Here is a 53357-nt window from a genome sequence, read left to right as displayed (position 1 = left end):
CCACTCTCTACACGACGCGCGACCTCGCTCACCACGAGTGGAAGTTCGAGAACTACGACCGCGCGGTGACGGTGCTTGGCGAGGACCACAAACTCCAGGCCGACCAGCTTGGCCAGACCCTCGAACTGCTCGGCAACGACACCGACCAACTCGAGAACGTCATCTTCTCGTGGGTCAACCTCCCCGGCGGACTCGGGATGTCTACCCGCAAGGGCACTGGCGTCGACTTAGACGACCTGCTCGACGAGGCAATCGACCGCGCCCGCGAGGAGGTCGAAGACCGCCTCGACGACCGCATCCGCGACGATGACCTAGACGAGGCGGACATCGAGCGCATCGCCCACCAGGTCGGCATCGGCGCAGTCCGCTACGACATCGTCTCGAAGCAGGCGACCAAGGCCATCACCTTCGAGTGGGACCAGGCACTCGACTTCGAGGCCCAGTCCGCGCCGTACGTCCAGTACGTCCACGCGCGCTGCTGTGGCATTCTCGAGGAAGCCGGCTTCGACCCGGCAGAACCGCTTTCCGCAGCGGGCCAGGACGAATCCCTCGACCTCGACGCCATCGACGCCGACCGTCTGGAGACCCCCGCAGAACAGGACCTCCTCGAGACGATCGCGCGCTTCCCGGCAGTCGTCGACGAGGCTGCGTCGGATCTCGAACCGCATCAGATCGCGACCTACACTCGCGAGTTCGGCGATCGGTTCAACACGTTCTACCGCGAGTGCCCGGTGCTGGCGGATGACGTCGATCCTGAGGTCCGCGAGACGCGTCTCGCGCTCGTTGCGGCGTCGAAGCACACGATCGCGAACGCGCTCTCCGTTCTGGGTGTGGCTGCGCCGCGTTCGATGTAGCACAGGCAGTGCTCACGTTCTGCGTCGCTGCTGTGTACGTTCCACCTGAGTGCTGTCGCGTTCTGCGTCGCTGTTGCTCATCGTGCAACACACAGAAAACAGACCGGAACTCGGCTCCTGCCGACAGCGTCGTCGCTCGCACCGACCGCGGCGAGCGCCTGGTTCGGATCAGTGAGCCGAGTCGATCATTCTGTCGACGAGTTCGTCGCGCGAAATCTCGTCTTCGAGGTAGTCGATAACCCAGCTGACGTCGACGTAGATGCCGACGACGCGGCTGCCGTCGTGCTCGAGAACCCACGACACCGTATCGATCTCGTCTTTGAACCGATCCGGGTCCGTGATCGCGGCCGCGATGTCCGCGGCCACGGACTCGAGTTCCGCGTAGAGTTTCTCAGTCTCGGTGACTTCGGTGCTCACGAGCACGTCGACCGTATCGCCGCTGCGGTCGAGTTCCATCACGGTGAGGTCGCTGCTGCTCAGTTCGAATCCGTCACTGTCGAATCCCGGCACGTCTGCGCTCGAACTCGAGTCCGAGTCAGACCCGTTGCCTGAGTCGGATCCGTTACCGCTGGATCCAGAGCTGCCGTCGTCGTCGGTTCCGTTACCAGAACCGTCGTCATCGGTTTCGCTACTGGAACAGCCAGCGAGTGCGGTTGCGAGTGCGGCTCCACTGCCGAGGAGGATTTTTCGTCGCTCCATGCACGAGCCAACCAGAAGGGATGGAATTAGTAATTAGCTCGTACCGTTTCCGGTGCTGAAAAATCCGTCTGGCGGTGTCTCCTCTGACGGAGTATCGGACTAATATGGCCTCACGGCCCGCATTTCGACGGTCTCGAATAGTCACGAACTCGAATCAGTCACATCCAAACACTGTCTCGAACCGACAACAGTCCGCAACTGGTTGCAATCATCGCAGGCGATAGAAATCGCCGCGACAGGCCAAATTCGACGGTTCAGGCGGTGCCTACCGCCGTGAAATGTGGGTCCCGACCGCGATAGCGACTCAGTCGTTCGACTCGGCTTCGGTGATGGCACTCGAGACGGCGTCCGAATCGGCGTCGGTGTCCGAGTTGGTGTCGTTCTCGGTATCGTCGTCGGCGTGGGCGTCGTCACTCCTCTCGTCGTCAGAACTCGACGCCGTCGTCGTTGCTTCGTCATCGTCATTGTCATCGTCGTCCACGGTTACATCCGACTCCACGGACTCTTCCTCTCCGTCGTCGGGCGACTCGAGTTCGATGCCAGCCAGGTCAGCCGCGAGTCGGCGGTAGGCCGCGGCGGCGGGGCCGTTCGGCTCGTAGGCGACGAGTGGGGTGCCGGCGTAGACGCTTTCGCGTGCGGCGTCGTCTTCGGGGACGTTCTCGAGAAGTGGGACGTCCAGGCGGCCCGCGAGGTCCTCGTGGGAGATGTCGCTGCCGGGATGGGTGCGCGTGAGGATGAGGCCGGCGATGTCGCCGCCGGCGCGCGCGGTGAGGTCGATGGTCTTCTGTGTGTCCTGTACGGCGGCGGGTTCCGGCGTGGAGACGAGCAAGACGGCGTCTGCGAGCCCGAGCGGGAGGACGGTCTCGTGGCTGATGCCCGCGCCGACGTCGAGCAGGACGTAGTCGTAGGCCGCTCGCAGGTCGGAGACGACTTCGCGCAGCCCTTCGGGAGAGGTCTCTGCATACTCGTCTAAGCCGATCCCGCTTGGAACGGCGACGATGTTCTCTGCCAGTCGATACGTTGCGTCCTCGACTGTTGCGTTGCCGGCGAGGACGTCGTGGAGCGTCGTCGAGTCGGGAGAGAGGCTGACGAAGCCGGCCAGGTTCGCCATGCCGAGGTCGACGTCGACGATCGCGACGCGCTTGCCCGCCTGTGCGAGCGCGGTCCCCAGGTTGACCGTCGTCGTCGTCTTTCCGACGCCGCCTTTCCCGCTCGCGATGGAATATACCGTCTCGTGAGACATATTCGATTACTGTCCGGACAGTGGGACGGGAACACCTTAAATCGTGACCTCCGACGCTCGCGGCGGTCGGGACGCGCTGTGCTCACCGAAATGCCGACGTTTTCCCCGGGAATGACCTGCATACGCACTGGTGCGTGTCAAAGAATACTTACCCACAGCACCGTTTTGTACGGCTAATGAGCCAGGAGGGCGAGCAGGACCAATCCGACCGGAAAAAGTACGAATTCCGGAAGGTCATCGAGGACCTCAAGAACTTCGATGGATCCGGGACGCAACTCGTCTCGATCTACGTTCCCGAAGACCGACAGATCAGCGACGTGGTCGCTCACGTCACGCAAGAACACAGCGAAGCAGCCAACATCAAGTCGAAACAGACGCGGACAGCCGTCCAGGACGCGCTAACGAGCATCAAGGACCGACTGCGCTACTTCGATACCTACCCGCCCGAGAACGGCATCGTACTGTTCTCCGGTGCGGTCGACTCCGGGGGCGGCCAGACCGAGATGGTCACGCACGTACTCGAGAGCCCGCCCCAGCCAGTCGAGTCGTTCCGCTATCACTGTGACTCCGATTTCTTGACGGAGCCACTCGAGAACATGCTGGCAGACAAGGGCCTCTACGGGCTGGTCGTGCTCGACCGGCGTGAGGCGAACGTCGGCTGGCTGAAGGGCAAGCGCGTCGAGCCGGTCAAGTCCGCCTCATCGCTCGTCCCCGGCAAGCAGCGCAAAGGTGGCCAGTCCGCCCAGCGTTTCGCTCGCCTGCGTCTCGAGGCAATCGACAACTTCTATCAGGAGGTCGCCGGGATGGCCAACGACCTGTTCGTCCCGAAGCGCCACGAACTCGACGGCATCCTCGTGGGTGGCCCCTCGCCGACGAAAGACGAGTTCTTGGACGGCGACTATCTTCACCACGAGATTCAGGACAACGTCATCGGCAAGTTCGACGTCGCCTACACGGACGAGTCCGGCCTGCGGGACCTCGTCGACAACGCGGAGGACGCGTTGGCCGACGCCGAGGTGATGAAGGACAAAAAGCAGATGGAGGAGTTCTTCGAGGAACTCAACGCGGGCGACCGCGCGACCTACGGCTTCGAGCAGACCCGTCAGAACCTCATGATGGGTGCCGTCGACCGGCTGCTGATCAGTGAGGACCTGCGCAAGGACGTCGTCACCTACGACTGCGAGGAGTGTGGCAACACCGACCGTGAGATCTTCGACCGGCGCAAGTCGACGCCGGGCCACACCTGCAGTGATTGTGGGTCCGATGTCGAGGCCACCGAAGACGACCGCGAAGACGCGATCGACCACCTCATCGAAATCGCCGAACAGCGCGGAACCGAAACGAAGTTCATCTCGACTGACTTCGAAAAGGGCGAACAGCTCTACAACGCCTTCGGTGGCTTCGCGGGCATTCTACGCTACAGTACCGGCGTCTAAGCTGAAACTGCCGTTTTGACCCTGTCGCTCTCCGCGTTCGCCTCTCCATCTCGATCACGTTACCAGTACCGACGAACGGAATCGAGTACCAATGAACGAAATCCATCAATTCGGCCGATGCTCTTTTGGTCGAAACTGACTAGCTCCTAACAGACTGTATGTATCCGCCGACTGCCGACGTCGTCGAGACCGTCTCCCGACGACGTGCCCTTCTCGAGGCACTCGCGGCCGGGCCACAGCGAAAGCGCGACCTCGTCGAGCAGCTAGCCTGCTCGCGGTCGACGATCGACCGTGCGATCCGCGAACTCGAGCGCTTCGAGTTTATCGAGCGCGCCGAGTCTGGCTACCGACTCACGGCAGCCGGTCGACTCGTTCTCGAGGAGTTCAGCCGAACCACCGAAACGTTCGCGGCAATCGGCGAGGCGAGTCAGGTGCTCGCCGCGATCCCGCGGGAGGCCCCGATGTCTCCCGACTTCCTCGACGGAGCCACCGTTTCCGAGCCGAAACCACACGCGCCGAACGCGCCGCTGCAGGAACTGGCGATGAGCTTCGAGACGGCAACACGGGTACGCGGCAGTTCGTCTGCCGAACGGATTCCCGAGACGCGTGCCCGACTGCACCAGCGGACTATCGAGGACGACCTCACAGCCGAGTTGATTCTCACGACCGATCTCGCCGAGTTCCTCCTCTCGGAGTATCCAGAACAGGTCTCCGGTGTCGTCTCCGAGGGCGACTCCGCCATGTACGAGATCGATTCGATCCCCTACGAACTCACGATCGTCGAACAGCCCGACGACTGCCAGATCTTCCTGTTCGCGCTCAACGACCGCGCCGAGATCGAGGGTGTCATCAAGAACGACACGCAGGCTGCACTCGAGTGGGCCGAGTCCGTCTTCGACGAGTTGCGAGCGGCGGCGTCGCCGTTAGTGGCACGGGAGTGACGTGGGACGTGGGTCGTCGATCACAGACGCGGATGCGACGAACTAGAGCGTTCCACGAAGCCGAACCGTGTCTTCGGTAATTTCCTCGATACTTCCCTCATCGAGGGGATGTGCGCCGTCGGTGATGTCGCCCCAGCCGAGTTTTGCCTTGATCGTTTTCGTGAGTGATGGGTCCGGATCGACGTAGCCACGACCCTCTTCGACGGCGATGATACGGCCGACTTCGGTGCCGTCGATGTTCAGGACTCGTTTACCTTCGTCGGCTGTTGTGAGTGCGTCCTGTGACATAAGGTGGGGATGGATGCGAGAGCTGTTCGACGGGGCTGTGTCGCTATTGTTGCTCGGAACGTCTCTCTCGGGGACGACGGCGGCAATAAATCGCGGAAACCGTCATGCAGTCACACTGAACCATTATACGGCGTGACGGTCGTAATCCCTTATTACCGACTCGTCTATCGCTCGTATGCCGTCCATACTCCCCGTTCGGTGGCGCTCCCCACTGCCCGCCGTCGAGTAAGCAGGTACTTCTACCGTTCCCGAAGACACAACGGAAGCGTTATGCCGCTAGTCCCGTATTACTATTCGATCGATGGACGAGTCCCCGCTCCTCCCCGAATCGGTCGACGACCCGCGGATCACCGGCCAGTTCTGCCGGTGCGTCTCCGACGCTCGAACGGATCCGACGCCGACCGACAGCGAACCGGTTGCCGACGCCGACACCTCCACCCTCTACCTCCTCGGCGTCGTCCACGACCACCCCGCGAGCATCGGCCGCGTCATGCGCGTCGCCGACGAGGTCGACCCCGACGTACTTGCACTCGAGTTACCTCCGGCGGCGCTCCCACTGTATCGCGTCTACGCTCGAAACGGGGCGGTGACCGAGACGACCACCGGCACGGAGTTCGTCCCGCCCTCGCGTGGCGGCGAGATGAGCGCGGCGATCAGTGCCGCGACAGACGCGTCGCTCGTCGGCATCGACGCGCCGAACTGGTCGTTCCTGCGTCGACTCGTGACGCGACTCGTCGCGGACCGTGTGTCGCCAGGTACTGCACGGCGACTCCTCTCGAGTCTCGGTGGGGCGACACGGGAGGCGCTGACCTGTCGGATCGCGGCGACGCTGACGGATGCGACGTCGATGACGATCACGCCCGATGAGCAGATCGAGTACGACTGCTCGTTCGACGATCCGCCGGCCGAGCAGGCATCCCACGAGCGCGCCCACGTCGCGAGCGTACAGGCGTTGCTCGGCAGCCTCGAGACGACGGATAGTGCGCTGGCGTACAGAGATGAGACCCGCGAGCAGTGTATGGTCGATCGACTGGCAGCGATTCGGACCGAGACCGATGGTGATGTGGTCGCAGTTGTTGGTATCGACCACCTCGATCGACTGGCAGACGAGCTAGCAGTCGATAGTTAGGAAGCTGTCTCGATTCCGTACAGTCGCTACTGTCGCAGCGTCGTCACACAGTTCCAGCAGTACGTATAGGTCTTGTCGGCGGCGTTCTCCGCTCCGCAGTGACGACAGCGAATTGATTCGCCGTCGACCTTGTGATTGTCCTCGACGGGTGGTGGATCGTGTCCACCGCGTTTTTCACCGCCAGCAGGGTACCGATCGGCCGCTCCTGACGAGCGCGACGATGCACGGTTCGGGTCGGCGAACGACGGTGAACTTGTGCCGTCGCTGTCCTCGCGGCGGACGTACACGTAGTACAGTAACAGATGGAGGAGGGCGAACAGCACCACGTAGCCGATGAGCCAGCCCCAGAGTTCCATCACCGTGACATAGGTTCTCAATCCACTTGGATATTCCCCGATTCACGGCAGTCTGACTGTCTGTGGCGGCAGAATTACACAGTTCAGTATCTCGAAAACCCGAACGGACGTGGCGTCAGTTCGGCGGCTGCAGGTCGCGGTCGAACTCGTCGAATACCTCGAACTCCTTGGGCAGGTCGTACGGAAGGTGGCGCTCGTCCTGGCGGTTGACACCGGCCTCATCGATGGGTGTCGCGACGGACTCCCAGCCGGGTTTGATTTTGACGCTCTTGGCGGGCATCCCGACGGCGATGTGGTGGGCGGGGATATCGTGCTGGACGACGCCGCGTGCGCCGACGATGGCGTTCTCGCCTACCTTGTTGCCGGCGCGGACCATCGAGTCGTAGGTGAGACGCACGTCGTCCTCGACGATGGTGTGGAAGTTTCGGACCTCAGTCTGGTCGACGACGTCGTGGTCGTGGCTGTAGATATGGACGCCGTCGGAGATCGACACGCGGTCGCCGATGGTCAACTTCCCGCGGTCGTCCAGGTGAACGTCGTCGTGGACGATCGTATTGTCGCCGATCGTGATGTTGTGCCCGTAAGTGAACGTAACCCCCTTGAAGAATCGGCAGTTTTCCCCGCACTCCTCGAAGAGGTGGTCTGCGAGCATCCCACGGAAGCGCAGTGCGAACTCGACGTTGTCGGCGATCGGGAGACTGTCGAACTGCCGCCAGAGCCACTGGAGGTGTTTCGAGCGACGGAACGTCTCCTCGTCTTTCTCGGCGTAGTACTCGCTCTCTAAGGTCGTGTTACACGGATCGTAGCTCTGCAGGCGAACCTGCTCTGCAGGCGAGACATCCTCACCGTTTTGCCAGCGTTCGTAGGCCTCGCGGTCGCCCGAGAGGTCGATCAGCACGTCTTCGACGACCGAACAGGTGTCCTCCTCGCCCGAGAGCCGCCGGTCAACCTCCTCGATGAACTCGCGCATGCCCGACTCCGCCTCGTTGGGGAGCGAGACGTACCGCTTTGTCATACACCGAGGTATTGTCCGCGGAGTTGATAGGGGTTCGGTTGTCGGTTCGTGTTTCCCGTGCATTGACCGATAACACGAGTGTTACCGGCTCCGTGGCCGCAGTACCCACACGACGCAGCCGTCACTCACCGGCATCGGCGGCCCGCCACTCCGTAAAAATCAGGGCCGGCAACGCGAGCGCGCCGATCAGGAGCAACCCGCTCACGACGGCCGTTCCAACCGTCACGCGCTGTGGGCTCACCTCGAGTTGGGTCAACGCGACCGGGAGGAGGACGGCGACGGCGAGGACGACACCGAGCAGTCGCCGCCCGGCACCCGTCCGACAGACCTCGTCCATACTGCTACTCTGGACCCACCTCCCAAGAACGATTCGACTCTCCGCTGTCACGAATAGTGCTCTGTACGCTGTCACGATTCATCCTGCTGGGGATCGCACTACGGAAACCGAACTAGTTCGGATTCGACCGCCTCGCGTTCCGTACCCCATAAGTTCTCTCGGTACGAAGGCCCGCGTATGCACCACAGCGAACTCGGAACGTCCGGCGTCGAAGTGAGCGAGATCGGCTTCGGCGCGTGGGTCGTCGGCACCGACTGGTGGGGCGACCGCTCGGAGGAGGACGCCATCGAGATGGTTCAGTACGCCGTCGACCAGGGAATCACCTACTTCGACACTGGCGACGTCTACGGCCACGGCCGCAGCGAGGAACTCATCGGCCAGGCGCTCGCCGAGGTCCGCGACGAAGTGACCGTCGCGACCAAGGTCGGCTACGATTTCTACAACAACCCGCAGGCCGGCCACGGCGAACTCCCCAAAGAGATGGACCCCGAGTACCTCCGGGACGCCGTCGAGCAGAGTCTCGACCGCCTCGAGATGGACTCCGTCGACGTCCTCCAGCTCCACAACGCCAACGTCGAGGAGATCACGCCCGACGTACTCGAGTTACTCGACGAACTCGAGGAGGAAGGGAAAATTGACGCCACGGGACTGGCGCTCGGCCCCTCGATCGGCTGGCTCGCGGAGGGCGACCTCGCCATCGAGGAGGAGTTCGACTCCGTGCAGCTCGTCTGGAACGTTCTGGAGCAAGAGGTTGGAAACCACTTCCTCGAGACGATCGAGGAGACCGGCTCGACCACGAGCCTCATCCCGCGTGTGCCCCACTCCTCGGGGATCCTCAACGAGCAGGTGACGCCCGAGACCGAACTCGGTGAGGGTGACCACCGTGGCTTCCGTCCCGACGAGTGGTACGAGACGGGCTGGGAGAAACTCGAGGAACTGCGCTTCCTGGAACGAGACGGTGCGCGCACGATGGGGCAGGCCTCGATCGCGTGGCTGCTCTCACACGACGCCGTCGCGTCCGTTACGCCGACGTTCCGGACGACCGAAGACATCGACGAGTGGGCGGCTGCGAGCGACGTGCCGAAGCTCTCCGACGAGGAGATGGACCGCGTCGCCGAACGCTACGAGAACGACTTCGACATCGACCGCGACGACGGCATGGACGCGCTGCGCTCGTCGGTCGGCGGAGAGGATATCGAGTCTGCGGGTCTCGACAAGCTTGCGGCTGATTAACTGCTCTGTTGGCGAGTAGCGAACACGCCTATTTCGCTCCCGCTGTTTTCGTTCTGTGGCTCGCTGACTTCCGGCTCTCCGCTCTTTTGGTCGATCCCCTTCGGTGACTGATCGACTGATTTATACACGTACACTCACCCATGGTTTCCTGTGACAGACACTGGAGGCGAGTCGGGGGGTCTGGGGCACGTACTCGAACGCACAGCCGACGTGCTGAGCACGTACTTCGTCGTCTGGATCGTACTCGGCTCCGGGTTTGCACTCTACTCGCCGTCGACGTTCACCCCGCTCGGCGACTATATCTCGCTCATGCTGGGAATCATCATGCTCGGCATGGGGCTCACCCTCACTGTCGAGGACTTTCGGCGGGTACTCGAGCGCCCCCGTGACGTGTTCATCGGTGCGGCGGCTCAGTGGGTGTGCATGCCGCTCTTTGCGTACCTGCTCGTCGCGCTGCTGGGGCTGCCGTGGGAACTCGGCATCGGACTGCTCCTGCTCGGGGCAGCGCCGGGCGGGACGGCCTCGAACGTGATGACCTACCTCGGTCGGGGCGACGTCGCGCTCTCGGTGACAATCACGTCGGTGACGACGATCGCAGCGCCGCTGGTCGTGCCCGCGTGGATCGTCCTGCTCGCGGGCGAGGAGATCACCGTCACCTTCGCCGCGATGGCCGAGGAAATCGTCCTGATCGTCCTCATTCCGGTCGTCGCGGGACTGTTCCTTCGGATCCTGCTCGACAGATACGCGCCAGCGGTGGCAAAAGCTGGACTTACTGTCTTCCCCGCGATCAGCGTGCTCGCGATCGTGTTGATCGTCGCGGCCATCGTCGGCCTCAACGTCGAGGAAATCTTCGCCGCGAGCGCCCTGGTGTTTCTCGCCGTCATTATCCACAACGCGCTCGGGCTCGGAGCGGGCTACGGCGTTGGCCACCTGACCGGGATGACCAAAGACCGAGCGCGTGCCTGCGCGTTCGAGGTCGGCCTGCAAAACAGCGGTCTGGCGGTCGCACTCGCCGTCGCCTTCTTCGATCCGCTCGCCGCGCTCATCCCGGCACTGTTCAGCGTCTGGCACAACGTGACGGGGCCGGCGCTGGCGACGGGGTTCACCCGGATGGACGATGAAACAGCGAGGGCGTCCGAAACGCGTTCGACTGCGGACTGATACGACGGCCTCGTTGACCGGTTCGCCGTATTCCTCTCGTTTATATATGGTTATGGTAGTGAAAACTCCTATAGAGTACAATCTTTCAGTAGAATTTTCACCCACTTGTTTTGGGAGTACACTTTCTTAGAAACAGTCACTACCCATGATATGGTCTCACATAACCCCGGCAATCCGCCAACCGATGGCGAAATCGTGCTCCCTCCCGACCAGTACGACGCGAAATCGATCCCGGGGGCAATCGTGCGGGCGGTGGCGATCGAAAAAAACGTCCCTGTTACCGATCTCTCTCCGCTGTACGAACAGGTAGACCCAGACGCGATAGCCGAACTGCTCGATCACGCGAATACCAAACAGTCTACGGTACGCATCGAATTCGTCTTCGAGGGGTACAGAGTCATCGCCGCAGACGATGGATGTCTGCGTCTTCACGAAGTGTAGTCGGCTTGCATGCGAAACTCCGGCTACCCACCAATGAATTGAGAGCTGCGCGTAGAGCTTCCGGACCGGCTGTTGGAGCCGCTGCGGCCGAGAACCGGGTTCGAGGCAGCCATCGATCGTCGCGCTATTTCGAAAGCGCTCGCTCGACGGCAGTCGCGACGCGCTGTGCCTTCTCACCAAGTTCAGCCGAGACTACACCGTCCTCGATGGCGGCCTCAAGTTCGTCCTCGTCGACGATTTCGACCTCGCCGTCCGGTCGGCGGATCACGTCGATGTAGAGGTCGACGTACCGCACCGTATCTGGAAAGAGTTCGACCGGCGTGCAGATGTTGACGTAGGTCCCCTTCGTAGAGCCATCTGCGCCCTTGTACGTCGTCGGATACCACCAGCGTCCCTCGCGGAACTTCGTGACCGCGGTGTCGCCGTCCTCCTTGGGCGTGCCGAGGGCGTCGTAGCTGCCGCCCCCGCCCATCGAGCGCTCGAGTGTGACCTTCCCCTCGGGGTCCCACTCGGTCACGTCGCCGTAGCCGAGCGAGATCAGTCTCCCGTCGGGTTTGCCGTGGCCGATCTCGAGTCGGTCGCCAGAGAGCGGGCCGAACTGCCGGGAAACGGCGTCGAACGGGAACGCGTCCTCGTCGCTCTCGAGTTCGTCGACGACCGACCCACAGACGGCCTCCGCGAAGTCGACGGCCGAACTCGCTGCCCTGTCGGCTGCTTTCGTTCGGTGATGTCCTGGCATCGTCGTCTCGACCGCGCGGCGGGCCTCGTCCAGCGCGAAGCGTGAGTCGCGGCCGAACCAGAGCCACTCCGTTGTCCGGGGGGCGGCAAGCAATCCTGGCTCGCCCGGTTCGTCGGGCGCGTCCGCGAGGTCGGACTCGAGTGCACGTGCGCGTTCGGCGACGAACTCGAGTGCGGTCTCCATCGCACCCAAATCTGCATCGGTTGCGGCGTGTTGCCAGCGCAGTCCCCAGCCTTGCGGAAGCTCGACTGAGAGCAGGTCGGTCATGCCGACGAGTTCGTCGGCGCGCTCGCCCCGGAGCGCGGCCGAGACGCCGGTGCGGTCCTGGGAGAGCGTACAGAGGCCGCTGCGAACGGCGAGTGTCGGCTCGACCCGCGGCTGGTCGTCGTCCCACGGTGGGGCGGGATCAGTGACCTGCACGCGGTAGCGGTTGCCCTCGTCGACGTAGCCGTCGACGTCGTCGTATTTGAGATAGCCCCGCCGTCCGTCACCGAGGTCGACGACGGCACCGCTGCCGCCCGCCGCGTCGGTCACCTGGGCGTCGAAGACGCCACCGCGAGGGACTGTCGACCCCCAGCGGAAGGTATCGATCGCGAGGTCGGCGAGTTCCGCGGCCACCAGTTCGACTGCGTCGGCCGTGCCCGATACGGCAACGCCCTGTCGGTCGCGGGTCGTCTCGACCGTCGCGTCGGCTGGTGCAGTCTCGAACTCCCGGTCGAAGCGCTCGCGGATCGGTTCGGAGGCCTGAACAACGCTGAAGTCGGCCTCTGTGCTCGTCTCGAGGAGGTGTGTTACGGCCGTCGTGTAGATACCGCGGACGCGGACCGTCGTCTCCACAGCGGTGTCAGAATTGGCGTCGGTGTCCGTCACAGGTGGCCCTCCGTTACTGGTCGGTCACAGTTGAACTCGAACGCGAATTCGAATTCGAACGCGAATGCGAATGCGAATGCGAACTCCAACTCGAGTACCTGGTGAGCGTCAGCGAACACGGCGATCACCGCAGCGTCTCACGGTCGGCGGCGAACCGAACGCGGCCGTTGATCGTCGGGCCCAGCGTGAGTTCGACGTAGTCGTCTTCGGCGTCGAGAATTCGGCCGTCCTCGACGTAGACACCCCACGTGTCGAAGCGGAGCCAGCCACGCATCTCAGCCGCGTGGGTCGTGATGTCGGCGTAATCGACGCTGTGTTCGGGATAGTTGGACGCGGAGTGGGCCATGTCCATATCCGAGTAGACGGTGTCGTGCTCTGCGAAGAAGGACTCGAGTGCGGCCGCGTCGTCGGCGACGGCTTCGGCGACGGCGTCGGAGGCCGCCTGCAGGTCGTCGGTCTCGAGGCCGACGGCACGAAGCGCCTGCTGCGTTCGCTGGTCGAAGTGCATGGGTGTACGTTCGCACGGGGGGCCTTTGTGGATTCCGAGTCCGTGCGTGGCCATTGCGGACCCAGTAGCAATCGTCTGGTTTCGGGGATCAGTCGAGAGAAGGGAAGAGGGTGAGGGAGTGATCTGTGGTTCTGTGGAATTGTTGCTGCTGGCCACAGGTGAAGAGCAAACGGCAGAAAGAGCGACGAACTGGTGCAGTCGACCGGGCCTCAGTCGTCGGCGGGAAGACGATCAGCCGGCTTCGAGGGAGCGATTGCGTCCTGGGTTGCCTCCTCGGCGTCGGCTTTCGCATCGGTGTCGGTCATCGGTGTTCGTTCCCCATCCGGATTTGGCGGTGCGGTGTAGTGGAACCCGCGACGTGGGTTGTGCATAGCTATCCGTTATCATGGGCGAATCAGTATAAGCGTCGCCCTTATACGAATATGATAATAAGTATCATTCTAGGATTGGAAGAACGCCCAACGCCCAACGCTTACCAGTGGGTGTGTTGTACGCTTGCCCATGCAGCGTCGCCGTGACCCGGTCGAACGAGCAGATGAGGAGTCGCGAGACCTCTACGATGTCTCGACGTGGGAGCCACGGTCTGCTGTCGATCACCTCGCGTTCTCCGTCTACAATGCGATCAACTACGGGTTGCAGACGATCGTCCTCGCCGTCGCGGTCGTCATCACGCTGTTCTTGCTCATCCAGCCAGCGATTCTGGTACTCGAGGCACCCTCGCTTGCCGTCTTCTTCGGACTCTCGGTCGTTCCTGCCGGCCTGCTCGCCGCGTTCATCTGGTACTCGGATATTACGGAGAGCGAACCACTCAGCCTGATCGTCGCGACCTTCGTCCTCGCCGTTCTGTTCGCGACGTTCGCCGCGGTCGTCAACTCCGTCGTCGGGCCGCGACTCGAGGCCATCCCGATCATCGGGACGGCGCTCTTTTTCTATCTGATCGTCGGTCCGGTTGAGGAGACGGTGAAGTTGCTCGCCGTTCGCGTCTTCGCCTATCGCAGCGAGACGTTCGATGCAGTGATCGTCGGTGCGGTGTACGGCGCTGTGGCAGGCCTTGGCTTCGCGGCGATCGAGAACGCGATCTACATCGCTAGCACGGTCGCAGAGGCACAGGCGGAGGTCGGCACCGTGTCGGCAGCGACCGGCATTGCAACCGTCCGCGCGCTCGTCGGTCCGGGGCACGTCATCTACTCCGCCATCGCGGGCTACTACCTCGGTCTCGCGAAATTCAACCAGGAGTACGCCGGCCCGCTCGTGATCAAGGGGCTGTTGATCGCCGCGTTCGTTCACGGCACCTATAATTTGACCGTCGGCTTCGCACCGGCTCTCATCGTCGCAGTCACACCACTCGGTCCCGGGTTAGCCTTCATCAGCTACGTTATCGGCTTCAACCTGCTCGTCGGCTACTACCTCTACCGGAAAATCGTCCGTTATCGTCGCACGTACCGTGCAGTCCGAGATGACACATCGAGTCCACCAACATCCGAACTTACGGAGTTCGATCCACCTCGGCGATAATACGAGCACACAGCGAACCAACACGGTTCAACCAGGTTCACCAGTACGCACCAGCCCACCGGACCCGAATCAGCACAGTCTCTATTACCCAGGAACAAGTAGGATCCCGTGATGGTCGCACTCATTGGGTCGCTCGTCGCGTTCGTCGTCGCACTGCTCGTCGGCGGCCTGGCAATCTACGTCGGCGCCTCGCTCATCGTCGGTATCGAGGACTACTCCCACGCCGTGGTCACCGCCATCGTCGGCGCGCTCGCGTGGGCGCTGACCGCCTGGATTCCGCTTTTCGGCCTATTCCTCGCGTTGCTCGCCTGGATCTGGGTCATCAACTGGCGGTATCCCGGCGGCTGGCTGGACGCCGCCCTCATCGGCGTCGTCGCCTGGCTCGCCGCCCTCGCCATCCTCTTCGTCCTCGATACGATTCTGGGGCTCGGCGTCGGCGCGTTCGGCGTGCCGGGTGCCTGAACCCGCGCCCTTTAGACCGTCGTCTGGCCCGTTATCCGCCGACTCAACCTTTATCCGCCGTTCAGTCGAACCGAGAGTCGAACCGGGACTCGAGTAGCCGCTCGACGTACTTCGAGAGCACGTCGACTTCGAGGTGGATCGGATCACCAATCGCCTTTTCGGAAAGCGTCGTCAGCTCGTAGGTCGTCGGGATAATGGCGACGGTGACTCGGTCCCGCCCATCTTCGGTCGTCACCAGGTCGGCGACGGTCAGGCTGATTCCGTCGAGCGTGATCGACCCCTTCTCCACGACGTAGCGGCCGTACCCCTCCGGGAGCTCGAACTCGAAGAACCAGTCACCTCCCGGCTCATCGCCGTCGTCTCGCGGCTCTGCCGCTCGACTGTTCGCGGAACTTCGTTCCGCGTTAGTCGGTTGTTCCGAGGCGCGTTGCGCCTCGCCCTCTTCCACGGATTCAATGTTCGAAACCGTTGCGACTGCGTCGACGTGACCTTGCACGATGTGGCCGTCGAACCGCCCGTCGGCCGGCATTGCGCGCTCGAGGTTGACCGTATCGCCCTCTCCGAGGTTGCCCAGATACGTCCGCTCGACGGTCTCGGTTGCGAGGAAGACCTCGAACCACGCACCATCGTCGTAGCGCTCGACGGTGAGACAGACGCCGCTGACGCTGATGCTCTGGCCGTGTGTTAGCCCGGTTGCGACCGCGTCGGCCGCGATCCGAAGCCGGAGGCCGTCCTCGGTTCGCTCCCGACCGACGATGTCGCCGGTCTCCTCGACGATTCCCGTGAACATACTCGACGATACCAGCCGACGGATAAAGACATTCTGATCCCGATATGCGTCCCACTTCTGTGATGCTTGCGCCGAGCACGTGGTCGCCGCCCTTTTGACTCACACCGGAGTACCATCGCCACATGGCTGGCATCATCGATACGATCAAACTCGCCGGCGTGCTCATCCTCGCACTCCCCGCTGCACTCGCCGGACTCGAGTTCGTCTTCATTCGTGGCGATGCGGGTACGGGTGGGATTCTCATCGGACTCGCAGTCGGACTCGTCGTCGTCGAGCGGTGGCTGACGATGCCCTCGGATGTGCCGGGGCTCGTGGCCAAGCGGGCAGCGGGCACCGTCATCGGAGATCCAGAGTCAGAGTCGGCCGACGACGACACACCCACGGATTCGACCAGCGTTACGACCAACGAGGAGGGTGACTGATGGCCGATCTGGTCGTTGCTGCACTCAGGGCCGGCGAACTCGTCGTCGACACCGCTGTCTCGGTATACGGTCGATTCTGGGGCGCTACTGCAGAGCAGACCAGCGGCGACCGGGCGTCCCCAGCTAGCGACGATGCACCTGCAGTAACTGATGCGGAGGAAGCCGACGAGGAGCAATAGCCCGCCGAAACGCAGCCAAGCGGCTTTGTTGACCCGCTCAATCAGTATCGGTGTCAGGCAAGGTCAAACGTTGCCTGTTGCCGCTTCGATAACGCAGTACAGTCAGCATGAGCAGTTGCCTGAAATCCACAACGGATCGGAAGTTAACACATATATTCGACAACCGTGTATTCCTCCGTTATATGCAATTCTGTGACGAGTGTGGTTCGATAATGCACACGGAGGACGACACGTGGGTGTGTCGCTCGTGTGAGAACGAGGAGCCGCGGGACTCACAAGCAGAAGCGGCGATGGCGACCCAGGATGGACAGCGAGACGACGGGGCACCCGCCGTGGCTGACGCGACCCAGGGCTCCGCCGAGACGATGCAGGAGCCCTGTCGGGCGGACGACTGTGACAGCGATCGGGCCTACTACGAGGTGATGCCGAAGCCGGGCGGCTCCTACGAGGTTCGGCTGTTCACCTGCGTCGAGTGTGGCCACAAGTGGCGCGAGTCCTGACGGCGCATCTCGCGAACCCCGCCGATTACATACGCACAGACGGCCACATCAGACTCGCACCTCCCAGGGATACTCGGTCTCAGGTGGGGTCACACACCGACTCCAGACCAATGCCCCCAACGTTCTTGAGGGTATTGAGAATTTCAACAGAGCCAGCCGAGCCAGTACGCAACGCGCCCAACCTACGACTCGCCCACCGTCTCCGGATCCAGCGATCGCGACAGCGGAGCCAGCCACTCCGGCCTCTTCCCATTCTGGTCCTGCTCACGACCGTGATCGCGCGCCAACACATCCGCAATTCGGAGCCACACCCCTTCCTCGACGCGTACGGCCGACTCGAGTTGCACCACGCTTCCCGGTTCGATTTCGTCGGTCAATTCGTACGGGGACTCGAGTGCCTCCAGTCCGACGCCCCCGACGCTCGTGTCGACGGCGTCGGCGTCTTCGAAGCCGAACGAACGGACTTCGGCCTCGAGGTCGGCTTCGACGGCACCGACGGGTTCCGTCCCCGCGGTCAGCATGGCGCTGGCCGAGCGAAACGACTGGGTGGCACCGACGTGCGCTCGGCGCTCGCGGCCGCCGTCGCTGTCGACGACGAGCGTGCGAACGAGACCGCCGTGGTAGCCGCCGGGTTCGCGCGGTGCGGTTCGGATGACGATCGGATCGCCGGGGCGAAGCGGCGTGTCGGCTGTGCCGGCCGTCGACGGGATCCGTTCGGGGTCACTCTCGGGATTGATCGCGGTGTTGCCGGCGGGATATGCGCCGGCAGAAACGATGGCCTCGTCAACGTCGATCCGGAGGCGATCTGGTGTGATCGGCTCGTCCTCTCCTGTATCATCGCCGCGAACGAGTTCACCGTCGATAACTGTCGCGTCCGCGAGAACGGCGGCCACTCGGCGAATCCCCGCACGGGCGGCTGCCTGTGCGGCCTCGATCCGTGCTCGCTCGTTCGGCGTCTTTCTCGCACGGGCACGCTCGAGTACGTCCGTCGAGGCCAGTGTGAGTCCGGCGTTCTCGAGATATAGTGCTGCGTCGTGCGGGATCCTCGCAGGTGTTAGCACCGTCGCGGAGCCGTGGCGGTCTGCGAGCGTCGCTGCTAGCTGTGAGGCGGGATGCGTATCTGACGCACCTCGCCCCGGCTTTCGTGGCCTGACCTGCCACTCCCAGCGCTCGCCGTCGAACGAGAGCGCGATGAGGTCGGTATCCGCTGGCGAGAGAGTGCGTCGGTCATCGCGTACGGCCTCCTGTCCGCAACGGTCGAGGCTGTACTGAATCGCGGGTTCACGTGCGAGGCCGACGTGAACGAACGCGGCGGCGTCTCGCTGTGTGAGCGTCTCGTGGATGAGCGCTGCGCTGGTCGGTGTCACAGCCGCTGATTCTTCATTGCCGTTGTCATTGCCGCCGTTGTCACTGTCGCTGTCGTCGTTATCGCTACCGCTCGCTCTCGCACTGTCTCGCGTGAAATCGCCGTCGGTGTCTGTCACAGTCGCCTCCCAGACTCAGGGCGCTTCGGCCTCGAGTTCCTCGCCACCCTCGGCGGACTGCTGGGCGTCCTCAATGAGGTCCTCGAGTGGGGTCTCGGTGAGTTCGTTGTGAAGCAGGACGTCGATGGGCAGCGTCGGTGCGCCGTCGACCAGATTCTCGAGCATCACGAGTCGTTCGCGGGCGCGGGACATGCCGACGTAGAAGACGCGTCGTTCGTTGTCCGTCAGGACAGGAACGGGAGAGGTGGTCTTGGTGAACTCCTCGACACCCGGGACGTCCGTGGGATCGTCGACCGTTGCAACCATCTGCTCGACGACCTTCTCGGTCAGGTCGGTGCCGACGATGACGTGGTCTGCCTCACGACCCTTTGCGGAGTGGATGGTGCCGACGCGGACGCGGTCGGTGTCCATGCCGGCGTACTCGCCGATGGCGAAGTACGCGCGAATGCTCTTCTTCTGGAAGTTCGTCACTTTCCGCACCATATCGGACGCGGATTCGGGGCCGGGCATGAACGGCGCGTGGTCCTCGATAACCGATGCGGGAATCATGAGTTCCTGCAGGTCGTCGATACCGGCCTCTTCCTGGCGCTCGTCGATCGTATCGAACAGGTCGTCGCGCTCGTTGGTGCCGAACGCCGACTCCTGAAGCATGTCTGCGACACGCCGTGCCTGGAGCCCAGTCACGTCGTCGCCGCGGTCGATCGCTTCGACGGCGCGGACGTACTGGGTAAGACGGTCGGTCCACATCCGCTGGTCCGTCAGCGACGTGAACGGGACACCCTCCGTGATGAACTCGTCGATGAACTGGAACATCTGGTAGCGCGCCCGGAAGAGGATCATGATGGTACCGTCGCCCGAGGCGAGGGTGCGCCGAACCATGCGGACGACGTCGAGCATCGAGGCGTTGCGCCGGGCCTCGACTGCGCCGCCTTCCTTGCGGGGTTTCAGGTCCTTGTCCTTCCGGTGTTCGATGTGGCGAATCTCCTGGTTGACCGCGTTGAGGACGTTCGACGGCAGTCGATAGGAGTTCGGCAGGATAATGTCCTCGTCGACTTCCTCCTCGAGCAGCAGGGCCGGGTCTGCACCCTGCCAGGAGTAGACGACCTGGTCGTCGTCGCCGGCGATCAGCACCTGCTCCATGTGGGGTTTCCACTCCTCGTAGACGTCGTACTGCAGCGTCGTGATGTCCTGGAACTCGTCGATCACGAGGTAGTCGACGCTCGGGAGTAGCGAGCGCTGCTTGACCCGTTCGAGCATGTCGGCGAAACCGATCTTGCCCTGCTCGCCCTTGAAGGAGCGCCAGCCGCGGATGGCCTCGGGCACGTCGATTCGGTCGTCGTCGCTCGGCCACGTCGGCGTGTACTTGTTGCCCTCCTGGGCGTGGTCGTCGATCTCCGGTGGAAGGCGAACCTCCTCGTCGTCCCACTGGAACGGTACGTCGTACCAGTCCGTGACCTCTCGACGGGTTCGCTGGAGCCACTGACTCGTCGCGATAATCTTGTTTCCGATCGTCGTCGAGCGAGCGGTCCGGCGGCCGGCCCCGCTGTACTCGTCTTCGAACTCGAGTCCGTACTCCTCACAGAACTCTTCCTTGTCGGATTCGCCGATAACGTCGCTTCGAGAGAGGTCGAGAAGATCGTACGCCTTCGCGTGCATGGTACAGACGTTGCCCTGCAGTGCACGCGGGCTTTCGTCGAGTCGCTCCGCCAGCCGTTCGCGAATTTCCTGTGCTGCCGCTCGGGTGTACGAAACGACGAGGATGTCCCGGAACGTAACGTCGTCCTGCTCGAGAATCTCTTCAACGTGGTCGAGAAGCGCGGTGGTCTTCCCGCTCCCCGGTCCACCGAACAGCCGGGTTACCTTCGTCTCCGTGGTAGCCATTATCCCTGTTCAGGGCCGCGACACCCATAAGTCACGTGGGTTCTCCGCGAGCGCGAGAGGGACTGTCTGCCGGCTCTATCGGGGGTCTGGTCGCTCGAAACGAACGGGTGCGATACGACGGACGAACCGATCAGACAGTTGTGGTGAACAGCCGACTCACGTATTTCGTGATGACCGGGCGGTTCGAACGTCGGCACCATCGCGGATCTTGTCCTCACACTCCGGACAGACGCGCGGATCGTCGACTCCTCGTGGCGTAAAGACACGAGCGTATGCATCGGTTACGAAGTTCCCACAGTTCTGGCATTCCGGCATGATGCTTCTCGAATGACGTGTTGGAACGGACCACATTATAATTCTATCGCCATTGGGTGGCGGAAATTACCGGGAGAGTGACGAAGTGGCTGTTTACGAGGGTGGTCCGGAGTCAGGTTTTCGAGGGAGACAACAGGATAGCAGGGCGGCGAGCCGTGAGAATAGTCGGGCAGTGGAGTCGCCCAACAGCGACACCGCTCTCGGATCGGAATCTTCCTGCAAAAAACGGAATCGGTAGCCGGGTATCGTCGCCTACCGTGTTGGCTCCCACCCACAAACGGTACAGGTACTCGCGGAGAGGTCGTGGAGACCGCTACATTCGGGACACTGTTTCTTGTTATACTCCTCCTCCCAGTCGAGTCGTTCGACGGCGTGACCGCGGTCAGTGAGGAATTGATCGAAAACGTCGTCGCCGGCACCATTGGGTGCGGATGCCATGGGTGTGTCAAAGACATGCATGGTCTTAAGTGATGGGGTCGGTGAAGAGACTGCCGTTTCTTTGTGGAAACTATCTCCAAGCCTGAGTTATAATCGGACTAGAAACTCCGATTGGTCGGTACCTCCTCGACTTTCCGATTACTTGTCAACAACAGTGTGTGCGACCCGCGGCTTTTTCTCGCTCTCGCCCCAAACAGCGGCCATGAGCGACCTGCGCCTCGATGCGACCCAACTCGATCGCTACTCGAGACACGTGATCATGGACGAGATCGGTCCCGAGGGACAGCAACGGCTACTCGAGGGAAGCGTCCTCGTCGTCGGCGCGGGCGGACTGGGTGCCCCGGCGATTCAGTACCTCGCCGCGGCGGGTGTCGGCCGGCTTGGCATCGTCGACGACGACGTGGTCGAGCGCTCGAATCTGCAGCGCCAGATCGTCCACCGCGACGAAGACGTGGGCCGACCGAAAGTCGAGAGCGCGGCTGACTACGTTGCGGCGCTCAATCCGGACATCGATGTCGACGCCCACGAGACGCGTCTCACCGCCGACAACGTGGACGACCTCGTCTCCGACTACGACCTCGTCCTCGACGCGAGCGATAACTTCGCCACGCGCTACCTGCTCAACGACCACTGCGTGCTCACGGAGACACCACTCTGTCACGGTGCAATCTACCGCTTCGAAGGACAGGTGACGACGTTCACAAACGATCGGGGTGGCGACACTGAGCCGCCGTGTTACCGATGTATCTTCCCCGAAGCGCCCGAACCCGGCACCGTCCCCGACTGTGCGACAACTGGCGTGCTCGGCGTGCTCCCCGGCACCGTCGGCTGCATTCAGGCTACCGAGGCCGTCAAGTATCTGCTCGGCAAAGGCGAGCTACTCGAGGGCCGCCTGCTGCTCTACGACGCGATGGACATGACGTTCGAGACGGTGGACGTGCGCCCGAATCCGGCGTGTCCGGTCTGTGGCGACGAGCCAGCGATCGAGTCGGTCGAGGACGTCTCCTACGACGGGACGTGCCAGATTTCGGCGGACTGAGCTGTTCTTGCAGTCATTGCACTCATCGCACGTATCGAGGCCATCTGAGTCATCGAAGTCGCGTTCTCACCACATCGCGCAGTTCGTCCAGCCCAACCAGTACGACGCAGGAGACGAACGCAATCGTCCCGAGTTTCCCACCAGCACCCGTCAGTGCCGGCGTTACGGCGAGATACACGAGCCCGCAGAGCGCGCCAGCCACTCCGACGTGGCCCATCGTCAACCGCTCGGCGCTCGACATCCCGACAAAGGAGGCACAGAACGCGACTGCGGCGAGCGTCGCACCGAGTTCGCCCGGTAGCGCGAGCGGGAAGCCGACGCCGGCGACGACGCCGACGAGTCCCGAGCCGACGACCGGACCCAATTCGAGTTCCAGACTCAACACGACGGTCGCAACTGCACCGGCGACGGCAACTGGCACGACGAACTGGAGGTGCTCCCAGGCGGGCGCGCTCGGCGAGCCGTACTCGAGTCCGGTTAGCGCGACGGCCGCCACGCAGCCGAAGAGTGCGATGGTCCCGAGTTTCCCGCCGACGCCGCCGAACGTGGCGGTCGTGGCGACGAACGCGAGTCCAGCAATCACGCCGGCAACGGCGACGTACTCGAGTCCGGGGAAGACTGCTGGGGAGGCCATCCCGACGAAGGAGCCACAGTAGATGGGTGCGCCGACGTGCGGGAGGGCGAGTCCGGCGAGGAGGCCGACGAGTGCGGAGGCGAGCACTGGCCCGAGATCAGCAACCACGCTCGCGCCGTAGGTGACGATCGCGCCGGCAGTGACGGCGAGTGCGTTCGTAGCGTCGGTTCGGTCGAATACACCAGATTCCAGAGCGTCGGTGCTGAAAGCACGATTTCGCTCGACGACGGCCGCGACCGCGCCGACGAGAACGAGACCGAGATGAAGACTGACCGTCCCGGTCGGAAGAGCCGGCGGCGCGGCGTGAACGCTGGCGAGCAACACGGCGGGCGTCGTGAGGAGGGCAAGGAAACCGGCGACCTGGACCGGGCGGTACACACGAGCCAGTCGCCGGAGGGCCACCGAGAGCGTTACGGTTCAGCCCCTCTCGCATCAACTCCGCAACAGACCACCGTCGATCGGCACCGCCGCGCCGTTCACGAAACTCGCCCGCGGGCTCGCGAGGAACGCCACCACGTCGCCGAACTCGGCTGGCTCGCCCAGCCGTCCCAGTGGAATTTCGGCTGCGAGTTCGGTGATACCCTCGTCGTAGTCAGCGTACGTGCCGCGCTCGACGCCAGCCTCGACGAGTGCTTCGATCCGTGGCGTCTCGATAGTGCCCGGCATGACCGCGTTGGCCCGTATCTCGGGCGCGAACTCGCGCGAAATCGTCTTCACGAGGCCGACGACGGCCCGCCGAACCGAGTTCGACAGCACCAGCCCGTCGGTTACCTCCCGCACCGTGGTCGAGGTGATGCAGGTGATCGAACCCACATCGGACTCGAGTAACTGTGCGTGTGCCTCCTCGAGCGTCCAGACGACGCTCATCACTAGCAGGTCGTAGGCCTGGTACCAGTGCTGCTCGTCCGTCTCCAGAAAGGTCGTACTCGGTGGCCCGCCCGCGGACGTGACGAGGTGATCGAGACCGCCGAACTCGTCGACGGTTCGACGCACCAGCCGGGAGATATCGTTCGGATCCGTGAGGTCGCACTCGAGTGCGAGCACCTCGCCCGGCCCCGCATCGGCGAGGTCGTCGCGGGCGGCCGCGAGTCGGTCGGGGTCGCGCCCGCAGATGGTGACGTGTGCACCCGCCGAGGCGAGTGTCTGGGCGCTCGCGAGTCCGAGGCCACTCGAGGAGGCGGTTACCAGCGCTGCGTTGTCGTCGAGACTGAGGTCCATAGGCAGTCGAACAACGCCGGAGACCAAATCGCTCGGGGCTCGACTGGCAACTGTGAGCGCCGGGAAGTCGTGCGGTGGTCTGTGAACGATCTCCTGTAGGTTGTGTGATGGGATTTCTCGCAGGAGTGCATCGTTTCTTCCCCGACAAACCGAGACGCAGCGTCGACCGATGGGCTTCAGACCCTGCGGTTGGCTACGGTACTCCCTGTGAGTTGCTTTCGCCTCTACCCGACGCGCTACTCGCTGTCCTGATGGCGAACGCGAACCACACCGTCCGAGGTAACACCGATGACGAGCGGCGAGGACACCTCGCGGCCGGTGACGGCAGCGCCGGCGGCGTCGCTAACGACTTTCATCAGGTCTGGGGCGGTGTGATCGACCTTGACGCCGGCGTCGTCGCAGGCGTCGTAGACGAGATTCGGCACGTCATACAGGTCGGTTCCAGTGGGAACACGAACGCGGACGGGAGCGCGAAGCGCCTCGGCGAAGGCGACCGTCTCCCGGGCTTTCTCGACGTTCTCTCGGGCGCTGGCCTCGATCGAGGAGACGTTCGCCCGCGAGGTCCCGAGTGCAGCGGCGATGTCCGCCTGGGAGATCCCGCGCTCGCGCAGGGCAAGCACCTGTGCCTGCCGATCTGTGAGTATACTCGTTTCGGCTTCAAAGCCAATTTCGGTGAGCAGTTCCTCCGCGTCGTCGATCATTGACACCGTGATCGCCCTCCATCGCCCTGGTGGGCACGTTGTCGCTCGGTAGCTCCGTCGGCGGAACTGCTTACGGCTCGCCGCTTTCGAGGACCGCCCGTCGCCACTCGAGAACGTGTCCGTCGTCCCGTCACCGATACCGCTGCGGGCGCGTTCCACTGTCGTCGCTCCGTCCTGCGGTCTGGCGTTCCCTGCACGCGCCTACTCATACCAGACATCTAGCTGGGGGCAGGATGAAAGCTCTCCCGGTCGCGTGCAACGTGCGGATTCGTGAGGTCAAACCCCGCTTTCACGGGCTGTGTCGCTCTCTGGCGCGTATGCAAACCAGACAGAACACAGAACACGGCAGGCGAAAAAAGACGGCCGCACGACTGTCCAGGTACCGACGCCGATCCCTCGAGACGGTGGTGTCTCGAGTGACCGTGTCGATCAGTTCCCCCAGAAGTTCTCACGGCTTCCGAGGCGTTCGCGTCTCGACGAGCGACTGTTGGTAGATTCGCCGTCCGTTCCGGCGTCAGCGTCCTCATCGTCGCTGTCGCCGTCGTCGGCAGCGCCAGCAGCGTCGGCGTCGGCATCCGCGTCCGCCGTGTCGTCTTCGTCGTTGCCTTCTTCTTCGTCCATTGGGAGCAATTCAAGCTCCTCCGCACGCGCGTGATTGCTGTGGACGCGGGTGATTTCGACGCGCGCACGTGCTTCGGGGAGGACGCCGTCGACCATCACGATAAAGCCGTCTTCGGTTCGTCCGACACCGGCACCGCTTTCGTGCATGTCGACGACGTCGATGACGACCTCCTCGCCGGACTTGACCGGCTGGGTCTTTAGATCATCGATCGGCTGGTTGTAGTGTTGGCACCACTCCTTGCCGCCGCGGTCGCCGTAGTGTTGACACCCCATCCCCGAGATTCGTGCTGAATAGCTCGGACAGTCGTCGGCCAGTGGACAGTCTGCCATGCGGTGTACTACCGGCGGTGTCGTTAAACCGTTTCCGTCTTGTACGCGCGAAATCGGTGCAAACGGCCGCTCTTCGCCACTCTTGCTGACCAGTCACTGTGTCGTTTTCTCTCCTGGTCACACACCCGGTCTGTGCTCGATAGCGTCACTCGTGTCCCCACGTTCCGCTTCAGTGCAAACCGACACCACCCGAACTATCAGTTGAACGGAGAGTCCAATACTGTGCGTTTCGAAAACGTTTACGGGTGTGACGTACGAGTGACGAACGATGAAAATCCTCGTTACGGTCAAAGAAGTTGCGACCGTCGAAGATGAGTTCGAAATCGAGGGGACTGAAATCGCAGACCAGTACCTCGGTGCAGACCTCAACGAGTGGGACGATTACGCCGTCGAAGAGGCCGTTCAGCTGCAAGAAGCTGGCGTTGCCGACGAAGTCGTCACGGTTACAATCGGCCCCGAAGACTGTGAACAGACCATCCGTCAGGCGCTTGCGAAGGGCGCAGACCGCGCGGTCCGCGTCTGGGACGACTCCCTCGAGGGCGTCGACCTGCTCGACGTCAACGCGAAGACGGAAATCCTCAGTGCCGTCGTCGAAGAAGAGGATCCAGACCTCATCCTGACCGGCGTTCAGGCCGGCGACGACAGCTTCGGCGCGACGGGCGTCTCCCTGGCCGAAGAAGTCGGCTATCAGTGGGGTGCCGTCGTCAACCACCTCGAGCACGAGTTCGACGGCGATGTCGCCTCGGTTCGACGCGAACTCGAGGGCGGTGTCGAGGAGCTCACGGATATCGAGCTTCCCGCCGCACTCACGATCCAGACCGGTATCAACGAACCACGCTATGCGAGCCTGCGCGGGATTCGCCAGGCCCAGCGCAAGGAACTCGACGTGAAGAACCTCGCCGACCTCGATGTTGACGAGAGCGCCGTCGATTCCGACCTGGAACTCACCGACATGTACGAACCAGAAAGCGAGAGCGACGTGACCGTCTGGGAAGGCAGCGCCGACGACACGGCCGCAGAGCTGGGTGAACTGCTCCGCGACAAGGGGGTGGCACCATGAGCGACGTCCTCGCAGTTGCGGACCACCGCCGTGGCGACCTGCGCGACGTGAGCTACGAACTCATCACCGCGGGCCGCCAGCTTGCAGACGACACCGGTGGCGACCTCCACCTCGCTGTCATCAGCGGCTCCGTCGACAATTTCGCAGAGAAACTCAACCGCGACGGCGTCGACGCGATCCACACCGTCTCCCACGGTGAGGAGTTCAACCACGACGTCTACACGCAGACGATCACGCAGCTCTACGACGAGCTCGCACCGCAGTACGTCCTCACGCCGAACAGCGTCAACGGCCTGGATTACGCGCCCGCCGTCGCCAACGAACTCGACCTCCCGGTCGTCACCGACACGGTCGACCTCTCGGTAAACGGCGAGACGCTGACCGCGACCCGCGAGATGTACGGCGGCAAGGTCGAGACCACGAACGAACTCGAGGGTGACGCTGTCGTCACGATCCGAGAAGCCGAGTGGCCAACCGCCGAAGGCACGGGCGACGCCTCGATTGCGGCCTTCGATGCAGAGATCGACGAGGACGCAATCGGCTCTACGGTCAACGGCTTCGAAGAGGTCGGCGGCGGTGACGTCGACATCAGCGAAGCGGACGTGCTCGTCTCCGTCGGTCGTGGGATCGAAGAGGAGGAGAACCTCGACATCATTCGTGACCTCGCGGATGCACTCGACGCGACGGTCTCTTCCTCGCGTCCGATCGTCGACAACGGCTGGCTGCCGAAGAACCGGCAGGTCGGCCAGTCCGGAAAGGTCGTTACGCCGGATGTCTACATCGCGATCGGTATCTCCGGTGCCGTCCAGCACGTCGCCGGCATGAAGGGCTCCGATACGATCGTCGCGATCAACACGGACCCGAACGCGCCGATCATGGACATCGCAGACTACGCGATCCACGACGACCTCTTCGATGTCGTCCCAGCGCTGACCGAACAGTTCCAATAACGACGCGTCACTGCTGATCGGCGACGCGTTTTTGACACCGTTCTCCCGACCGTACACGACGCATAGCGATTTTTTCATCACTCAGCCAACACACAATCACTCTCCTGAAAACCCCGCTCACTGGCCGATTGAGGAGTACTCTTGCGTTTGTCAACGTATCAGATTATTGTATGACCGCTCCAGTGACTGTACAGCAGAATTATAAACCAGTAATTTGATACCACGGATATGACGTTCCGACCGAAGCGACGGGAACTCCTGGTGGGGGCTGGTGCCGCGTCACTTGGTGGCCTGGCCGGGTGCCTTTCTGACGTTCCCGGGTTCGAATCAGAGGTAGAGTCCGCCGACGCAGTTGGCGGAACGAATCGAACACTCAGACTCGGGATTATGTCTCCGCTGAGTGGGGGGCTCGCGAACTTTGGGGAAACGACGCGCGACGCCGCGTTGTTGCCGATCGAACAGTTCGAAGACGAGGTCAGTCTCGACATCGACTACACGGTTGTCGATACGGAAACCTCACCGTCGGCCGGCGTCCAGAGTGCCGCCGAACTCGTCGATGACGGGTATCCGATGGTCAATGGCCCGCTGGCGTCCGACGTGACACTCCAGGCGACCCAGCAGGTGTTGATTCCATACCGGGTTGTCAACTGCTCTGCGGGTGCAACGTCACCAACGATCACGTCGGTGAACGATGCCGGTCTCGTCTTCCGAACAGCGCTCTCTGACTCGCTGCAGGCACTCGTCCTCGCCGAGCAGGCCGTCACGGACCTCGGTACGGAGCGTGCAGCGGTTCTGTACGTCGACAACGACTACGGCTGGCAGCTCACGCAGGCCTTCTCGCAGGCGTTCGAGACCGACCACGGCGCGACCGTAACGGCCGAAGTGCCGGTCATCGAGGGCGCAGACTCCTACGATGGTGCCATCGAGACGGCGATGGCAGACGATCCGGAGCTTCTGATCGTCATCGGCTACCCCGATACCGGGGAACAGCTGTTCGACGATCTGGCCGCAACCGGCACCCGAGATGACGTCGAAGTACTCGTCACCGAAGGGATGCAGGATGGTGGTCTTCACGAGTCGACTGACTCCTCGCTCGATGGCATCCGCGGCACCGCACCAATCGCCAGCGGTCCGGGCTACGACACGTTCAGTGAACAGTACGAGAGCGCCTACGGTGAGAGTCCGGGACTCTTCACCGCCCACGCCTACGACGCGACGGCGGCGCTCTTGCTCGCGAACGCGTATGCCGGCCAGAACGAGGGGACGGCGATCAGAAACGCGATGCAGGCTGTTACCTACAGCCCGGGAACGACGATCACACCCGAGAACCTCGACGAAGGTCTCGAACTCGCCGCCCAGGGTGAAAACGTCGCCTACGAGGGCGCCTCGAGTTCGGTCACGTTCGACCAGCACGGGGATGTCCGCGGTGCGAGCTTCTCCTACTGGGAGTTCGACGAATCAGCAGCTGATGGTATCACGGAACTCGACCGGGTGAGCGCCTAATGTCGCTGCTCGCCAAACTCGTCCCGTCGTTCATCCGACGACGGTACCTGCTCAAGTTCGTCATTTCCATCCTCGCCGTCGTGCTCATCATCGGCGCCGTCGGTGCCGTCAGCTACGCCGAAATCGACGACACCGTACGAGCTGATTCGAACGAACAACTCGAGTCGACCGCTGAACTCCAGGCCGACGGCATCGGTGACTGGGTCGAGTCGATGCACGTCCAGACCCGGACTGCGTCCGCATCACCGGGAATCCAGGACGACGACGTGCAGGCCGTCCAGGGTGCAATCGTCGAAGAACAGGCCCGAATGGGTGTCGACGTGCGGGCGATACACTACGTCGATACAGGCGAGCAGACCGTCCTCACGAGTACGGACGCCGAGATTCGCGACACCGACCTCGGGGCCGTCGACGATCCGTGGGCCGAGACGGACTTCGCCAGCGAACTCTCCTTCGACGAGGACGTCTGGCAGTCCGAACAGGCCTACGAGTCCGCCGCGCTCGACGACCAGGTGATGGCCTTCGCGAGCCCCGTCCCCGAACAGAACGACCGCATCGTCGTCGTCATCGGGACACTCGAGTACCGCGTGGACCAACTCCAGCAAGACGGTGCGGCAGGATCGACGGCGATCGTCGACCAGCGCGGGGATCCAATCTTCCAGACCGGGCAGAGTGAACTCACCGCGGCGACCGACGACGATGCCATCGAGGCGGCACTCGGCGGTCGAGTGAGCCAGGTCGAAGACGACGACGTGGTGCAGGCGTACGTGCCGGTCGGCGACACGCAGTGGGTTGCAGTGACGACCGTGCCGACCGAGCAGGCCTACGGCGTCGCGAGCGACGTTGGAACGAACGTCATCGCGATGGTGCTCGTGAGTCTGGTTGCGCTCGGTCTTGTCGGTGTCGTGCTTGGCCGCCAGACGGTCGTACCGCTTGCGGAACTGCGTGATCGGACGGAGTCGATGGAGAACGGCGATCTCGACGTCGACTTACAGACCTCGCGCATCGACGAGATCGGTCGCCTCTACGATGGGTTCGACAGCATGCGAACCTCGCTGCGAAACCAGATCGAGGAGGCCGAATCCGCTCGTGCGGACGCCGAGGAAGCCCGCGCAGAGACCGAGTCGATGAACCAACATCTCGAGGCGAAAGCCGACGAGTACCGCGACGTGATGGAGGTCTGTGCCGAGGGTGATCTCACCCGGCGGCTTGACCCCGAGAGCGAGAACGAGGCGATGACCGACATCGCCCACGCGTTCAACGAGATGGTCGAGGAACTCGAGGCGACGACGGCTCACGTCAAGTCCTTCGCGAACGAGGTGGCCGTCGCCAGCGAGGAGGTCACGGCCAGCGCCGAGGAAGTGCGCTCTGCCTCCGGCCAGGTCAGCAACTCCATTCAGGAGATTTCCGACGGCGCGGACCGACAGAACGAGAACCTGCAGGCGGTCTCCGACGAGATGAGCGGGCTCTCGGCGACGACCGAGCAGATCGCTGCCTCCTCGAACCAGGTCGCAGATATCGCAGAGCAGACAGCAGAGACCGGCCGCTACGGCCGCGAAGCCGCACGCGACGCGATCGAGGGCATGCACGAGATCGAGGCCGAATCGACCGAGACCGTCGAGGCGATCGAAGACCTCACCGCGGAGATGGAACAGATCGACGAACTGATCGAGTTCATTACCGAGGTCGCCCGCGAGACTAACATGCTCGCGCTGAACGCGAACATCGAGGCCTCCCGCAGCGGCGACGGCGACTCCCAGGGCGACGGCTTCGCGGTCGTCGCTGCCGAAGTCAAGGAACTGGCCGCCGACACGAAGGAGACGGCCGAAGACATCGAGCAGCGGCTCGAACGGATCAACGACCGCACCGAGCGGACCGCGACGGAGGTCCAGAAGACTGCGGACAAGATCTCCTCGCACGTCGACGCCGTCGAGAACGCCGCGGAGGCGCTCGACGAGATTGCCGACTACGCACAGGAGACCAACGACGGTGTCCAGGAGATTTCGGCGACCACCGAACAGCAGGCCGCTTCGACCCAGGAGGTCGTTGCGATGGTCTCGACCGCGACCGATATCTCCGACTCGACGGCGACCGAATCCCAGCGCGTCGCCGCCGCCGCGGAGGAACAGACCTCCGCCCTTTCGGAAGTCACCAAGAGCGCCGGCTCGCTCGCGAACCAGGCTTCCCAGCTCAACGAGATGCTCGACCGCTTCGACACCGACACCGACGGCGATGCAGCGGTCGCTGATCTCGACACGCTCGAGACCGGTGACGTGCTCGGCGACGAGTACGACGACACCGGCGATGGCGATGATGGTGGTGACGATGGTGGCGCACTCTCGTTCGACGAGAGCGTCGTTTCCCAAGCCGACGCGGAGGACGAGCCGGTTGTTGGCGACGCTGGTGCAGACAGTGATAACCACGCTGGCGGTGTCACTGACGCTGCAGACGATGACGATGCGACCAACGACGAACCGGCCGACGATCCGTTCACGTACGACGAGGTTAGCGACGGCAGCAACTGATCTCATCGGCACATCGTCTCTCAGGTCTCGTTTCTTGTGTCTCGTTTTTGCATCATGTCTCTGTGGCATACTGTTCTCTGGGGCATACTGTTTTCTCAGCCGTTCTCTGCACCTGTCACCGACCGGCTCACCCATCTCATCGCACCGCCTCGCACGATAGGGGAGGGAGAAGGGGAAGGGGAAGGGGAATAACAGAAAGAACCGAACCGACCGCTCAGCGCTGTCCTGTGTGGAACGAGACACGCTCACACGGGCATCGTCCGAACCGTCACGTACTTTTTGCCACCTGCCTAAACGTTGGCAATGGAACTGCTGGAGCGCCGGCGGGCGCTAATCGAAGAGCGACTCCACGAGGTCGTCGACGGCGTCGACCCGGAGACGCTCAGCGATGAGGTTCGCCACGTCACGCTCTCTGGAGGCAAGCGCGTCCGACCCATGGTCACGATTCTCGCCTGCGAGACCGTGGGCGGGACCGCCGAGGAGGCTGTCGAGTTCGGTGTCGGTATCGAACTCGTCCACAACGCCTCGCTCGTCATCGACGACATCATCGACCGCTCGGAGCTACGCCGCGGCACCGAAAGCGCCTGGGCCGAGTTCGGCTACGGGCCGGCGATCATCACCAGCGACGGCCTCCTCGGGGAGGCCTTCGAACTCTTCGCGTCCGACCCCGACGCGATGCGCGTCGTTACCGAGTCGATGGTCGAACTCGGCGTCGGTGAGGCGACCGAACTCTCGGCCATGCCATCGAACGAGGAGGAGTACATGACACTCGCTCGCCGCAAGACCGGCGCGCTCTTTCGCGCCGCAGCCGAACTGGGTGCGATCGCGGCTGGCTCGGACGGGTTTACGGTCGAAGCCCTCGGTGAGTACGCAGAACGCGTCGGCATCGCCTTCCAGATCAGAGACGACGTGCTGGACGAAATCGCTGATGCTGAGGAACTCGGCAAGCCGACCGGTCACGACGCCGAGATGGACCGCCCCTCAGTCGTCCAGGTAACCGATCTCACACCCGACGAAGCCAACTCGCGTGCGCGAGCGGAGGCAGACCGTGCGCTCGAGGCGCTCGACCGGGTCGAGGTTGCCGATCCGGAGGCAGAGCTGTATCTCCGAGAGCTTGCGGAGTTTGTCGTCGAACGCGAACGATAGCAGGTGCAATAGCGTCACCACCATCGTCATACTCCCCGACCACAATCTACATCTGCAGCGACCACTCAGTGTCCAACGGCCACTCAGTGAGTCCGATCCGCTTTCGCCCGTTCTTCTTGCTCCCCCTTCGATCCCGATAACCGCGACTCGACGATCGCAAACGCCAGCGTACTCACAATCCCCAGCAGCGTCCCCGCCGTCAACGCCGCCGCGAGGAACGCGATCCCTGCCTCATCCAGGAAGAACGCACTCACCGCATAGAGGACAATCGCGATCGACAGCACGTAAAACGGCGCGTTGAGATAGCGCCACTCGAGTGTCCCCGCGATGTACTCGTCGGTGATTTGGCCGAGGCTGGTCGTCACGCCCGCGGCGGCGATCCACTGGACAGAGCCATACACCAGCGCGGCAATCATGACGGGCACGCCGACGTCACCGGTCGTGTCCGCCTGCACCGACTCGAGCGTATTCACGCCGCTCACACCGCCGAGGACGAACAGTGCCGCCGCGACGACGTACGCGAGTAGGGTCGTCCGACCGGCGTACAGCGACCGCCGAGCGCGCTCAACGGCCGTGTCGAGTCGCTCGCCGAGTCCGAGGCCGCGGGAGATGAGATAGAACCCAAGCAGCGCCGACGTGGTCCCGAGCACGAAGCCGGGCATCTCGAGTGCGCTCCCGATTAGCGCGAGCGGGTAGATGAGCAACAGGATGCCAAGCGGGATCAGGATTGTACCCCGCGTCTCGGGGTCGTCGAGCACCTGTTTGATGGTGTAGTACATCGACTCCAGGTTCTGGGCCTGTCTGACGACGACGCGCCGGACGCCGTCGATCGGCACGCGCGAGCGGATAATCGGGATAACGGATTCGTCCTGTGCGCCGTCGGTGACGACGAGGGCGGTGACGTCCTCCGCGGTGGAGAGACTCGCGAGGACGGTGTCGACCTCGTCGCCGACCTCGCGGTTGGCGTTGACGTCGCCCTCGTCGTTGCCGGTGACGACGGCGACTTCGACGCTCTCGTCGCGTGCGTCCAGGTCGTCGTAGATGTGCAGCCCCTGGAAGATGACGTTGACGTCAGAGTCCTCCGGGTCCGCAGTTGCGAGCGCGACGCCTGCCTCTTCGACGGGGTCGCGGCCGATAACCGGCGTCGAGAACCCGGTCTTGCGACCGAGGTCGTCGTCGAGGTCGACACAGAGGACCAGCAGCATCAGCCGACTGTTCGTCCGGGCGGTATATGCCTTTTCTGGGCTGTCCGCGCTTACGGCCGTTGTAACTTCCCTGCCAGTGCTCCGGAGTGCCGTGTGAACTACCAACACTGCCCGAATCGACCGTCACAGCAGTATGGATCCGTGCGGTTTTTGAACGCGCGCCGATAACCCGGTGTACTGAATGATCTCGAAGGGCTGTGAGCAGTGCGCGAAGGGTGGCAAGATGGTGCTGTTCGTCTACGGGTACTGCGACCAGCGCGACTGCTTTTACTGCCCACTCGGCGAGAATCGCAAGAACGTCACCGACGTCTACGCGAACGAACGCCGCGTCGAGTCCGACGAGGACGTCCTCGAGCAGGCCTACCGGATGGACGCCCTCGGCACCTCGATCACGGGCGGCGAACCACAGGAGGCACTCGAGCGCACCTGCCACTATCTCGAACTCCTGAAAGACGAGTTCGGCGAGGATCACCACACCCACCTCTACACGGGCATCACGGGTGGGCGAGAGAACATGCGTAAGCTCTCGGAGGCCGGCCTCGACGAAATTCGGTTCCACCCACCGTACGAGCTGTGGGGTGACCTCCACGGCACCGAGTGGGAGGATATCCTCTACATCGCCCGCGAAGAAGGACTCACCCCCGCGTTCGAGATTCCCGGCATCCGCGCAGAGGAGGAGTTCCTCGAGTTCCTCGATGAGGGCGCGGCGGACTTCTGCAACGTCAACGAGTTCGAAATGTCCCAGGGGAACTACCGCCGGATGCAGGAGGAGGGCTACGAGCTCAAGGAGGGCCACATGAGCGCCGTCGACGGCTCCCGCGATGATATCCTCGAGGTGATGGGCGACCACGAACGCGTCTACTTCTGTACCTCCGTGTTCAAGGACGCCGCCCAGCACCGCCGGCGACTCAAGCGCATGGCCCGCAACGTCCGCCGCGAGTTCGACGATGTGACCGACGACGGCACGCTGGTCTACGGGAAGACCTACACCGAACCGGAACGCTTCGCCGAACTCGGCGTTCCCGAAGAGTTCTACACCGTCAAGTCCGAGCACGTCGAGATCGCCTGGTGGCTGCTAGAGGAGATGATCGAAGAGGGCGATCTCGATGACGGTGAAATCGTCGAGCAGTATCCAAGCTACGACGGTCAGGTCGTCGAGCGAACGCCGCTGGCGTAGATCGTTGTCCCGCGAGCGAACGCCGGTAGCGTAACCACGACCGGTCCCGTTTCTTTCCGCTATCCAAGCCAGTTGACTGCATCGTCGTCCCAGTATACGCGAAGCAGCGAGTACGCACAGCCGGATACGAAAAGACCAGCTGCAACGATGCCGAAGGTTTCCATACAAACGACTGTGAGTCGCGCATGAAATACCTATCGGGCACGCTTTTTACTGTCTTCATACCGCCGGTTGCTTACTGCTTGCGCTCATTTCGGAGCCATCGTCACCCGGTCATCGGTTGTCGCATCCAGCTACGACTCGGTCATCGTGTTCTCGATACCGTGTACCGAACGTATCGCGTACAAATCGAACCGCTCAGTCGATCTCAGTCGGATCGACTTCCGGCAACGTGATCAGATTCTCACGACCGATCCGCAACTTCTCGATCTGCCCATCTTCGTCCATCTGTGACAGCAACTGCGACACCTTCGCGTTCGACCAGCCCGTCTCCGAGACGATCGCCGCCTGCTTCATTCGGCCACCGTTACCCGCGAGCATCCGCTGTACTCGCTCTTCGTCGCTCAACAACTCTGGGTCGATATCCTCGTCCGCAGGCTCGGTGAACTCGAGTTGCGTGCCGTCGCCAGCGGTATTCGGTGGTGGCGACCCTGACCCCGAGCCTGAGTCGGGAGAGTGGGTGGCCCTGCCCTGTGCGGGTTGTCTTGGGTCGGACTGGGTGGCTGTCTCTGTATCCGCGTCTGCACTGTCGGTCTCTGCTGCCCCGATACCGAGGAGCGAAGCAATGTGTGGGACTCCAGGGAGTGGCTCGTCCCTGCTGTACCGATAGGCAGCAAGGACGCCGAACGCAAGGACGACCGCAAGTAGACTGGCGCCAAGTACCAGTGGGAGCGAGAACCACGAGAGGGAACTACTCGGCTCGGCGCCACGCAGGAAGACAATATCGAACTCGTCGTCGCTGAACTCGTGATAGCCGTTCCAGGAGAGTTGCGTTGGCGTCTGCAAACCGTAGTTCGGTGGTGATTCGATGACCAGTCGCTGGCTCGCACCGAGTGCAGTGATCGCGGGGCGGTCACTGTTACTCGTCTGGAGCGCGTCGCCGAGATAGATTCGATCACCATCTGTCTCTGCGAAGTTCGTCCAGGTGTACGTGTACGTAATAACGCCGATTTCTTCGTCGTGGGTGCCGTCGGGATCGTTCTCTGTTTCGATGTCATCGTCGTACGGCCGAACGTCGTAGCCGTCCCAGCCAGCGCCGACGATCGACATCTCACGGTCGGTTTCGGCGTCAGCTATCGACACCTGGTTTCGAACGGCCTGTATCGGCGTCTCGGCGTGGCGTTCGCCGGCAACGACATCCGCAGCGAACTCCGTGAAGGCGTTCACGTCGTCTTCGTCCTCAAGGACGAACCGGTACTCGTGACTCCAGTGAGCATCGCCAGTGTCGCTCACGTTGAGCCGTATAATGTGATCAATCTCGGGGGAGTTATCGTCCGAAAATCCGACACTGGCCGGTGAAACCGCTGATTGGACTGCTGGTTGCTCGAATCCTGCCTGGGGGTCGGTCTCTGGACCCGCAACAGGATCACCGGCAGCCGCAGTCGGCATCGCGACCACTGCACCGGAAGCGGCAGTGACGAGGAGGGCAACGAAGGTGAGTGTAACGGCGGTGGACAACCGCATACCTATCAACTGGTGGTTTCCCGGGGGAAAAAACCCTTTCCATCGACAAATAAAACGTTATCGACGGTCGTAAAACGTCTCCAGAGCGGACAACGACTGCTTACTGCAGTTCTGAGACGATGAAAAAGATAGTTCTAATTCTGAGAGGAGACAACTACGTCGTAAATTGGCCTGAAATCAGTCCTGTACGCTGTTGCTGACTCCGTGTATCGTGTTTCTTCTGTGCATGGCGATTGTGTGTCTCGGTTCACGTCTTGTTGCCCTGAACAGTAATCAATCAGTGTAGTATTGAAAACCAGTGAGTTCGCAAGTGCGACCAGTTTTTGTATCAGGAGTTCCTACGGCTGCACAATGAACAGCGCGACCCCTGTCCTCCTCGCGTTGCTTCTCGTTTGTTCGCTGCCCGCGATCACAGTTGTCGCGGCATCTCCGTCCCACGGAGCCTCTGGCGACTTCGATGAGCAGCAGGCCCTCCAACAGCAGACAGTCGAACAGACAACCCCCGTCGAAATCGAAAACACCTCGAACCAGTTACCGCTTGCTGGCGAAATTCGTGGTTCCTACGGTACGATCGAACCCAATCTTGCGACCTCATTTGCACAAACCACGACACAAATGCAGGTCCAATATGAGCAGTACAATCTCACAGAGCGTGAGCTAGCTGACGTAGACGGGTCGGATCGTGCGGACCGAATCGAATCCGCCTACAATCAAACGAAAGAGCGGATTACTGCGCTCGAGGACAGAGAGCGCGAGGCCGTCCGCCAACATCAGGCGGGAGACCTCACGGACGGTGAACTGATTCAGGTGTTGTTACAGAACTACTACGAGGCAACTGCCCTCGAGGAAACGCTTGACGTGCTTGCAGACGATGAGGATATCGATGTCATTCCCTCCCAGCGACAACAGTTCCGTGCCGATCGAACGCTTCTAGAGTTCCATACGACACCGATTCGTGAAACCATCGCATCGGCGAGCGAAGTCAGTGACTCGAGCACGCCCTATGAATTCCGCGTCCAGACCGCAGAGAATGGGTACCGACTCTCGGCACTGGATGGAGATACGTACAGAACGGAAACAGTTCGGTTTGATAACCGCGATGCGGGTGCACCGAACCAGTACGAGTCAATCGATCAGATGATCGACGACATCGCCCAGCAGTACCCATGGGCTCACGATCACGGCTCACCACACTATCAGGACAATAGCCTCGAAAACCTCTACTGGGTCGACCTCCCTCACGATACCGGACAACTAGACATCTATGTCGACGCTGGTACTGGCGATGTCTACCGTGAATCACAGGTGGTGTCGGTCAGCTCACTGCCAGCGGTCGAGACGGAAACCAAATCGACGGGGAGTATCGAGCGAACGTTCAACAAAACACCAGCAATCGGTCCAACAGAGCTAACCGTTACCGAAGATGGCAGCGACGAACCGCTGCAGGCGACCATCAGAATCGATGGCCAGGAAATCGGCGAAACGGATGAAAACGGTTCGATAACGTATCTCCCGCCCGCAGATACGTACAACCTTACGATCGATGGTGAGACAGAGAGCGTCACAGCACCGGTCTCGAACGGGTGACTGCTGACAGTTGACAGTTGACAGTTAACTGCTGAGCGCTGATAGTTGACGGGTGACGGCCGGTGGGTGACAGCTAACGCATCCCCGGTCGATTTGGCCCGTCTACAGGGAATCGAGGCCTCCACTGGGCCGTTCGTTCTTCTCTTCGTCCAACGATTTATATTGGAAGACGAAACCAACGCGTTCCGTGTCTGCAGATCGTCGGCAGTCGTCACACGGGGTACGGTCACTGTGTGCTCTTCCGCGAGCGGTCAGTCCCGTTGTCGGCACCATCACGCTACTCGTACTCACCGTCTTTCTCGTTGGGGCTATCGCACTCGTTCTGTCAGGCTGGACTCTCGGATCACCACCTCCCATCGCAGCGTTCGAACTGACAGCTGATAGCGAAACAGGTCAACTCACCTTCGAACACACGGCTGGCGACGAGATCGACGTGGAAGACCTATCGCTGCACGTGACCGTCGATGGCACCGCACTCGAGTACCAGCCACCAGTTCCGTACGTCGGTGCGGAGGGATTCCGTGGGAGTCCGGAGGGGCCGTTCAATGCGCAGAGTGAGTCCACATGGAAGACGGGCGAGCGGGCGAGCGTTACGCTTGCGGGCACGAACGAGCCGACACTCGAGTCGGGGTCGACAGTTCGGGTAAAAGTCGCTATTGAGGGGTCACGGGTTGCCGAGTTGGAGTCGGTTGCGGAGTGAGTAGCGGGTGTTACAGAGCGGGTTTCGGTTAGTTTCGGAGTGGATGTAGGGTCGTTTCGGAGTGAGTCCGGCTGATTGCTCTCGTGGAGTCGGTATCTCGTGGCTGTCAACAGTAGAAGATCAAAAATCGAGGTCCGGCCGTAGCCCGCTCACTGCGGTGCGCGGCCGATCGTCGTAATCGCAACGTCGGGATCGTAGGACGGCCCCATGAACGCGTGTTTGACGTCCTCGAAGCCGGCGCGTTTGAACATCTCGTCGGCTTCGTACTCGTCGTAGAACAGCATGATCGAGTCGGCGAGGTGCTGGGCAACGACGTTGTCCGGATAGTTGGGACCGACGACCAGTACCTGTCCACCGGGCTTCAGAACGCGGCGGAACTCGCGGAGCGCAAGGATGGGGTTCGGCCAGTACTCAATTGAGCCGGAGGACCAGACAACGTCGAACGTATCGGTCGCGAACGGGAGCCGTTCGGCGTCGCCGCGGTGGAAGTGCACCGGTGGGGCGTGCTTGCCGAACTTCGCGTAGGCCTGCTCGAGTTGGTGTTCGCTCTGGTCGAGTGCGTACACTTCCTCGACGTGCTCGAGGAGTCCCTCAGTCGCAAAGCCGGTCCCACAGCCGACGTCGAGCACGGTCATGTCCTCCTCGAAGTCGAGGAGCGATAGCGCGTCCGCACGCATGTCTTCGTTCCAGATGAAGGGGTTCACCTGATCGTAGACCTTCGAGAGGTACTTGTAGAACAGCCGTGCACGGGCTTTGTTCTCGAGAATTCCCATTGTCGAAGGGGTTTTCGGCGAACCGGGATATGTCTGCTGTTCCGCGCCGGAGCGCGCCGGCGTGAGCGCCACCGAGGCGGTGGTTCGAGGCGACTCGAACCGAGGTACTTTCGCAACTACCATATACGCGCTGTCGCAAACGTTCCCTTGCTTAGAGTATGCCGAGGCCACAGGTTCTCGAACGAATTAAGTCGGCGGAGGAAGAGGCCGACGAGATCGTCGCATTGGCAGAAAACGACCGCGACGAGCGAATAGCCGAGGCCCGGGAACGTGCCGAGGAAATTCGCACGGAAGCGGAACAAGAGGCGCGAGATCTCACAGAACGTCGCCTGGAAGAGGCGCGTGACGAGATCGATCAGGAGTGCGAGCGCGTCCTCGAGGAGGGTGAACAGGAGCGCGAGGCGCTAGCCGAGCGTGCCCAGAACCGAGTCGACGAGGTGACGGACCACGTCGTCTCCCTGTTCCAGGAGGACGTCCATGCTCAGACCTGAACGGATGAGCAAGATCTCGGTGACCGGCTCCAAGGGCGTCATGCCCACGGTCATCGAGACGATCCACGAGCTGAATCTAGTACATCTCTCGGACTACGACGGCTCCTGGGAGGGGTTCGACAACGGCAACCCGATCGAGGGTGCCGATGACGCCTCCGAGAAGCTCGTCACCGTCCGGGCACTCGAGAGCACCCTTGGCCTGTCCGAAGCGGAGGCATCGGGTCAGGGGACACTCGAGGAGAACTGGGAGCAGCGACTGGAGGAGGTTCGCACGCGGATCAACGAACTCGACGACCAGCGGACCGAGGTTCGTGAGGAGCTGCGACAGGTCGACGAACGGATCGACCGCGTTGCGCCCTTCGCAGAACTCGGTATCGACCTCGACCTGTTGTCGGGGTACGACACGGTCGACGTGCTCGTCGGTGAAGGCTCGGAGGCGGAGGTCCATGCTGCACTCGAGGCAGCCGAGGACGTCCGCGCCTACGAGACGTTCACCAGCGGTGACGTCGTCGCGATCGTCGCTGCACCGACCGGTGAGATCGATCCGGTCGCAGATGCTGGCGACACTGACGCCGACAACGTCATCGACGACGCGCTCGTCGGCATCGAGTTCACGCGATACGGCGTGCCGGACACCGAACAGAGTCCGTCGGCGTACGTCTCCGAACTCGAGGATCGCAAGTACGAACTCGAGTCCCGGATCGACGAGATCGACGACGAACTCGAGCGAATCGAGCGCGAGGAGGGCTCGTTCCTCCTCCAGCTCGAGGCAGAGCTGACCATCGAGGTGCAGCGTGCGGAAGCGCCGCTGCAGTTCGCGACGAGTGACCGAGCCTTCATCGCCGAGGGCTGGGTTCCGTCCGACGAACTCGAGCGGCTCAAGACGGCCCTGCGTAATGCGGTCGGCGACAGTCTCGAGATCGAAGAACTCGAGCGCGCGAGCTACGACCGCCACGGTCGGACCCATACGGATGACATCCATCAGGGGACGCAGGATGCGAAAGAAGACGACGAAGCGTCGGCCGACGCGAACGAAGACGACAACCAGCAACAGCAAAAGGCCGTCACGGACGGCGGCTCTGCGGTAACGATGGGCGACGAACCGCCGACGATTCAGGATAATCCGTCGGCGGCGAAGCCGTTCGAAATGCTGGTGCAGGCAGTCAATCGGCCGAAGTACAACGAACTCGATCCGACGATTTTCCTGTTCCTGACGTTCCCGCTGTTCTTCGGATTCATGATCAGCGACGTCGGGTACGGACTGCTGTACGTTCTGATCGGGTTCTACATGTACAAGGGATTCGATAGCCCAGGAATCTCGAGTCTCGGTGGCGTTGCGATCTGGGCTGGTGCGTTCACGATCCTCTTCGGGATCCTGTTCGGCGAGTTCTTCGGTCTACACGAACTCGGCTACATGATCTTCGGCGAGGGCGGCGCGCCGATGGGCGATAAGGGACTCTCACCAGCGACGGCTGACTTCGTCTACGCGTGGCTGATCGTCGCCGTCGCACTCGGTGTGATGCACCTGAACATCGCCTGGATTCTCGACTTCATCGAGAACATCCAGCACGGGCACGGTCTCTGGGGAGCGATTACCCACAGCGGCTCGTGGCTCCTGATGCTCAACGGTATCTGGATCTGGGTGTTTACGCCCCAGGCAGCCGGCGTCAAGCCGGACTTCATCTTCACGGCATTCGACGGCCAGCCGTTCGACTTCGGCTTCAGTGGCTTCGGGCTGATGGACGTATTCACCGTCCCGGCCGATATCGCCTATCTCGGCGGCTTCGAAGTCACCATCCCGTTCCTGATGGTCATCGCAGGACTCGCCCTGCTGGCCATCGGTGACCCGGTCGAACTCGCAGAGTTCGCCATGCCGTTCGCACACGTCGTCTCGTACGCCCGGATGACGGCAGTCCTGCTCGCAAAGGGTGGGATGGCGTTCGTCGTCAACCTGCTGACCTTTGGTGCCTACGAGACGACCGAAGGAGGCCGCCCGTTCGCCGCACCGTGGAACGAGATTCCCGAGGGATCCGTCGAGATGTTCCCCGGACTCTTCCACATGGGCGACGGCGCGGTCGCAATCGCCGCCTTCGCGTTCGGTGTAGTCGTCCTGATCCTTGGCCACATTCTGGTCTTGTTACTTGGTATCACAAGTGCCGGATTACAGGGTATCAGGCTCGAGTACGTCGAGTTCTTTGGGAAGTTTTATGAAGGCGGTGGAAAGAACTACGAACCGTTCGGACACGATCGAACCCGCAGTGAGGACTAAGCAAAAATGATCGAAGCACTTGACATCGTACTGCAGAACGGAGAGGCAATGAGTCCAGAAGCAGCAGAGAATCTCTCGGTCGGCTACGCCGAGGCCGCAGCAGCACTCGCAGTCGGTCTGGCAGCACTCGCAGCTGGCTACGCAGAGCGCGGTATCGGCGCTGCTGCAGTCGGCGCGATCGCCGAGGACGACGACATGTTCGTTCCGGGCCTGATCATGACCGTCCTTCCTGAGACGCTCGTGATTCTGGCACTGGTCGTCGTCTTCATCGTCGGATAACTCCGTCCCCCTTCTCTTACAATGAGTTTGGACACAGTCGTAGAAGACATTCGAGATGAGGCCCACGCGCGTGCGGAGGACATCCGCGACGAGGGTGAGGCTCGCGCCGAGGAGATCGAATCGGCAGCCGAGGCTGACGCCGAGGAGATCCGCGAGTCGGCCGAGCAGGAGGCCGACCGTGAGATCGAGCAGTTGCGCGAACAGCGACTCTCCAGTGCCAAACTGGAGGCGAAACAAAAGCGCCTGGAGGCCCGCCGCGACGTCCTCGGTGACGTCCGCGAAGAAGTCGAGGCCGAACTCACCGCACTCGAGGGCGACACGCGTGAAGAGCTCACCCGTGCACTCCTCGACGCTGCGAGTACGGAGTTCGACGAGGGTGACGACGTCAGCGTCTACGGTCGCGCAGACGACCAGGACCTGATCGAGTCGATCCTCGATGACTACGACGGCTACGCGTTCGCCGGCGAGTACGACTGTCTCGGCGGCGTCGTCGTCGAGAGCGAACAGTCCCGTGTTCGCGTCAACAACACGTTCGACTCGGTACTCGAGGACGTGTGGGAAGACAACCTCCGGGAGATCAGCAACCAACTCTTCGAGCAATGAGTATAGGTGCCTCGAATCCGGAATACGTGAACGCTCGCGTTCGGTCGCGCCGAGCCTCGCTGTTCGCGGACGAAGATTATCGGAAGCTGATCCGGATGGGGCCGAGTGAAATCGCGCGGTTCATGGAGGAAACGGAGTACGAACGCGAGGTCAACGCGCTCGGAACGCGCTTTTCGGGCGTCGACCTGATCGAGTACGCCCTGAACCGCAACCTCGCGAAGCACTTCGAGGACCTCCTCGACTGGTCCGAGGGACGACTGTACGACCTCGTCTCTCGCTACCTGCGGAAGTTCGACGTCATGAACCTGAAGACGATCATCCGCGGGATCTACACCGAAACCGATCCCGAGGAGGTCCAGACCGACCTCATCCGCGCCGGTGAACTCGACGACCGGACGATCGATCGACTGCTCGAGGTCGACACGATCGAGGATGCGATCGAAGTGGTGTCGGGAACGATTTTCTACGAATCGCTCTCGGCCGCCCACGAGGAGTACGAAGAGACCGGCGCACTCGTGCCACTCGAGAACGCGCTGGATCGCGAGTTCTACGAGCACCTACTCGAGGACGTCAGTCGATCCCCCGGGAGAACGCAGCCCCAGGAGGGGCCGGAAGCGCGCTACATCGAGTTCCTCCAGGCCGAGATCGACTTCCGGAACGCCCGGAACGCGCTGCGGCTCGCACGCAGCGGCGCGGATCTGGACCCGGCAGCCTACTACATCGAGGGCGGTGTGCTGTTCGATGCGTCGGATTTGAACCGACTCGTCGGAGATTACGACGCGCTCGTCGACCATATCGCCGAGAACAAGCGCTATGGCGACCGACTCTCGGGCGCACTGGGTCGACTGCGCGAGGCTGACAGCCTTATCCAGTTCGAGCACGCACTAGACGCTGCGTTGCTCCAGTACGCTGATACGCTCTCGAGTATCTATCCGGCCTCTGTGTCGGCCGTGCTGTCGTACATTCTCGCCAAGGAGCGCGAGGTCGAGAACATTCGCGCGATCGCACGGGGTCGAGAAGTCGGCCTCTCAGAGAGCGAGATCGAAGAGGAGTTGGTGATCCTATGAGCCAGGAAATTGCGGTCGTCGGCAGTCCGGAGTTCACCACTGGGTTCCGACTCGCGGGCGTTCGCCGATTCGAAAACGTCCCGGACGACGAGAAGGAGTCGGAGCTAGACGATGCCGTCACGACGGCGTTAGACGACGAGGATGTTGGTATCGTCGTGATGCACGACGACGACCTCGATCACCTCTCGCGAAACGTTCGCCAGAACGTCGAGACCAGCGTCGAACCGGTCGTCGTGACGATCGGCAGCGGCACCGGTGGCGGCGGACTACGTGACCAGATCAAACGCGCGATCGGTATCGACCTGATGGAAGAGGACGAGGAAGAAGACAGCGACAGCGAGTAACACTATGAGCCAGGCAGAAGACATCGAATCCGTCGATCAAGACGGTGTAATCGAAAGCGTGAGTGGTCCTGTCGTGACCGCCACGGACCTCGACGCCCGGATGAACGACGTCGTCTACGTCGGCGACGAAGGGCTGATGGGCGAGGTCATCGAAATCGAAGGGAACCTGACCACGATTCAGGTGTACGAGGAAACCTCCGGCGTCGGCCCGGGCGAACCCGTCCAGAACACGGGCGAACCGCTCAGTGTCGACCTCGGACCGGGCATGATGGACTCCATCTACGACGGTGTCCAGCGCCCACTCGACGTCCTCGAGGACAAGATGGGGACGGCGTTCCTCGACCGCGGGGTCGACGCCCCCGGTATCGACCTCGAAAAGACGTGGGAGTTCACCCCGGAAGTCGAAGAGGGTGACACCGTCGAGCCCGGTGACGTCGTCGGGATCGTTCCCGAGACTGTCACGATCGACCACAAGGTGATGGTGCCGCCGGACTACGAGGGCGGCGAGGTCACCTCGATCAAGAGCGGCGAGTTCACCGTCGAGGAGACGGTCGCCGAACTCGACAACGGCGAAGAGATCCAGATGCACCAGGAGTGGCCGGTCCGACAGGCCCGTCCCGCTGGTGACAAGGAAACCCCAACTGAACCGCTCGTTACCGGACAGCGCATTCAGGACGGCCTGTTCCCGCTCGCAAAGGGCGGAACGGCCGCGATTCCTGGCCCGTTCGGCTCCGGGAAAACCGTCACGCAGCAACAGCTTGCAAAGTGGTCCGACGCGGACATCGTCGTCTACATCGGCTGCGGTGAGCGTGGCAACGAGATGACCGAGGTTATCGAGGACTTCCCAGAGCTGCCCGACCCGCAGACCGGGAACCCGCTGATGGCTCGGACGTGTCTCATCGCGAACACGTCGAACATGCCCGTCGCAGCGCGTGAGTCCTGTATCTACACGGGAATCACGATCGCAGAGTACTACCGCGACATGGGCTACGACGTTGCACTCATGGCCGACTCCACCTNCCGGTGGGCAGAGGCCATGCGTGAAATCTCGAGCCGACTCGAGGAGATGCCCGGCGAAGAGGGCTATCCCGCATATCTCGCCGCGTCGCTGTCGGAGTTCTACGAGCGCGCCGGCAAGTTCCAGCTGATCAACGGCGGCGAAGGGTCGATTTCGGTCGTCGGGGCAGTCTCGCCACCGGGTGGGGACTTCTCCGAGCCGGTCACCCAGAACACGCTGCGTATCGTCAAGACGTTCTGGGCACTGGACGCCGACCTCGCAGAGCGTCGGCACTTCCCGGCAATTGACTGGAACGAGTCCTACTCGCTGTACAAGGACCAGCTCGACCCGTGGTGGGAGGCAAACGTCGAAGACGACTGGCCAGTGGTTCGCCAGTGGGCCGTCGACGTGCTAGACGAGGAGGACGAACTGCAGGAGATCGTTCAGCTCGTCGGTAAGGACGCACTGCCGGAAGACCAGCAGCTCACGCTCGAAGTCGCTCGCTACCTGCGTGAGGCCTGGCTCCAGCAGAACGCGCTCCACGACGTCGACACCTACTGTGAGCCCGAGAAGACCTACCGGATGCTCCAGGCGATCAAGACGTTCAACGACGAGGCGTTCGACGCCCTCGACGCTGGCGTCCCGGTCGACGAGATTCAGAACGTCGACGCTGCCCCGCGGCTCAACCGTATGGGCACCGCCGAGGAGTGGAACGAGTTCATCGACGAACTCGAGAGCGATCTCGAAGACCAACTGCGAGCACTGTACTAACAATGAAAGAGTACCAGACTATCACGGAAATCAGTGGTCCGCTGGTGTTCGCCGAGGTCGACGAACCCGTCGGTTACGACGAGATCGTCGAGATCGAGACACCACAGGGCGAGACCCTGCGCGGACAGGTACTGGAATCGAGTGAAGGAATCGTCTCGATCCAGGTGTTCGAAGGCACTGGCGGTATCGACCGCAACGCCTCCGTTCGCTTCCTGGGCGAGACGATGAAGATGCCCGTCACCGAAGACCTGCTCGGTCGCGTTCTCGACGGTTCCGGGAACCCGATCGACGGCGGCCCGGAAATCGTCCCGGACAAACGACAGGACATCGTCGGCGAGGCAATCAACCCGTACTCGCGTGAGTACCCAGAGGAGTTCATCCAGACCGGTGTGTCCGCCATCGACGGCATGAACACGCTGGTTCGCGGGCAGAAGCTGCCGATCTTCTCCGGATCGGGGCTGCCGCACAACGAACTCGCACTCCAGATTGCCCGGCAGGCAACTGTCCCAGAGGAAGAAGACGGCGGCGACGAGGAAGGCTCCGAGTTCGCAGTCGTCTTCGGTGCGATGGGTATCACCGCCGAAGAGGCAAACGAGTTCATGGACGACTTCGAGCGCACGGGTGCACTCGAGCGCTCCGTCGTCTTCATGAACCTCGCGGACGACCCGGCAGTCGAACGCCAGGTCACCCCGCGACTTGCCCTGACGACGGCAGAGTACCTCGCGTTCGAGAAGGATTACCACGTACTGGTCATCCTAACGGACATGACCAACTACTGTGAGGCACTGCGAGAGATCGGTGCCGCACGTGAGGAGGTCCCGGGTCGCCGTGGCTACCCCGGATACATGTACACCGACCTGGCACAGCTCTACGAGCGTGCCGGTCGTATCGAGGGCAAGGACGGATCTGTCACCCAGATTCCGATCCTGACGATGCCGGGCGACGACGACACACACCCGATTCCGGACCTGACTGGCTACATTACGGAAGGCCAGATCGTGATGGACCGGAACCTGAACAGTCAGGGTGTCGAGCCGCCGGTCAACGTTCTGCCATCGCTCTCGCGACTGATGGACGACGGGATCGGTGAGGGCCTGACCCGCGAAGACCACGGCGACGTCTCCGACCAGATGTACGCCGCCTACGCGGAGGGTGAGGACCTGCGTGACCTCGTGAACATTGTCGGCCGTGAAGCGCTCAGCAAACGGGACAACAAGTTCCTCGACTTTGCCGACCGCTTCGAGACGGAGTTCGTCCAGCAGGGGTACGACAACAACCGCTCCATCGAGGAGACGCTCGAACTCGGCTGGGACCTTCTCTCGGACCTCCCGAAGGAGGCACTCAACCGGATCGACGAGGACCTCATCGAAGAGCACTACCGCGAAGACGAGCCGGAAGCCGCCGAAGTCGAAGCCTAAGCGCCACAGCGCTCGGGCAGATCGTGTTTCCTTTCTTGTCTGTACTCAGGCTGGGTAGCGGCTGTTTCACCGGACCCAGTAGAGGCTGCTCTACAGCTTACGTCTCGTGATCGAATTCCCATCCAGACGTGTCCTCAGTCGTGTCGCTGTCGTCGGAACTCGGCTTCCCGTGGTCGGAACGCGAGCGGGTTGCTCTCTCGCGGTCGGAACGGGTATCGGACTCGAGAGGGGCTCGCTCACTGTGGTCATGGTGGCTATCGTTGTAGTTGCGGTTGTGGTTGTGAGTCTCCTCGTAGTTCTGTCCCTGCTGCAACCCACCGCGCCGTTTGGCCTCCGCCTCAGCCTGTTCGCGGTCCATTACTGTCGGGTTCGACGTTTCGTCCGCGATCAGGAGGTAGAGACCGACTGTGAACGCGAGTGCGACGAACAGCATGAGTACGAACGCAAATCCAGCGGCCATGGGTTTGATTCTCCCTCGTCGTGTGGAGCACAAAATATTTGCTACCGGTCTCCGCAGTTCGGTGTATGTTCGACGACCACGAGACTGCATCCGCAGCCGACAGCACGGTGAATACCGACGGCAGCCACGGGACCGGGAGCGACCAAAAGGGCTGTCTCAAGTGCGGTCACACCGAGACGGAGGTCGACGACATCTCGACGACCGGAACCGGCTTCTCGAAGTTCTTCGACATCCAGAATCGGCGCTTCCGGGTCGTCTCCTGTACTAACTGCGGCTACGCCGAACTCTACAAGGGCGGCAAGACCAACGATCTGACAGACCTCTTTCTTGGGTAATCGACTTACTCGCTGGCTCGCATTCGCGAACACCACTGTCAGGCCGAGCGAACACAACTGTAAACAGTTATCCGACTGGGGGCGCAATCTCCCCACAACATGGCCAAGGACGTCAAGCCCACCCGCAAGAACCTGATGGAGATCGAGGATCGGATCGAACTCTCCGAACGCGGGCACGGGACACTCGAGAAGAAACGGGACGGGCTGATCATGGAATTCATGGACATCCTGGACAAGGCCCAGGACGTCCGCGGAGATCTGGCCGACGACTACGACCAGGCCCAGCGCAAGATCAACATGGCACGCGCCATGGAGGGAGACGTTGCCGTCCGCGGTGCTGCCGCTGCACTGCAGGAACACCCCGAGATCACCACCGAGTCGAAGAACATCATGGGCGTCGTCGTCCCACAGATCGAATCCTCGCGCGTCTCGAAGGACCTCAGCGAGCGCGGCTACGGTATCATGGGAACCTCGGCGCGCATCGACGAGGCCGCCGAAGCCTACGAGGACTTACTGGAGAGCATCATCCTCGCCGCAGAGGTCGAGACGGCGATGAAGAAGATGCTCCGCGAAATCGAGACGACCAAGCGCCGCGTCAACGCACTCGAGTTCAAGCTCCTCCCAGATCTCTACGACAGTCAGGAGTATATCGAGCAGAAACTCGAGGAGCAAGAGCGTGAGGAGACGTTCCGCCTGAAGAAGATCAAGGAGAAGAAAGAACAGGAAGAGAAGGAGGCTCGCGAGGCAGAGGCGGACGAAGACGATATCGAGATCGACGAAGCGGACATGGAGCCGCCGGCGACGGGCGGTGTGCCGGGGAACTGAGGCTGGGGCTGTAACTGCACCCGCGACCACGACTACAACGACAACTGCACGAGACGATGACCTGTTCCGCGTGTGGCTCCCCAACTGTTCGCTTCGTGGTGCCGGCCGACTTCCATAGCGCTCTCTCTGCTGCCGGTTCCGTCTCCGTCGCGGACGACCACACGCACACCCCCGACTCCTGTACGTTCTGTACGCACTGTCTGGTACTCGAGTATGGCGACGACGCTGACGCGGCCGAGTCGGAGTCGGAGTCGGAGTCGGAGTCGGACGAGCTCGAGTCCACCGATCCTGACTTCTCGCGTGTCAGCGACGCGTTTCCGACGACTCCCGAACAGGCCGTTCCGCTGGCGCTTGCGATCGGACTCGCCGAGTCGCTGGCGATGAATCGGTCGGTGATCGAAACGCTCCTGCGGGATGTCGAGCGCGCCGGGGCTGATCCGTTGTTAGTGCTGGATCGACTCCAGCGTGATCCGTCGGTCGAGCCGGCGATCGATCTGGGGAGGCGACAGCATCAACTCGAGCAGTTGCTCTACTGAGGGTAGCTGTCGCAATCGCTTTTGCGTCGTGTGTTATAGCGACAACGGATACTAAAAAGCCGCAGCAGTACCGAGACGACTACTTCGCCGTCGGCGTCATCGCATCGCTAACCGCCTGTTTCACCTGCAGCGCGGCACTCGCAGCGAGACCGCGGGCGACCTCGTCACGCTCGTCAGAGGTAATGACCTCCTCGGAGACATCCTCGAGATCCGGCGTGAATCCAGCGCTGACAGCGTGGCCGACCGGCGGGCGAACGGCGACAGTCACCTGCGGGCCGGTTGCACCCGTCGAGACGTCCGCGTCGACCGCGTACTCACTGGGAAGAAACTCACGAGTCCGGGCGGCGATCCGCGAAACATCGCGGTGTAACAACCGCTTCTGGGAACTCGAGAGGTCGGGAACGTCGGCTGCGGCACGCTGACCAGCAGCAGTCTCCCCTGGTAGCCCTGCGTACGGCGTATTTCCGTTCATGAGAAGCGTATTGGGTAGCAACGGGCCGGCAGGTGAAAAGGGTTCGCCTTCGCACAGTTGGTGAGAACGCCGATTAGGTCCGAACTCGTCTCAACAGATCGGCTCGCTCTCGCCGTAGACGGCGAGTACGAGCGACGTGGTGTACACGCCCGGCTCGGCCTGGCTGTGCTCGACGGCGACACTCGAGTCCTCGAACGCCCAGTCGCGCAGGTCCTGGCCCGCGGCGAGTCCTTCGAGAACGCGGTGTTCGACATCGTCTGGATTGGTTTCGTCTGCGACTTCGTAGAAGAGACCCGGTCCGCGGTCGGCGGATCGCGACCAGGCGAGGGCGGCACTCACCTGGCCGGGGCCGGCGGTGGTCGCTCGTGCTTCGACGACGGTGAGTCGTTCGCCGGCGGGGCCAAGGTCGGGTGCCGTGCCGACGGCTTCGACGTCGACAGCAGCAGGAATGACGGAAGAGACGGCGACGAGATTGTAGTTTTCGACGCCGGCGTCGGCGAGGGCGGCGTCGTAGGACGCCATTTTGGTCGGGGCTGACGCGGAGCCCTGAACGATTCGGATCGTACTCATTGCTGTACTCGCGTTCGGGGACGGATCGCGTAAGGACTTGCGGTCTGTGTCTGCACTCGAGTCGAAGCCCGCCGAGCGACGCTTACTGGTAGAAGTAGCCGGCCGAGGAGATGACGTCACTCGAGTCATCGGCCTCGATCTTGTCGAAGGCGTCGACGAAGTCCTCGTGGTGGACCTCGTCGCGCTCGTTGCGGATGGCGAACATGCCGGCTTCGGTAGCCAGGCTCTCGATTTCTGCGCCGGAGTAGCCGTCGGTTTCGTCGGCGAGGTCTGCGAAGTCGACGCCGTCGGCGATGTTCATGCCGCGGGTGTGGATCTCGAGGATCTGTTCGCGGCCGTCGCGGTCCGGCTCTGGTACCTCGATGAGGCGGTCGAACCGACCGGGACGGAGGATTGCGCGGTCTAGCATGTCGAAGCGGTTCGTGGCGGCGATGATGCGGATCTCTCCACGGGCCTCGAAGCCGTCCATTTCGGAGAGCAGTTGCATCATGGTGCGCTGGACCTCGGCGTCACCGGAGGTCTTGGACTCGGTGCGCGTCGTCGCGACGGCGTCGATCTCGTCGATGAAGATGATTGCCGGTTCGCGCTCGCGGGCGAGTTCGAAGAGGTCGCGGACGAGCCGCGAGCCTTCCCCGATGAACTTGCGCACGAGTTCGGAGCCGGCCATCTTGATGAAGGTGGCGTCGGTCTGGTTGGCAACGGCCTTCGCGAGCATCGTCTTCCCGGTTCCGGGCGGGCCGTGGAGCAAGACGCCACTCGGTGGATCGATGCCGACTTCCTCGAAGCGTTCGGGTTCGATGAGTGGTTGTTCGACGGCCTCGCGGACCTCACGGACCTGCTCGTCGATACCGCCGATGTCCTCGTAGCCGACCTCGGGTCGCTCGGTGATCTCCATCGCCTGTGCGCGCGCGTCGGTTTCCGTCTCCAGGATCGTCTGGATCGCAAAGGAGTCGTTGACGGCGACGCGGTCGCCGGCCTCGACGCGCTCTGCGATGCGTGGAGCGACCTCGGTGAGCACTTCCTGGTTGTTGCCGTGCTGTTTGACGACGACTTCGCCGTCGCCCACGACGTCCTCGACGCTCGCGATGTACAGCGAGGAACTCTTGAGCGTCTCGTTCTCGCGCTCGACGCGGTCGACGCGCTCGCGGAGGTCCTCGCGGCGGTCGGTCGTCTGATCGAGCTGACTCTCGAGCTGTTCGTTGACATCAACGAGTTCCGCATAGTGCCCGCGAAGGGCCTCGATCCGCTCGTCGTCGGGGAGATCGGGATCGATATTGCGGTGAGGTCGTTCGGGGAGAGACGGGCTTCGAGACATCTTGACGTGCACGGATAAGTCCCCGACGATAAATGTGCCTTTGGGTCGCGGAGGGTTTTCGAATCGGGAGGACAGGATTGGCCTGCAATTGCCGGTCAACCGCTCAGGAGAGCAGTTCCTCGAGTTCGTCCAGTCGCTCGCCGTAGGTCGCAAGCGCCCGGTCGATCGGCTCGGAACTGCTCATGTCGACGCCCGCAATCTGCAGGAGCTCGAGCGGGTACTCTCGGGAGCCCTGCTGGAGGAACTCGAGATAGTCGTCTGCAGCCTCGCGGTCTGGCTCGCCGCCCGCGCCGTCGGGCAGCACGTCGTCGACGATGGCGAGCGCGGCCGAGATGCCGGTCGCGTACTGGTAGACGTAGAACGCGCGATAAAAGTGCGGGATGCGCATCCACTCGCGGGCGATGCGGTCATCGACCGCGGCGGGTTCGTAGTAGGTCTCCTTGAGCCCGCCGTAGAGTTCGTCGATATCGTCGTCCGTCACGCCGTCGCCCTCCAGATAGTCCGTCGCCTCGTAGGT

Annotated in this window: 58 protein-coding genes; 32 read left to right on the top strand and 26 right to left on the bottom strand. The window is 62.4% G+C overall.

What is annotated here, in order from left to right; all coding sequences use genetic code 11:
* The coding region (gene argS, locus C483_RS06805) for an arginine--tRNA ligase domain-containing protein (RefSeq protein WP_006652621.1) at positions 1-854 on the top strand (854 nt) is incomplete at its 5' end.
* A 168-nt stretch (positions 855-1022) separates the two neighbouring features.
* Here the strand turns inward: argS and C483_RS06800 are convergent.
* Together C483_RS06800 and minD are read right to left on the bottom strand one after the other, a co-directional pair.
* Positions 1023-1553, bottom strand: coding sequence for a hypothetical protein (locus C483_RS06800; RefSeq protein WP_006652620.1), 531 nt, complete (start codon positions 1551-1553; stop codon positions 1023-1025).
* A 304-nt stretch (positions 1554-1857) separates the two neighbouring features.
* Complete coding sequence (gene minD, locus C483_RS06795) at positions 1858-2796, bottom strand: cell division ATPase MinD (RefSeq protein ID WP_006652619.1); 939 nt, start codon at positions 2794-2796, stop codon at positions 1858-1860.
* Positions 2797-2972: 176 nt separating this feature from the next.
* On the opposite strand from minD, the gene prf1 reads away from it, so the two are divergent.
* The gene (gene prf1 / locus C483_RS06790) at positions 2973-4232 is read left to right on the top strand and encodes a peptide chain release factor aRF-1 (protein ID WP_006652618.1); all 1260 of its coding nucleotides are present in this window, start codon (positions 2973-2975) and stop codon (positions 4230-4232) included.
* A gap of 158 nt (positions 4233-4390) precedes the next feature.
* Positions 4391-5173, top strand: a complete 783-nt coding sequence (locus tag C483_RS06785; RefSeq protein ID WP_006652617.1) for a helix-turn-helix transcriptional regulator — start codon at positions 4391-4393, stop codon at positions 5171-5173.
* Positions 5174-5215: 42 nt separating this feature from the next.
* Here C483_RS06785 and C483_RS06780 read toward each other — a convergent pair whose 3' ends face one another.
* Positions 5216-5461, bottom strand: coding sequence for a hypothetical protein (locus C483_RS06780; RefSeq protein ID WP_006652616.1), 246 nt, complete (start codon positions 5459-5461; stop codon positions 5216-5218).
* 301 nt (positions 5462-5762) lie between these two features.
* On the opposite strand from C483_RS06780, the gene C483_RS06775 reads away from it, so the two are divergent.
* Positions 5763-6590 carry a hypothetical protein gene (locus C483_RS06775; protein WP_006652615.1) on the top strand — a complete coding sequence of 276 codons (828 nt, stop codon included), beginning with the start codon at positions 5763-5765 and terminating at the stop codon, positions 6588-6590.
* Positions 6591-6616: 26 nt separating this feature from the next.
* On the opposite strand, the gene C483_RS06770 is transcribed toward C483_RS06775, so the two are convergent.
* The 3 genes from C483_RS06770 to C483_RS06760 all read right to left on the bottom strand — a co-directional run bounded on the left by C483_RS06770 (position 6617) and on the right by C483_RS06760 (position 8298).
* Positions 6617-6946: a DUF7577 domain-containing protein gene (locus C483_RS06770; RefSeq protein WP_006652614.1), complete on the bottom strand. Its 330-nt coding sequence runs from the start codon at positions 6944-6946 to the stop codon at positions 6617-6619.
* Positions 6947-7061: 115 nt separating this feature from the next.
* Positions 7062-7961 (bottom strand): acyltransferase, encoded by a 900-nt coding sequence (locus tag C483_RS06765; RefSeq protein WP_006652613.1) that lies wholly within the window; start codon positions 7959-7961, stop codon positions 7062-7064.
* A 121-nt stretch (positions 7962-8082) separates the two neighbouring features.
* On the bottom strand, positions 8083-8298 hold the full coding sequence (locus C483_RS06760) for a hypothetical protein (RefSeq protein ID WP_006652612.1): 216 nt from the start codon (positions 8296-8298) through the stop codon (positions 8083-8085).
* A gap of 177 nt (positions 8299-8475) precedes the next feature.
* On the opposite strand from C483_RS06760, the gene C483_RS06755 reads away from it, so the two are divergent.
* From C483_RS06755 to C483_RS06745, 3 genes are all read left to right on the top strand, one after another.
* Positions 8476-9531, top strand: a complete 1056-nt coding sequence (locus C483_RS06755; RefSeq protein ID WP_006652611.1) for an aldo/keto reductase — start codon at positions 8476-8478, stop codon at positions 9529-9531.
* Between the two features lie 150 nt (positions 9532-9681).
* The gene (locus C483_RS06750) at positions 9682-10692 is read left to right on the top strand and encodes a bile acid:sodium symporter family protein (protein WP_006652610.1); all 1011 of its coding nucleotides are present in this window, start codon (positions 9682-9684) and stop codon (positions 10690-10692) included.
* 150 nt (positions 10693-10842) lie between these two features.
* The gene (locus tag C483_RS06745) at positions 10843-11133 is read left to right on the top strand and encodes a HalOD1 output domain-containing protein (RefSeq protein ID WP_006652609.1); all 291 of its coding nucleotides are present in this window, start codon (positions 10843-10845) and stop codon (positions 11131-11133) included.
* Positions 11134-11257: 124 nt separating this feature from the next.
* On the opposite strand, the gene C483_RS06740 is transcribed toward C483_RS06745, so the two are convergent.
* The 3 genes from C483_RS06740 to C483_RS20380 all read right to left on the bottom strand — a co-directional run bounded on the left by C483_RS06740 (position 11258) and on the right by C483_RS20380 (position 13621).
* Positions 11258-12742, bottom strand: a complete 1485-nt coding sequence (locus tag C483_RS06740) for a DUF402 domain-containing protein (protein ID WP_006652608.1) — start codon at positions 12740-12742, stop codon at positions 11258-11260.
* Between the two features lie 124 nt (positions 12743-12866).
* The gene (locus C483_RS06735; RefSeq protein WP_006652607.1) at positions 12867-13250 is read right to left on the bottom strand and encodes a DUF7532 family protein; all 384 of its coding nucleotides are present in this window, start codon (positions 13248-13250) and stop codon (positions 12867-12869) included.
* 209 nt (positions 13251-13459) lie between these two features.
* A complete protein-coding gene (locus C483_RS20380; protein ID WP_169331419.1) occupies positions 13460-13621 on the bottom strand; it encodes a hypothetical protein in 162 nt (53 codons plus the stop codon).
* Positions 13622-13751: 130 nt separating this feature from the next.
* On the opposite strand from C483_RS20380, the gene C483_RS06730 reads away from it, so the two are divergent.
* Together C483_RS06730 and C483_RS06725 are read left to right on the top strand one after the other, a co-directional pair.
* Entirely contained in the window at positions 13752-14765 is a 1014-nt protein-coding gene (locus C483_RS06730; protein ID WP_006652606.1) for a PrsW family intramembrane metalloprotease, read from the top strand.
* 111 nt (positions 14766-14876) lie between these two features.
* Positions 14877-15227: a hypothetical protein gene (locus tag C483_RS06725; protein ID WP_006652605.1), complete on the top strand. Its 351-nt coding sequence runs from the start codon at positions 14877-14879 to the stop codon at positions 15225-15227.
* 61 nt (positions 15228-15288) lie between these two features.
* On the opposite strand, the gene C483_RS06720 is transcribed toward C483_RS06725, so the two are convergent.
* Complete coding sequence (locus tag C483_RS06720) at positions 15289-16017, bottom strand: riboflavin synthase (protein WP_006652604.1); 729 nt, start codon at positions 16015-16017, stop codon at positions 15289-15291.
* A gap of 122 nt (positions 16018-16139) precedes the next feature.
* Between C483_RS06720 and C483_RS06715 the strand changes: the two genes are divergently transcribed.
* The 3 genes from C483_RS06715 to C483_RS06705 all read left to right on the top strand — a co-directional run bounded on the left by C483_RS06715 (position 16140) and on the right by C483_RS06705 (position 17118).
* Positions 16140-16439 (top strand): DUF7533 family protein, encoded by a 300-nt coding sequence (locus C483_RS06715; RefSeq protein ID WP_006652603.1) that lies wholly within the window; start codon positions 16140-16142, stop codon positions 16437-16439.
* Positions 16439-16618 carry a hypothetical protein gene (locus tag C483_RS06710; protein ID WP_006652602.1) on the top strand — a complete coding sequence of 60 codons (180 nt, stop codon included), beginning with the start codon at positions 16439-16441 and terminating at the stop codon, positions 16616-16618. Before C483_RS06715 ends, C483_RS06710 begins: the two co-directional genes overlap by 1 nt.
* A gap of 182 nt (positions 16619-16800) precedes the next feature.
* On the top strand, positions 16801-17118 hold the full coding sequence (locus C483_RS06705; protein WP_049912480.1) for an RPA12/RPB9/RPC11 RNA polymerase family protein: 318 nt from the start codon (positions 16801-16803) through the stop codon (positions 17116-17118).
* A gap of 182 nt (positions 17119-17300) precedes the next feature.
* On the opposite strand, the gene C483_RS06700 is transcribed toward C483_RS06705, so the two are convergent.
* From C483_RS06700 to C483_RS06690, 4 genes are all read right to left on the bottom strand, one after another.
* Complete coding sequence (locus C483_RS06700) at positions 17301-18602, bottom strand: M24 family metallopeptidase (RefSeq protein WP_006652600.1); 1302 nt, start codon at positions 18600-18602, stop codon at positions 17301-17303.
* A 15-nt stretch (positions 18603-18617) separates the two neighbouring features.
* Complete coding sequence (locus C483_RS06695; protein WP_006652599.1) at positions 18618-20483, bottom strand: UvrD-helicase domain-containing protein; 1866 nt, start codon at positions 20481-20483, stop codon at positions 18618-18620.
* A gap of 156 nt (positions 20484-20639) precedes the next feature.
* Positions 20640-20798 (bottom strand): DUF7563 family protein, encoded by a 159-nt coding sequence (locus C483_RS20375; protein ID WP_169331418.1) that lies wholly within the window; start codon positions 20796-20798, stop codon positions 20640-20642.
* A 252-nt stretch (positions 20799-21050) separates the two neighbouring features.
* Positions 21051-21236 carry an HVO_0416 family zinc finger protein gene (locus C483_RS06690; RefSeq protein ID WP_006166723.1) on the bottom strand — a complete coding sequence of 62 codons (186 nt, stop codon included), beginning with the start codon at positions 21234-21236 and terminating at the stop codon, positions 21051-21053.
* A gap of 202 nt (positions 21237-21438) precedes the next feature.
* On the opposite strand from C483_RS06690, the gene ubaA reads away from it, so the two are divergent.
* Positions 21439-22275 (top strand): SAMP-activating enzyme E1, encoded by an 837-nt coding sequence (gene ubaA / locus C483_RS06685; protein ID WP_006652598.1) that lies wholly within the window; start codon positions 21439-21441, stop codon positions 22273-22275.
* Between the two features lie 49 nt (positions 22276-22324).
* On the opposite strand, the gene C483_RS06680 is transcribed toward ubaA, so the two are convergent.
* The 4 genes from C483_RS06680 to C483_RS06665 all read right to left on the bottom strand — a co-directional run bounded on the left by C483_RS06680 (position 22325) and on the right by C483_RS06665 (position 25779).
* Positions 22325-23287, bottom strand: a complete 963-nt coding sequence (locus C483_RS06680) for a hypothetical protein (RefSeq protein ID WP_006652597.1) — start codon at positions 23285-23287, stop codon at positions 22325-22327.
* Positions 23288-23341: 54 nt separating this feature from the next.
* A complete protein-coding gene (locus tag C483_RS06675; RefSeq protein WP_006652596.1) occupies positions 23342-24127 on the bottom strand; it encodes an SDR family oxidoreductase in 786 nt (261 codons plus the stop codon).
* Positions 24128-24363: 236 nt separating this feature from the next.
* Positions 24364-24828 (bottom strand): Tfx family DNA-binding protein, encoded by a 465-nt coding sequence (locus C483_RS06670; RefSeq protein WP_006652595.1) that lies wholly within the window; start codon positions 24826-24828, stop codon positions 24364-24366.
* 429 nt (positions 24829-25257) lie between these two features.
* Positions 25258-25779 carry a TRAM domain-containing protein gene (locus tag C483_RS06665; RefSeq protein WP_006652594.1) on the bottom strand — a complete coding sequence of 174 codons (522 nt, stop codon included), beginning with the start codon at positions 25777-25779 and terminating at the stop codon, positions 25258-25260.
* A 268-nt stretch (positions 25780-26047) separates the two neighbouring features.
* On the opposite strand from C483_RS06665, the gene C483_RS06660 reads away from it, so the two are divergent.
* From C483_RS06660 to C483_RS06640, 5 genes are all read left to right on the top strand, one after another.
* The gene (locus C483_RS06660; protein ID WP_006652593.1) at positions 26048-26839 is read left to right on the top strand and encodes an electron transfer flavoprotein subunit beta/FixA family protein; all 792 of its coding nucleotides are present in this window, start codon (positions 26048-26050) and stop codon (positions 26837-26839) included.
* Positions 26836-27789, top strand: a complete 954-nt coding sequence (locus C483_RS06655) for an electron transfer flavoprotein subunit alpha/FixB family protein (RefSeq protein WP_006652592.1) — start codon at positions 26836-26838, stop codon at positions 27787-27789. Before C483_RS06660 ends, C483_RS06655 begins: the two co-directional genes overlap by 4 nt.
* Positions 27790-28017: 228 nt before the next feature.
* The gene (locus tag C483_RS06650; RefSeq protein WP_006652591.1) at positions 28018-29292 is read left to right on the top strand and encodes an ABC transporter substrate-binding protein; all 1275 of its coding nucleotides are present in this window, start codon (positions 28018-28020) and stop codon (positions 29290-29292) included.
* Positions 29292-31817 carry a methyl-accepting chemotaxis protein gene (locus tag C483_RS06645; RefSeq protein ID WP_006652590.1) on the top strand — a complete coding sequence of 842 codons (2526 nt, stop codon included), beginning with the start codon at positions 29292-29294 and terminating at the stop codon, positions 31815-31817. Before C483_RS06650 ends, C483_RS06645 begins: the two co-directional genes overlap by 1 nt.
* Before the next feature lie 303 nt (positions 31818-32120).
* Entirely contained in the window at positions 32121-32963 is an 843-nt protein-coding gene (locus C483_RS06640) for a polyprenyl synthetase family protein (protein WP_006652589.1), read from the top strand.
* Positions 32964-33046: 83 nt separating this feature from the next.
* Here C483_RS06640 and C483_RS06635 read toward each other — a convergent pair whose 3' ends face one another.
* Entirely contained in the window at positions 33047-34168 is a 1122-nt protein-coding gene (locus tag C483_RS06635; protein ID WP_006652588.1) for a DUF373 family protein, read from the bottom strand.
* A gap of 181 nt (positions 34169-34349) precedes the next feature.
* Between C483_RS06635 and C483_RS06630 the strand changes: the two genes are divergently transcribed.
* Positions 34350-35345 carry a radical SAM protein gene (locus C483_RS06630; RefSeq protein WP_006652587.1) on the top strand — a complete coding sequence of 332 codons (996 nt, stop codon included), beginning with the start codon at positions 34350-34352 and terminating at the stop codon, positions 35343-35345.
* Positions 35346-35702: 357 nt separating this feature from the next.
* On the opposite strand, the gene C483_RS06625 is transcribed toward C483_RS06630, so the two are convergent.
* A complete protein-coding gene (locus C483_RS06625) occupies positions 35703-37028 on the bottom strand; it encodes a helix-turn-helix transcriptional regulator (RefSeq protein WP_006652585.1) in 1326 nt (441 codons plus the stop codon).
* A 351-nt stretch (positions 37029-37379) separates the two neighbouring features.
* Between C483_RS06625 and C483_RS06620 the strand changes: the two genes are divergently transcribed.
* Entirely contained in the window at positions 37380-38615 is a 1236-nt protein-coding gene (locus tag C483_RS06620; protein ID WP_006652584.1) for a DUF7096 domain-containing protein, read from the top strand.
* Between the two features lie 187 nt (positions 38616-38802).
* Positions 38803-39315, top strand: a complete 513-nt coding sequence (locus tag C483_RS06615; RefSeq protein ID WP_006652583.1) for a type IV pilin — start codon at positions 38803-38805, stop codon at positions 39313-39315.
* Positions 39316-39464: 149 nt separating this feature from the next.
* Here the strand turns inward: C483_RS06615 and C483_RS06610 are convergent, their stop codons facing one another.
* Positions 39465-40088: a methyltransferase domain-containing protein gene (locus C483_RS06610; RefSeq protein ID WP_006652582.1), complete on the bottom strand. Its 624-nt coding sequence runs from the start codon at positions 40086-40088 to the stop codon at positions 39465-39467.
* Positions 40089-40246: 158 nt separating this feature from the next.
* Here C483_RS06610 and ahaH point away from each other — a divergent pair, with 158 nt between their 5' ends.
* The 8 genes from ahaH to C483_RS06570 all read left to right on the top strand — a co-directional run bounded on the left by ahaH (position 40247) and on the right by C483_RS06570 (position 48327).
* Entirely contained in the window at positions 40247-40579 is a 333-nt protein-coding gene (gene ahaH, locus C483_RS06605) for an ATP synthase archaeal subunit H (RefSeq protein WP_006166741.1), read from the top strand.
* A 4-nt stretch (positions 40580-40583) separates the two neighbouring features.
* Positions 40584-42848, top strand: coding sequence for a V-type ATP synthase subunit I (locus tag C483_RS06600; protein ID WP_006652581.1), 2265 nt, complete (start codon positions 40584-40586; stop codon positions 42846-42848).
* 6 nt (positions 42849-42854) lie between these two features.
* On the top strand, positions 42855-43127 hold the full coding sequence (locus C483_RS06595; RefSeq protein WP_006652580.1) for a hypothetical protein: 273 nt from the start codon (positions 42855-42857) through the stop codon (positions 43125-43127).
* 21 nt (positions 43128-43148) lie between these two features.
* Entirely contained in the window at positions 43149-43730 is a 582-nt protein-coding gene (locus C483_RS06590) for a V-type ATP synthase subunit E (protein ID WP_006652579.1), read from the top strand.
* Positions 43727-44797, top strand: a complete 1071-nt coding sequence (locus C483_RS06585) for a V-type ATP synthase subunit C (protein WP_006652578.1) — start codon at positions 43727-43729, stop codon at positions 44795-44797. Before C483_RS06590 ends, C483_RS06585 begins: the two co-directional genes overlap by 4 nt.
* On the top strand, positions 44794-45141 hold the full coding sequence (locus C483_RS06580) for a V-type ATP synthase subunit F (protein ID WP_004268038.1): 348 nt from the start codon (positions 44794-44796) through the stop codon (positions 45139-45141). Before C483_RS06585 ends, C483_RS06580 begins: the two co-directional genes overlap by 4 nt.
* 4 nt (positions 45142-45145) lie before the next feature.
* Positions 45146-46909, top strand: a complete 1764-nt coding sequence (locus tag C483_RS06575; RefSeq protein WP_006652577.1) for an ATP synthase subunit A — start codon at positions 45146-45148, stop codon at positions 46907-46909.
* Positions 46910-46911: 2 nt separating this feature from the next.
* On the top strand, positions 46912-48327 hold the full coding sequence (locus C483_RS06570; RefSeq protein ID WP_006652576.1) for an ATP synthase subunit B: 1416 nt from the start codon (positions 46912-46914) through the stop codon (positions 48325-48327).
* Between the two features lie 97 nt (positions 48328-48424).
* Here C483_RS06570 and C483_RS06565 read toward each other — a convergent pair whose 3' ends face one another.
* Positions 48425-48787, bottom strand: a complete 363-nt coding sequence (locus C483_RS06565; RefSeq protein WP_006652575.1) for a hypothetical protein — start codon at positions 48785-48787, stop codon at positions 48425-48427.
* Positions 48788-48852: 65 nt separating this feature from the next.
* Between C483_RS06565 and C483_RS06560 the strand changes: the two genes are divergently transcribed.
* The 3 genes from C483_RS06560 (at position 48853) to C483_RS06550 (ending at position 50483) form a co-directional block, all read left to right on the top strand.
* Positions 48853-49122 carry a zinc ribbon domain-containing protein gene (locus C483_RS06560; protein WP_006652574.1) on the top strand — a complete coding sequence of 90 codons (270 nt, stop codon included), beginning with the start codon at positions 48853-48855 and terminating at the stop codon, positions 49120-49122.
* 99 nt (positions 49123-49221) lie between these two features.
* Positions 49222-49947, top strand: a complete 726-nt coding sequence (locus C483_RS06555) for a V-type ATP synthase subunit D (RefSeq protein WP_006652573.1) — start codon at positions 49222-49224, stop codon at positions 49945-49947.
* A 56-nt stretch (positions 49948-50003) separates the two neighbouring features.
* The gene (locus tag C483_RS06550; RefSeq protein ID WP_006652572.1) at positions 50004-50483 is read left to right on the top strand and encodes a DUF6276 family protein; all 480 of its coding nucleotides are present in this window, start codon (positions 50004-50006) and stop codon (positions 50481-50483) included.
* 79 nt (positions 50484-50562) lie between these two features.
* Here C483_RS06550 and C483_RS06545 read toward each other — a convergent pair whose 3' ends face one another.
* From C483_RS06545 to C483_RS06530, 4 genes are all read right to left on the bottom strand, one after another.
* Positions 50563-50955, bottom strand: coding sequence for a DUF5811 family protein (locus C483_RS06545; protein ID WP_006652571.1), 393 nt, complete (start codon positions 50953-50955; stop codon positions 50563-50565).
* A gap of 90 nt (positions 50956-51045) precedes the next feature.
* Entirely contained in the window at positions 51046-51525 is a 480-nt protein-coding gene (locus C483_RS06540) for a pyruvoyl-dependent arginine decarboxylase (RefSeq protein ID WP_006652570.1), read from the bottom strand.
* An 82-nt stretch (positions 51526-51607) separates the two neighbouring features.
* Positions 51608-52840 (bottom strand): proteasome-activating nucleotidase Pan2, encoded by a 1233-nt coding sequence (pan2, locus tag C483_RS06535; protein ID WP_006652569.1) that lies wholly within the window; start codon positions 52838-52840, stop codon positions 51608-51610.
* Between the two features lie 103 nt (positions 52841-52943).
* The coding region (locus C483_RS06530; RefSeq protein ID WP_006652568.1) for a M3 family metallopeptidase at positions 52944-53357 on the bottom strand (414 nt) is incomplete at its 5' end.

It is taken from the genome of Natrialba hulunbeirensis JCM 10989 (genome assembly GCF_000337575.1).
GTDB lineage: Archaea > Halobacteriota > Halobacteria > Halobacteriales > Natrialbaceae > Natrialba > Natrialba hulunbeirensis.
This window is presented reverse-complemented; position numbering and strand designations above follow the sequence as displayed.

Bases quoted from the DNA above. Each gene is read 5' to 3' on its own strand.
- C483_RS06550 (WP_006652572.1), top strand. From the start codon at position 50,004: ATGACCTGTTCCGCGTGTGGCTCCCCAACTGTTCGCTTCGTGGTGCCG.
- C483_RS20375 (WP_169331418.1), bottom strand. From the start codon at position 20,798: ATGCCGGAATGCCAGAACTGTGGGAACTTCGTAACCGATGCATACGCT.
- C483_RS06705 (WP_049912480.1), top strand. From the start codon at position 16,801: ATGCAATTCTGTGACGAGTGTGGTTCGATAATGCACACGGAGGACGAC.
- C483_RS06695 (WP_006652599.1), bottom strand. From the start codon at position 20,483: ATGGCTACCACGGAGACGAAGGTAACCCGGCTGTTCGGTGGACCGGGG.
- C483_RS06745 (WP_006652609.1), top strand. From the start codon at position 10,843: ATGGTCTCACATAACCCCGGCAATCCGCCAACCGATGGCGAAATCGTG.
- C483_RS06720 (WP_006652604.1), bottom strand. From the start codon at position 16,017: ATGTTCACGGGAATCGTCGAGGAGACCGGCGACATCGTCGGTCGGGAG.
- C483_RS06555 (WP_006652573.1), top strand. From the start codon at position 49,222: ATGGCCAAGGACGTCAAGCCCACCCGCAAGAACCTGATGGAGATCGAG.
- C483_RS06650 (WP_006652591.1), top strand. From the start codon at position 28,018: ATGACGTTCCGACCGAAGCGACGGGAACTCCTGGTGGGGGCTGGTGCC.
- C483_RS06585 (WP_006652578.1), top strand. From the start codon at position 43,727: ATGAGTATAGGTGCCTCGAATCCGGAATACGTGAACGCTCGCGTTCGG.
- ubaA (WP_006652598.1), top strand. From the start codon at position 21,439: ATGAGCGACCTGCGCCTCGATGCGACCCAACTCGATCGCTACTCGAGA.
- C483_RS06600 (WP_006652581.1), top strand. From the start codon at position 40,584: ATGAGCAAGATCTCGGTGACCGGCTCCAAGGGCGTCATGCCCACGGTC.
- C483_RS06625 (WP_006652585.1), bottom strand. From the start codon at position 37,028: ATGCGGTTGTCCACCGCCGTTACACTCACCTTCGTTGCCCTCCTCGTC.
- ahaH (WP_006166741.1), top strand. From the start codon at position 40,247: ATGCCGAGGCCACAGGTTCTCGAACGAATTAAGTCGGCGGAGGAAGAG.
- C483_RS06785 (WP_006652617.1), top strand. From the start codon at position 4,391: ATGTATCCGCCGACTGCCGACGTCGTCGAGACCGTCTCCCGACGACGT.
- C483_RS20380 (WP_169331419.1), bottom strand. From the start codon at position 13,621: ATGCACAACCCACGTCGCGGGTTCCACTACACCGCACCGCCAAATCCG.
- C483_RS06780 (WP_006652616.1), bottom strand. From the start codon at position 5,461: ATGTCACAGGACGCACTCACAACAGCCGACGAAGGTAAACGAGTCCTG.
- C483_RS06710 (WP_006652602.1), top strand. From the start codon at position 16,439: ATGGCCGATCTGGTCGTTGCTGCACTCAGGGCCGGCGAACTCGTCGTC.
- C483_RS06545 (WP_006652571.1), bottom strand. From the start codon at position 50,955: ATGAACGGAAATACGCCGTACGCAGGGCTACCAGGGGAGACTGCTGCT.
- C483_RS06655 (WP_006652592.1), top strand. From the start codon at position 26,836: ATGAGCGACGTCCTCGCAGTTGCGGACCACCGCCGTGGCGACCTGCGC.
- C483_RS06725 (WP_006652605.1), top strand. From the start codon at position 14,877: ATGGTCGCACTCATTGGGTCGCTCGTCGCGTTCGTCGTCGCACTGCTC.
- C483_RS06800 (WP_006652620.1), bottom strand. From the start codon at position 1,553: ATGGAGCGACGAAAAATCCTCCTCGGCAGTGGAGCCGCACTCGCAACC.
- C483_RS06570 (WP_006652576.1), top strand. From the start codon at position 46,912: ATGAAAGAGTACCAGACTATCACGGAAATCAGTGGTCCGCTGGTGTTC.
- C483_RS06580 (WP_004268038.1), top strand. From the start codon at position 44,794: ATGAGCCAGGAAATTGCGGTCGTCGGCAGTCCGGAGTTCACCACTGGG.
- C483_RS06620 (WP_006652584.1), top strand. From the start codon at position 37,380: ATGAACAGCGCGACCCCTGTCCTCCTCGCGTTGCTTCTCGTTTGTTCG.
- C483_RS06630 (WP_006652587.1), top strand. From the start codon at position 34,350: ATGATCTCGAAGGGCTGTGAGCAGTGCGCGAAGGGTGGCAAGATGGTG.
- minD (WP_006652619.1), bottom strand. From the start codon at position 2,796: ATGTCTCACGAGACGGTATATTCCATCGCGAGCGGGAAAGGCGGCGTC.
- pan2 (WP_006652569.1), bottom strand. From the start codon at position 52,840: ATGTCTCGAAGCCCGTCTCTCCCCGAACGACCTCACCGCAATATCGAT.
- C483_RS06610 (WP_006652582.1), bottom strand. From the start codon at position 40,088: ATGGGAATTCTCGAGAACAAAGCCCGTGCACGGCTGTTCTACAAGTAC.
- C483_RS06635 (WP_006652588.1), bottom strand. From the start codon at position 34,168: ATGCTGCTGGTCCTCTGTGTCGACCTCGACGACGACCTCGGTCGCAAG.
- C483_RS06540 (WP_006652570.1), bottom strand. From the start codon at position 51,525: ATGAGTACGATCCGAATCGTTCAGGGCTCCGCGTCAGCCCCGACCAAA.
- C483_RS06735 (WP_006652607.1), bottom strand. From the start codon at position 13,250: ATGCACTTCGACCAGCGAACGCAGCAGGCGCTTCGTGCCGTCGGCCTC.
- C483_RS06715 (WP_006652603.1), top strand. From the start codon at position 16,140: ATGGCTGGCATCATCGATACGATCAAACTCGCCGGCGTGCTCATCCTC.
- C483_RS06565 (WP_006652575.1), bottom strand. From the start codon at position 48,787: ATGGCCGCTGGATTTGCGTTCGTACTCATGCTGTTCGTCGCACTCGCG.
- C483_RS06755 (WP_006652611.1), top strand. From the start codon at position 8,476: ATGCACCACAGCGAACTCGGAACGTCCGGCGTCGAAGTGAGCGAGATC.
- C483_RS06670 (WP_006652595.1), bottom strand. From the start codon at position 24,828: ATGATCGACGACGCGGAGGAACTGCTCACCGAAATTGGCTTTGAAGCC.
- C483_RS06560 (WP_006652574.1), top strand. From the start codon at position 48,853: ATGTTCGACGACCACGAGACTGCATCCGCAGCCGACAGCACGGTGAAT.
- C483_RS06760 (WP_006652612.1), bottom strand. From the start codon at position 8,298: ATGGACGAGGTCTGTCGGACGGGTGCCGGGCGGCGACTGCTCGGTGTC.
- prf1 (WP_006652618.1), top strand. From the start codon at position 2,973: ATGAGCCAGGAGGGCGAGCAGGACCAATCCGACCGGAAAAAGTACGAA.
- C483_RS06595 (WP_006652580.1), top strand. From the start codon at position 42,855: ATGATCGAAGCACTTGACATCGTACTGCAGAACGGAGAGGCAATGAGT.
- C483_RS06640 (WP_006652589.1), top strand. From the start codon at position 32,121: ATGGAACTGCTGGAGCGCCGGCGGGCGCTAATCGAAGAGCGACTCCAC.
- C483_RS06665 (WP_006652594.1), bottom strand. From the start codon at position 25,779: ATGGCAGACTGTCCACTGGCCGACGACTGTCCGAGCTATTCAGCACGA.
- C483_RS06770 (WP_006652614.1), bottom strand. From the start codon at position 6,946: ATGGAACTCTGGGGCTGGCTCATCGGCTACGTGGTGCTGTTCGCCCTC.
- C483_RS06660 (WP_006652593.1), top strand. From the start codon at position 26,048: ATGAAAATCCTCGTTACGGTCAAAGAAGTTGCGACCGTCGAAGATGAG.
- C483_RS06775 (WP_006652615.1), top strand. From the start codon at position 5,763: ATGGACGAGTCCCCGCTCCTCCCCGAATCGGTCGACGACCCGCGGATC.
- C483_RS06645 (WP_006652590.1), top strand. From the start codon at position 29,292: ATGTCGCTGCTCGCCAAACTCGTCCCGTCGTTCATCCGACGACGGTAC.
- C483_RS06590 (WP_006652579.1), top strand. From the start codon at position 43,149: ATGAGTTTGGACACAGTCGTAGAAGACATTCGAGATGAGGCCCACGCG.
- C483_RS06690 (WP_006166723.1), bottom strand. From the start codon at position 21,236: ATGGCATCCGCACCCAATGGTGCCGGCGACGACGTTTTCGATCAATTC.
- C483_RS06675 (WP_006652596.1), bottom strand. From the start codon at position 24,127: ATGGACCTCAGTCTCGACGACAACGCAGCGCTGGTAACCGCCTCCTCG.
- C483_RS06730 (WP_006652606.1), top strand. From the start codon at position 13,752: ATGCAGCGTCGCCGTGACCCGGTCGAACGAGCAGATGAGGAGTCGCGA.
- C483_RS06765 (WP_006652613.1), bottom strand. From the start codon at position 7,961: ATGACAAAGCGGTACGTCTCGCTCCCCAACGAGGCGGAGTCGGGCATG.